This is a genomic window from Legionella fairfieldensis ATCC 49588, from assembly GCF_000621525.1.
GTDB lineage: Bacteria > Pseudomonadota > Gammaproteobacteria > Legionellales > Legionellaceae > Tatlockia > Tatlockia fairfieldensis.
This window is the reverse complement of the sequence record NZ_KK211302.1, coordinates 1-49,426: the sequence shown is the minus strand read 5'-3', so window position 1 is coordinate 49,426 and position 49,426 is coordinate 1. Positions and strand designations below refer to the sequence as shown.

Genomic DNA, 49,426 nt, shown 5'->3' with positions numbered 1-49,426 from the left:
CTCGCCTCGGGCGGCCTGCAAGCCGCAGCCCAGCATCAGCGCTTTGATGCCGCGCAGGTGTTAAGCGATAACCTCGGGCAGGCTATTGGTGAGGGGGTTGTGCAGGGTGCCATAGCGCAAGTAAAACCAGAATCGGTTCCTGCTGCTTTTACAGACAATCAAGACTTAGGCTACTGTGCAATTGAAGGAGAGTCTGAAGAAGGTTATTCTTCCCTTCCAAAAGGTACGTATGAGCGTTTTCATCAAGAGGCGCTTCAGCGTCGTTGTCTTGAGGCGCTATCAGAGAATCAGCCTTGGTTTGTACCGGGTGAGGGTGATAATATCTTTAATGAATTAAGTTTGTTTGAGAGTAAAAAAGCTCCACCTTATGAAAACATCTCATTAGGTATGGCTGTAAATCATTATAATGGATGGATAACAAAACATGCTGTTCTTAATGAAGGGATAGGTTTTACCAGTTTGCCAGGTCTTGCTGTTGATATCGAACAGTTTGTGGGGGAGGGTTATGCAGCAGGTATTAAGGCTGGTTATGATACAATTTCTCACGTAAAGGGAGGATGGAATGCGTCAAAGACGGTGTATACACATTATTATCCTTCGGATAACAGTTTATATATGTTGTTTAAAAATGAAGATGGTTCATTAAGTAGTATTTTCTCCGAAACCTTGAGTACCGAAGGTAGTCGATTTAATTATCAAATGAAAACAAGGGTAGCTCATAGTGCTGTCACTGGTTTGGCAAGTACGTTGAAATGGAGTCCTATTTTATCACTGGCCGGTGAAACATTGGAATATAGTATAGACAGCTATTATCAGATACCGGGCGGAAAATCATTTAACGCTGTGAATTTCACTGTGGATGTGGGTCTTGATGTGCCTAAAATGATTGTCAGTAGTGAAGCTGGCGTTATCGTGGGGGCTGCAACGGGAAGCTTGGCTGCATTAACAACAACATGTATGGAATTGGGTGCTTTCGCTGGCCCTGTAGGGGTATTGGCTGGCGCGGGAGTTGGTTTTACTACTTCTATGATAATGTCCTATGGAATAGAAAAAGTTTACGGGCATTATCAATTAAGAGAAAATCTTAAGCATAAATTTCATAAGGAAAAATAATGAAAATAAAAATAGTGATCCTAAAAAAACGTCTTTTTATAGGAAACGTTTTGGGTGTATTGCTATTGTGTTCTTTTGTATTTTTATTTATTCCAAGAATGGGAATTTATCATACAAATGACATGAATGTCATTAAGTATATTGCATATACAATAATACTGTTGGTATTTATTTCTTTTTTTGTCCATGCTAAATATGATAAAAAATATGAAAATTTAGTAATATTTCTTAGATTATTAATTTGGACGGTCGCAACAATTTGGTGTTTTATTATATTTTTATTATTTTGTTATAGAGTTCTATATTGCTACAAGTTGTATCTATTAGTGAAGGCATTGAGTATTTTATTATTTTTGATATCAATGACGCCATTTGCTGTTATTTTTTTATTTAGGAAAAAAATTTATAATGAGATGATTAAGTCTGGAAAAATAACTTTTTCTCCAAAAATATATCGTTTAGGTGGTGAGTATCCGAGAATTTTAAAAAATGATGAATTTATAACAAACATGGGGAAAAATATTCAAAAAATATCTGTGTTCTTAACATTGTTTGCTTCTTTATTTTCATCAAACATTATATATATAATGACTCATATATCCAATTTGAGTATTATTTTATATGGATTTTTAATGTGTATATTTATATGGATAATTAATTTATCTTCTAGTTTACCATTTATCGATTTTTATGTTGTAAATAAAATGAATTCTAAACAATAAAAACCAATTAAAAGATATGAATAATCAATATGAAGGATCAGAAATAAAAGGTGACATTGATTTTAAATAGTGTGAGTGGAATTACAGAAAAGCACCGACGGAGAAGAACAATACGCGCAGCGACCAAGCTGCCTATCTGAATTACCTTGCCCAGCAGTTGGCCGGAGAAGGGGGGTATGGCGAGTTGCCGCTGTCAGAGGCGATGGCGTCAGCCCCCTCGCTGGAACCAGCCCCTTTGCCCGAACCGACAACCGGTTCTCCAGGGATAAAGGCGCTGGCCTCCCTCGCACTGGACTTTGTGCCGGTAGCCGGTCAGTTAAAGGCGATGGATGAGCTATGGACAGGCCGTGACCGTCTCTTGAATGTGGAGGTTAACCGCGGCCTGTCAGCGTTAGCACTTATCCCCGGTGGCAAGCTTGCGGCTAAAACGGTTCAATGGTTAGGGAAAACCAGACCGGTCATGGCAGCCATGCAGTTGACGCGGGATAGCAAAGTGATTGAAAGTGCCGCCAGTTACTCGAAACAAACGGTTCATTTTCTCTCGGAGTATAAAGGGGTTATTGCCAAACATACATTAAACGCAGGTGTCGGAGGAACGTCTTCGTTTCTTTCGGCACTGTCTACTGGGGATGCGCATCCGTGGCGTAGTGCGGTGATTGGGGCAACTTCAGGTCTTTTATTTGGTATCAAAACACCTGTGACATTTAAAAATACCGTTAAGTTAAGCGCTGTTGCCGGAGCAGCATCCAATGCAATGGGTCAAGTCATAGAAAAAGTTGGTGGAAATAAGACACCTATTAGTGTAACAAAAATAGGTGTGGCGGCTTATGCGGGCGGTGTGACGGCTTGTTTAACGTATGGCATGCCGCTTATTCCTGCGGCCATTGTCAGTTTTGGTCCTTCGACAGTCATTAATAAATTAGGAGACGTGTTTTATGAGCGCTGGTATAACAATGCACAATAATCAATATGAAGATGTAATCCATGGTGGTTATGGATTTGCGGCATGGCTTATGCCCATTGGTGTTTTATTTTTCTTTTACCCTCAAATGATTGGTGTTTATTTATTAGTAACTACGCCACCTTCAATAAGTGAAGATTATTTAACGACATGGTTTATTTTTTTTCTAATGACGGGGATTGTTATTTGGTTTGGTTCTAGTTTTATTTACGCATTACAAACTGTCCAGTTTATCAAATTTAACGAAAAGGATATTTTCATACGTTTATATTTCAACCGAAAAGTATATTGTTATCCGGAAGACTTACTGGCAATCAACGATTTTAAAATCAATAAGCTGATGTCCCAGACAAGAACGTTTCCCGAAGGGGGTACGGGGTTTTTAATTCATTTAAAGAATGGAAAACGATATCGGGTGAGTCCTCATATGGCGAGATTTGAGGAACTGAAAGCAGTATTAACCGAGATTGCGGCAAGGAATAAATAGCGATGACTGGCTGTAATTCGAAGATCAGGAGATGATTCTCGATTTTTCCACTCAATGATTGTGTTAAATCCATTAACTTTATAAGATAAGTGATTAATAGGACTTTATTAAATGATCCAAGGACAGGTAGATGACTTATTTTAACCTTGCTGTATATTGTGAAAATGAAACGATTAAAATAAAGGCAGAGACCATTTATAAAATATCTTCAGAGGAAGCAGCAGAGCCTGTTCAAACTCCGCAGGTAATAACTTCACTCGAAGATTTACCTTCTTCACCTTCTTTGCCTTTTTCGAATGCATGGGACAGGTTTTTTTTTGATTTTTCTTCTCTTGCCACAGATTTGCATACGCTAATTCAAAATTCTATTAACTTTTCCGGTTATGAGTTGCCCGCCTCTTATGGGGGAGATATAGAACAATTTAAAATGGATACTGTCATCTTTGAATTGCCAACAAATCCCTTATTAGCGATTAATTTTATTTTATTGCTCCATTATTCACAATATAACGATGGTGTAAGATACAATCGCTCTTTTGAAAAATGTTTGGTTGACAGTCAAGTAGATTATTATTTGCCAATTTTTGGAAGAAGGAGGTTTGACGACGTCAGAGCTTTTTTTGATGGAGTAGGACGTTTTCCTTCACCGTCTGATTGTTCTTTATCTAAGAAACAAACATTTACAGACGCTTTTTTGGAGGGCCACCTCCTTATTAATAATTTTCGGGAGACATTGGAGAACCCACCCAATCGTTACCAGGACGTTCTTACTCATTTAAATACTTTCTTTCAAGGTTCATTATCCAAATACATTAACTATCGTTCATTAAACAATGCTTATGAGTCAGATCAGGTTTTACTTGAACAATACAATGAGATGCTTCCTGACTTAAAAAGATTAAATACGCTCAACCAATCCAATCCACTTAAAAATAATGGATTTTTCAGCTTTTCAGAGAAAGGATCAGTTAACCCTGAAAGGAGCTCTCGCATTTGTCAATGTACGATTGTGTAAGGGAATAATAGAGCACTTTAAAAATCTTGTCCGTTTTTGCTTGATGCGGTTTGCAGCGGGATGCTGGGAGGTCAGTAGGGCAATAAAAACATCGTGAGATTAATAGCTTTATATAAGGGTAGGTAGATGACTTATTTTAACCTTGCTGTATATTGTGAAAATGAAATAATTAAAATAAAAGCAGAGACTATTTATAAAGTATCTTCAGAAGAAGCAACGAAGTCTATTAAAGCCCCGCATGTAATAATCACTTCACTTGATGAGCTCCCTCCTTTGAATTTATCTGACAGACCTATTCTTGATTTTTCCTCTCTTGACGCAGAGCTGCATGCGCTAACTCAAAATGCTATTAACTTTTCCGGTTATGAGTTGCCTCCCTATTATGATGGAAATATAGAACAATTTAAAATGGATACTGTCATCTATGAATTGCCAACAAAGCCCTTATTAGCAATTCATTTTATTTTATTGCTCCATTATTCACAATATAATACTTGTGCAGTGAGATACAATCGTTCTTTCGAAACCTGTTTGGTTGATAATCAAATCAATTATTATTTACCAATATTTGGTGGAGAATATGACAATATCAGAACTTTTTTTGATGACATAATAAGCACCGCCCCTCCGCTCTCTTCCATGGAAGAGATATATAAAGAAGTTTTTTTAGAGTATCATCTTCTTATTGGTAATTTTGTGAGCTTGAAAAACAAACCTAGTCATTATTATGACGTTTTTACTCATTTAAATACCCTCTTTCTAGGCTCATTATGCAAATACATTAACTATCGTTCATTAAACAACGCTTATCAGTCAGATCAGGTTTTACTTGAACAATACAATGAGATGCTTCCTGAATTAAAAAGATTAAATATGTTCAATCAATCCAATCCACTTAAAAATAATGGATTTTTCAGCCATTCAGAGAAAAGAGCAGTTAATCCTGAAAGGAGTTCCCGTGCTTGTCAATGTACTATTTTATAATCGTGTGGAGATAAAGATACACAACTGGCAGGGAAATTCATTACATGATAAAATTCCACTTTTTATTTTGGCTGGTTTGATATTCTCCTATGTGGATGTTTCTTTACCAAATGGCGTCACCTAAGGCTTTTTATCGCAGGACGCGATCCTGGCTTGGTTGGCTAGGTTTTAGCGCTTTGTTTAGTCTGATGGCCGGTCTGATTTGGGGGTTGGTTTTTGCACCGCCTGATTACCAGCAAGGTGATGCTTTTCGTATTATCTATGTCCATGTGCCTAGTGCTTTTCTGTCAATGGCTCTTTATGGCTGGATGAGTTTTCTTGCGCTGCTTTTATTAGTCTGGCGTATTAAAATGGCTGGTTGGATGTTAGGTGTTGCTGCTCAAACAGGGGCATCCATGGCTTTTTTAGCTTTGGTTACGGGGAGTATCTGGGGTAAACCGATGTGGGGTACCTGGTGGGTCTGGGATGCTCGTTTGACTTCGGAACTCATTTTGCTATTTCTCTATTTGGCTATTTTAGCGACTAAAAATATCTTTCAAAATAAAGACAATGGGGATAAGGTCATTGCTATTTTAACCTTAGTGGGGTTAATTGATTTGCCCATCATCCATTATTCAGTCTATTGGTGGAATTCGCTCCATCAGGGAGCAACCCTGACTGTTTTCGCAAAACCTAAAATTGCAGCCCCCATGCTCTATCCTTTATTAGTCACCCTTGCAGGTTTTTCTCTTTATTGCGTTTGGGTGATATTACATAAAACCCGTTATGAAGTATTAGAACGTGAATATAGGCAATCGTGGGTAAAGGATTTGGTAGACCGAGGTGGATTATGAGTTCCTTCTTGCATTGGTTAGCCATGGGCGGGTATTCCATTTATGTCTGGTCTGCTTATGGGTTAGTTTGTGGGGTATGTCTGGCTAATGTAGTTGCGGTTAAATTTCAAGCTGCACAAACACATAAAAAGCTGTCCAGGTGGTTTAAGAGACAATCGGTATGAATCCTGTTCGTAAGCGCAAGATCCAGTTAATAGTGTTTATTGGTTCTATTATAGGAATAGTTTCGGCCTTAATTCTTTTTGCTTTAAGACAAAATATTAATTTATTTTATACGCCTACTCAAATTGTTCATCAGGAAGCGCCGCTGAAGCACAGGATTCGTGTGGGTGGAATGGTTGTTAAAGGAAGTGTGGTACGAGGAGCAGATGATTTATCAGTTCAATTCAGATTAACGGATTTCAAGGAAACAATAATTATTAATCATGAGGGTATTTTGCCTGATTTATTTCGAGAAGGGCAAGGCATCGTGGCTTTAGGCGAGCTTACCGACAATCAGCATTTTATTGCAGAAGAAGTACTGGCCAAACATGACGCTAATTACATGCCGCCAGAGGTCAAAGACGCTTTGGCGAAAACAACTCAATCCGGAGTAAAGAAAAGTACATGATTGCCGAAATTGGTCTATTTTCTCTGATAGTGGCTTTATTATTTGCCGTTTTGCTGGCAGTGATTCCGGCTGTGGGATTGCGGTGTAAAAACATAGAGTGGATTGCTGCGGCACCTCTTTATGTATGGGGTCAATTTTTATTTATAAGTGTTGCTTATTGTTGCCTGACCTTTTGTTTTTTTAATGACGATTTCACTGTAGGGTATGTATTAGCCAACTCCAGCACTTCTTTACCCTGGTTTTATAAATTATGTGCTGTTTGGGGAGGGCATGAGGGTTCTATGCTGTTATGGGTGGCCATTTTAAGTTTTTGGATGCTGGCTGTCTCTTTATTTAGCTCGGCGCTGGATGAGGCAATGCGCGCACGCGTTTTAATTGTTCTGGGATGGCTGAGTATAGGGTTTATACTTTTCTTACTGAGTACGTCTAATCCTTTTACCAGACAGTTTCAATTATTGGGAACTCAAGGCCGTGATTTAAATCCTTTGTTGCAGGACCCAGGCTTTTTATTTCATCCACCGATGCTTTATATGGGGTATGTCGGTTTTTCTGTCGCTTTTGCCTTCGCCATTGCGGCTCTTTGGGTCGGGAGGATTGAAGCGACATGGGCCAAGTGGACCAGACCCTGGACGCTTGCTGCCTGGTGTTGTTTAACAGCAGGTATTACTCTGGGAAGCTGGTGGGCTTATCGTGAGTTAGGTTGGGGAGGCTGGTGGTTTTGGGACCCTGTTGAAAATGCCTCGTTCATGCCCTGGTTAGCAGGTACTGCCTTGCTTCATTCTCTCGCTGTCAGTGAGCAACGGCAGCAATTTAAAGCATGGACAATGTTACTTGCGATTACTGCTTTTTCTTTAAGTTTGGTCGGTACTTTTCTGGTGCGTTCCGGTGTGCTCACTTCAGTGCATGCTTTTGCTGTTGATCCCCAGCGAGGGCTTTATATTCTCTGTTTTTTACTGATAGTTATTGGCGGTTCGTTGTTATTATTTGCTTTGCGCGCCCAGACATTAAAACAAGGCGAAAATCCATCAGTTATTTCTCGCGAAAGTGCTCTGCTTTTAAATAATGTTTTTCTTATTACCGCGATGCTGACGGTGTTAATGGGCACCATTTATCCCCTGCTAATTGATGGTCTGGGTTTAGGTAAATTATCGGTAGGCGCTCCTTATTTTAATTCGGTTTTTGTACCTTTAATGATTCCTTTACTGCTTTTAATGGGATGGGGAATTCATTTTAACTGGCAGCGTGAGAGTCTTAAAAAAGTAGCGGCTAAATTGACGGGGGTGATTTTTTGCAGTGTCGCATTCCCACCGATTTTACTCTACCTATTTACAGATTCTATTGAAATCTACGCATTATCAGGTTTGATTCTCGCTTTCTGGATTGTATTAAGTACTGTGAAGCTGGTTGTGGTTCGTAGTCAGCAGCGAGGTTTTATTAACCTGGGTCAGGCTTTTTGGGGAATGGTAGTTGCTCATTGTGGTTTGGCGGCTATAGTTGTTGGCATCGCCGTTTCTAACGGGTATGGTATTCAGGATGATGTCAAAATGGCCCCTGGCAGTAGCGTCAAACTGGCAGGTTATACTATTTCTTTTATTAATAAGTCCGCTTTAGATGGCCCGAATTATCATGGTACAAGAACAAGTTTTGCAGTAAATAACCATAAAAAAACTACGCTGATTTACCCGGAAAAACGTATTTACAATGTAGGCGAAATGGCAATGACTGAATCGGCTATTGATGTTAATCCATTTCGCGATATTTATGTGGCGCTTGGTGAACCTTTCGATAATGGTGCATGGTCAGTTCGTTTATATTTTAAACCGTTTGTTCGTTGGATTTGGGGCGGTGGTTTTATGCTTTTGGCAGGTGGTTTACTGGCTTTAACAGACAGACGTTATTACCAGTCACGCCGTAAAATAGCCAAATGTGTGGCACAAGAGGCCAGTGTATGAATGCTATTTTATGGCGCTTGACTCCATTCACAATTTTTGTTTTTTTGATATTTTTCTTTTGGCGAGGACTATCGCTTGAGCCTCAACGATTACCTTCTACTTATTTAGGCAAAGCGCTTCCACAGTTTCAGCTTCCTGTCCCAGGTGAGAAAAAATTATTTACCACCGACCTTATGAAAGGAAAAATCGCGTTGTTAAATGTATGGGCTAGCTGGTGTGAAGCCTGTATTGATGAGCAAGTGCTCTTAATGCGGCTTGCGCGCGAGAAGGTTGCGATTTATGGGCTAAACTACAAAGATAATACAGAGGATGCTTTACAATGGTTAAAAGAGTGGGGAAATCCTTATCAAGCAATTGGTGAAGATAAAGAAGGCAAGGTAGCCATTGATTTGGGCGTGTATGGTACGCCGGAAACATTTCTTCTCGATAAAGAAGGAATAATTCGTTATAAACACGTGGGTATTTTGACAGAAAAAGATTGGGTTTCTAATTTTTTACCGCGTATCAAACAGTTGCAGGGTGAATCATGAAAATACTGCAATCTTGTATTTTAATAATTTTTCTCTGGATACCAACTGTCTGGGCAAATACACTTTACCCTTTGGATACCAGGCAGCAGGATGCGCAATTTTCTCATTTGTTAAAAGAATTACGTTGTTTAGTATGTCAAAATCAGGATTTGGCAGATTCCAATGCGGGTCTGGCAAAGGATTTGCGGCAACAAGTCTATGTCCTGGTGAAAGCCGGAAAGAGTGATGGGGAGATTATTAATTATTTAACTGAACGTTATGGTGATTTCATTTTATTTAAACCGCCAGTAAAGCCTGTCACTGCGTTATTATGGTTTGGTCCTGCCTTATTTTTGCTGTCAGGTTTAATAATTTTTTGGCGTACTTGTTTGAAGCGAAAGTCTAATGAATGAATGGTGGTTGTTGGCTTGTTTTATAATGCTCGGTCTACTTGCTTTGCCGATGGTTTTATATCCATTTCGCAAAATGAGAGGATTCAGTGTAATAGTTGCTTCACTAGCGGTTTTATCATTAACTTTAGCGTACCAATATTGGGGAGCCTGGTCTGATTGGCGATATTATGTGAAAAACCAGGTAAGGCAACAACAAGTACAAGCTGTATTGCAGACTATAAAAAGTCCTGCGGAGCTTATTAAAAAATTACAGATGCGTTTGCAAAGTGATCCAAAGAGTGCACGGGGATGGTATTTATTAGGTCGATTGTATGTGAGCCAAAACGAATGGTCTCAGGCTCGTGATGCGTTTTTGAATGCTTATCAATTAAATCCTCATGATGAAGCGATTATTGTGAATTATGCTCAAAGCCTATGGCAATTAAACCAGCAACAATTTAATGAGCAAATCAGAGTTCTGTTTAAGTCTCTATTACAAAATAATCCTCAACAACCGGATGCTTTGGCCATGCTGGCAATGGATGCTTTTGTCAGTCATAATTACCAGCTGGCAATTGATTATTGGCAACAGCTTCTTAAATTAGCCCCCGGGCAGTCACAAGAAGCTCAGATGATAAGAAAAGCTATTGCTAAAGCACAACGACAATTATCTTCATAAAACTATGATGATTTTCTTATTAGAGTTCTTGCATAACCTGCATCTTTTCGGGAAGGCAAGGCCAATTTTGTAGTTAATATTTCATTAATTATATTTATTTATAATCCAATTTTTAATTTTATTTAATTGGAATTATTTAATATGAAAGGTCATCAAAATAAAGTAATTAATGAGATGGTTGGCTCAGAAAAAACTTATAATGACAGGATCTCTTTGTTGAAAGATGTTTATCAAAAAAATCCTTATTTTGATCCATCCCTAGCACAACTTATTTCTTCTTTAACTCGTTTAAAAACTATTTCTGATGATTTATTAATAAATATGGCGTCAAGTATTGAAAATAAAGAAACAACATCTGAGGAAACAAAAAGTAAGGATAGAATTGCTCGTTTAAAATTAATTGAGGCTTTTTTTGATACTTATCTTAATTATGTAAAACTCTATGATAATTTCATCAAAGAACACGGTACTCCTACTCATCAGGAGATTTTTAAATTTTTTGACGATGCATTACTTAATCAATCACCGAAAGTAAGTTTTGCAAGTCTTTTGATTGAACCCATTCAACGAGGCCCGCGTTATAAATTATTAATTAACGAAGCCCTAAAGCAAAAAACAACGGATATCAATGGAGAATTGATACCCAATTTAACTAATCAAAATATTGCAGAACTAGAAAATTTGAATGTTAAAATTGGTGAGCTTCTGGAAAATATTAATAGTTCGATTCCTAAACCAACGCCAGCGGCTGTCGCTAAGTATCAATTTGGCGATTATGTTATACGCCCGGCTTTTTCTTATTTTTTTTCCAAACCAGATAACTATAAGTTTGGCGATTATACCAAGTCTCTTTTATCCAGATTTTGGCATACTAATCCAAATAGTGAATCACAGGAGCCAGACGATATTGATGTTAATGATTTTCATCCTGTTGCCTTGGATAAACAACCTAATGTATAGATTAATAATCTCAAATACGAGGTTCTGGTTCTAATGTAATGAATTCTTCTACCTAAAAAAATTCCACTAATTTTCATTAATTTTTTCTTAAGGAACTTTGTTTATAATTTCGCCATAATTTTTTGCCCAGGAAGCTGTTATGGCATTCACCTTGACTTTATTAGGTACTGATACTCAATATACACCTGATCCTAAATCAGAAGATCATTATGATCGAGGGGAAACTCTTAGTTTTGTCTCGCGGCTTATTGCGGGTAATGATCTGGAGGTTGAGATAGATCCTGTCCACTTGTATCGGGATACACAATGTTTGATTGATGGTCCAAAAACATTGGGCAGCGAAGTTGGTGATCGGATTGCCAGAGGTGTTTTGGCCATTTTAAAAGCTGTTGGACGTGGGGAAACACAAATTAACATGATGGCTCATAGTCGAGGTGCAGTTGAAGCTATTCTGGTGGCTCATGAACTTGAACGTATTCAAAAGATTTGTAAAGAAGAACCATTGCCAGGAAAACGAAAGGATCTTATTAAGAACAGCCCATGCGAAAATACTCAAACAGCCATGAAGACAGACTCGCGAGAAGGGGGTATAGCCGATCAGTTAGCTACTCTTGATTTCTCTACTATTGCGAAAAATATTCAAGATGTAAAACTTTCAATGTTCAATATCGATCCGGTGCCTGGCGGACGATTTCAGGGCGCGCCTGTCAGATGGGTTGACGGGCGTTTTTATCATGTGCCGGCCATAGTTAAAGAGTATGAGCAATATGTTTATGAAAATGAGCGTTCTCGCTGTTTTAAAGCCATTGTTCCCAAAGAGTCCCCTGACACACATTTCAAATTAAATAGCCTTCCTGGTCACCATGGAACGGGTTCAGGTAATGCCAAGGATCAACAAGGAAATGCTGTTCCAAAGGATAAGGGTACTACCGTTCATGTACAAGATTTGTTAATTTTGAAATTGATTGATTTTTTACAAAGAAATCAGGTTAATTTTAAAAAAAGCGAGGCGCTTTCTGGCAGTGCGGATTTGTTGGCATTAGTCAAACCTTTGATTGAAGTTTCCGGCTCCTCTAAAAAATATAAAGCGGTATTGAAAGCTCAATATTTGCAAACCTATGATCATATCATGGAAAATCGGGAGGCTTACCGCTATTTTAATGACACAAGCTATGCTGTGCTTGGTCAAGAACAAGGTTTTAAAGCGTTAATTGGACAGCGAGTTAATGATAGAATTATTCACTTCCAAGCGCATAACGATACCTTTCTTCAACAAATTTTGCCTGCATTACCTGGCGGTAAATTGTTAAATGCGGAGCATGCCAGACTTTTTTTGAGTAATAAGATGGGATTACATGAAGAAAACCTGACACTTGCTGGAGTGATTAAGCAGTCTACAACACATTTATTAACTATATGTAAGCATTATAAGATACAAAAAAATCAGTCTGTGGCCCACCAATATAGTGTAACTGATTCGTTCCTTCAAAATCCTATTGTTGCTCTTTTGGAAAAAGAAGAAGGAATTGAGCTAATATCTGAAGGTTTAAATATTCTTATTGAACAAGTTAGTCAGACTTATCTTCAAGATCAATTGGTAGATGTGGAAGAAAGAAGGGTGTTGTTTCAAGCTGTCAGAGATACTTTAAATCACTTTTCTAAAGTGGCCGAAGACGAAGAAAACACATTGGCCATTTCTATTAATGAAAAATTGAAAGAAGGATTGCGTAACGCACTTAAAGCAAAACAGGATAGTTTAATTCAGCGTAGTGCCCATATTTTTAGTAAAGAAAATACTTTTTATCATTTAGATAAGTTATTAGCTGAAATTGGGAAGCTGAAAGATATTAACGATCAGAGTCTGGCAAGCTTGCAAGAAATAGAGATCAGTTTACGTCAGGAAGCAGCAGTTTTAAAGGAAAAAGGTTCATCTTCGGAAACAGTTCAACAATTAATTACCGATCATTATGAAAAATTCCGGACAATATATAGTCAACTTCAAGACAGTAGCGTTCTTGAAGACTTGAGTTTGGCAGAGTATGTCAATCATTTTGGTATAGCTATGTATGAGGCATTGGACAATGAAACTGCTTCAGAATCAGCAAGCAAATTTCGTGAATGGCTGGATGTTTATCAGAGATTAGGTGATTTTATTAAGTTGTTAGACAATTTTATTGAATTTAATACAAAATTACCGCATGAAAAGATGAAAGAAAAATTGCAGGAAAAACAAGTGTTATTAATTCATTCTGCAGCACGTTACATGATGGAGAAGAAACTATCTTTGGAAAAGGTTAACGAATTATTTGGAAATGAAAATCAGGAATTATATAAACAGATTAAAGGTCTGGCTATGGGAATGGGCGTAATTAATCCATTAGAGATTAAGCATGAGCAAGCAGTTAAAGCATTAGAAGAGAAAGATTTGGCATTGGATGTACAGCGAAGGGAATTAGTTAATATGGAATACAAAATTAATCAGAATGAATTGCAGTTTCAACAGCAGAAATGTATCTATGAACAGACGATTAAACAGTTGGAAGAAAAGAATCAGATTCAGGAAAGTAGAAATATTAAGAAAATTGAGGCGTTGCAACAAGAACTTATAGAGAAAAATTTGGAGCTTGATGCTCACCGAAAGGAACTGGATAATAGAGAGCAAAATAGTAGAACCAAGGATTTACAACTTGAAGGGCAGAGGCGACAACTAAAGGTAATGGATGAGACACTTCGTCTAAAAGATCAGGAAATTTATAATAAAGTACAGCATGCTCAGGATCTGCAGGGACGATATGAAAATTTATTGCGTGATCATCGAAATATTAATGAAGCCAGGTGCTTGATTTTGATTGAAGAAAAATTATTACCATCGACTGAAAAATATTTGAGAGATTTATGGAAAGAAATTAAAGAAAAGAAAAGTTTAAAAATTAATTTATCCGATAACATCGCCAATATTGCTAAGGTAAAAACTCACGTCAATAGATTGGATTTTTCAGATGAGGTTGCGTTAAAAGAAAAATTTGATGCGGTGACGACTCTTTATGAAAAATTACTTGAGCCAGAGCAGCCATCACATTATCAACGAATGTCCAATTTCTTCCAGACTCTTAATGAAAAAAATAAACAGATTACAAAACATCGTGATTCGTCCTGGAAACGTTTTGTAATAGGTTTAAGTATTCTATTAACGGGTATCTTGCCTGGCCTGGCTGTGTTGGGTATTGTGTCTGCTGTACAAGGAAAATCCTTCAGATTTTGGCAGTCAAGGGGGGAGACTTACTCCAAAGCGATTAAAGAAGAACAGGAAACTATCGCCAACGCTCAGCCGAATAAACAAAATCAGATGGGAAGATAAGGAAAAAAGTATGCTTAATGGCCTCAACCATTAAGCATAGGGTAAGTGTTCACGGAATAAGTAATTAAGAAGTATATAACGTCAATGTCTTTTCCGCGCAGGCGCTGAGTGATCTTCTCATTTTTTTTGTTTAATTTATTTGAAATTATTTTAATCCCTATGATTTTATTTTTGTCATCCCCCGCGAAGGCGGGGGATCTGTCTTTCAATCAGAACAACCGTGTAATTTGAGAAATAGATTCCCGTTTTCACGGGAATGACCTAAAAATAATTGAAAAGGTGTTTAACAATAAAACAAAAAAAATGAGAAGATCACTCAGCGCCTGCGCGGGAAAGACAAGTCATGGAACAAAGTCTGGAAGAGAAAATTTGCATATCCCGTGAACGCTTACAGCACAGGTTTCACTCTCAATTGATTAATAAGTGGAACAACTCGTCTTAACTATGCTTTGGCCTAAATTGGTTAATTTTACTTTAGTACCTTTATCTGCACTTATCACCATTTTATCTTGAGGATGAATGGTAAGTATTATAGTGTCCCCTTTAGCCACCGGTTGGTCATTAATTTTCCCTGTACTGTTAAGCATCTCAATCGAGATATCATCACTTGGGTCTTGAAGTGTGAAGGTACATTTTGCTCTAATTGTCCACGGAGCAAGGTTAATAACTTCTATAGACACATTAGGAAGCAGGTCATAATCAATACGCATTTGAGGTGCCAGAGTATAAGTCATCGCTGAAGCAGGTGTATTAAATATCGCGCCCGCAAGAAGCAGACTATAGCCAAGTTTTCGCCACATAAAAAATCTCCTGAAATAGAAACGCAGATAAGATATCGTTATTTTATATAGATAGCAAATACTATGAAGGCCAGAAACCGTGGGACAAAGACATCTGGATTATTCTATTCAATTACATTTCATTGAATGCTTTTGCAATTGATTCAGTCATAATCTTGGCATCGCCAAATAGCATGTAAGTATTGTCATGATAAAATAAGTCATTTTCAACACCTGCATAGCCTGCTGCAAGGCTGCGTTTTACAAATAAAATGGTTTTGGCCTTTTCAACTTCCAGAATGGGCATACCATAGATAGGTGAACCAGGATCTGTTTTGGCTGCCGGGTTGGTAATGTCGTTAGCACCAATCACAAAGGCAACGTCACAGGTGGCAAAATCACGATTAATTTCACTTTGCTCAAAAACCCGATCATAAGGAATATTGGCTTCGGCTAATAACACATTCATATGTCCTGGCATACGACCTGCAACGGGATGAATCGCAAAGCGAACTCGAATGGAACGGGATTCCAGCGCATCGAATAATTCCTTAACGGCATGTTGTGCGTGCGCAACAGCCATACCATAACCCGGTATAATAATAACATCTTTGGCATTATTTAATAAAAAAGCGGCATCTTCACCATTGGCTTGCCTGATTTGCTGGCCTGTACGGGGATTTCCGGTACTTGTGGTCTCGTTTCCTTGAATTCCACCAAAAATTACGTTAATAATGGAGCGATTCATACTCACACACATGATATAACTTAAGATAGCGCCGCTTGCACCGACCAATGCGCCTGTAATAACTAATAAATGATTATTTAAAGTAAAGCCAATGCCTGCTGCGGCCCATCCGGAATAGGAATTCAGCATTGAAATCACAACAGGCATATCAGCGCCGCCAATAGGTACAATAAGTAATAATCCTATCAGGAAAGAGAGTAAAGCCAGTAAACTAAATAGAGTAAGCGATTGATTATAAACAAAAATGATCAATATACTAATAATAGTTAAACCCAAAAGCAGGTTAATTAATTTCTGACCCGGAAAGCGTAGAGGTTGACCTGACATCCACCCCTGTAGTTTTAAAAAAGCAATAATTGAACCGGAAAACGTAATAGCACCAATGGCAAGGCCAAGGCTCATTTCAATCAGACTGCTGGATTCAATCGCGCCAGGTGAACCAATACCAAATGAATGAGGCGATAAAAAAGCACAAAAAGCAACCAAAACAGCAGCTAAACCAACTAAGGAATGAAATCCTGCTACTAATTGAGGGATGGCGGTCATATTAATTTTCAGCGCTATAAAAGTACCTATAACACCCCCTGCGGCGATTAAGGCAATTAACAGTACATGATGATTAATGGAAGGCATCATTAAGGTGGAAATAATAGCGACCGCCATGCCCGCGACACCTAGTAAATTACCTCGTCTTGCAGTAGCAGGGCTGGCTAGTCCCTTAAGGGCGAGAATAAAACAGATGGCTGCAACAAGGTACAAAAAAGGCACTGATAAAGTCATAAATTTCCATCCTTTGGAATTGTAACTATTCACCTAACGGCATCAACTTAAGAGGAATGCCTACGTTCCAGGGCTTGTCCGTGGAATCCAGAACGTAGGTCAATTCTGGGTCCCGCGGACAAGCGGGGAAGCAGGTAATGAAAATTGCCTTAAGTGGATGTCATTGACCGTTCACAAAAAATCATTATTTCTTATACATACTTAACATCCGTTGTGTTACTACAAACCCACCAAAAATATTAATCGCCGTAATAAAAATCGCAACGCCCCCTAAAACGGTGGGGCAACCGGTTAACTGACTTCCTGCTGCTATGAGCGCACCCAGTATAATAATACTGGAGATAGCGTTGGTCACAGACATAAGAGGGGTGTGTAAAGCGGGGGTAACTTTCCATACGACATAGTAACCGACAAAACAGGCCAACACAAAAATAGTCAGAATCGCAATATAAGGATTACTTAATGTATTGATACTAGTCATGTTCTTTCTCTTTTATGGTTTGAAAAGGCAGGTAGGCGCCGTCATGGCAAAGTAAAGCCTGTTTAATGATTTCATCTTCCTTGTTAAAAGAGAGACTGCCGGAAGAAGGAGCCAGCAAAGTCAGGAGGTGTACCAGATTATTTGCATAAAGATCGCTGGCGGTAGCGGGTATTAATCCGGCCATGTTGCTATAACCTATCAACGTGACGTTCCCTTCTTTAATAATTTTATCGCGTTGGCTTAATTCGCAGTTACCGCCGCGTGCAGTGGCTAAATCGACAATAACTGCACCGGATTTCATCTGTTCGACTGTTGATTGAGTAATGAGTACCGGCGCTTTTTTACCGGGAATTAATGCAGTGCAAATAATAATGTCCGCCTGTTTGGCAAATTTGTCGATAAGCTCCGCCTGTAAACGTTTGTATTCCTCGCTTGTTTCTCTCGCGTAACCTCCACTGGTTTCGCTGTTTTCATTGTCACTGACTTCGATAAATTCAGCACCCAAACTTTCTACTTGTTCCCTGGCAGCCTGACGAACATCAAAGGCATAAACCACAGCACCTAACCGTTTAGCGGTAGCAATAGCCTGTAAACCAGCAACGCCTGCACCAAGAACAAGTATTTTAGCCGGTTGAATCATACCGGCTGCTGTCATCATCATGGGGATGGCTCGATTAAAATGAATGACACCTTCAAGAATCGCTCGATAACCTGCCAGGTTTGCTTGCGATGATAAACTATCCATACTTTGTGCACGGCTAATGCGAGGAATCTGGTTCATGGAAAAAACAGCAATTTTTTCTTTGAGACACCAGGCCAGTAATTCATTATTTTTTTCATTGTCAACAGGAGCAACAATCAGCGACTGTGGAGCCAACCCCTGTATGTCTGTTGACGCGGGTTCATTGACGCAAAGTAATATATTCGCTTTTGACAGAAGTGATTTACGGTCGGTAATTGTAGCTCCTGCCAGCTCGTAATCATGGTCATTAAAGCCAGACGCTTTACCGGCCTCTTTTTCACAAATTACTTCAAGCCCAAGTTTTATATAGTGCTTTACCGCATTAGGCGTCAGGGCGACACGGGATTCATTCGCATTGCTTTCATTCAAAGCGGCAATAATCATGAGAGAAAGTCCTTTTCACCGGAGATTAATTTATCCTAGTGTAATCTGTTTGATATTACTAGAGGTTATTATAAATTGTCTAGAAGGTTAATTTATAATAAAGTAACGCGTTTAGTGTCTTGTCCAACCCACTATTATGGAAATTCTCTGTTTTTTTGCAGGGATAGTTTTTGTCTATACAACATCATTCTATCCTTTGTTGTTTGTTGTCATCGCTTTGTTTTTAAAAGCAAGCCGACTGATTATTGTTTGGTTTGTGGCAGCCTGTGTTTGGGCATCATTGCATCAGCTCTGGGTTTTCGATAAAAACATGCCGGATACGCGTATTATTTCCAATGCGACATTGGTGGGTACGGTAGTTTCAATTCCTACGGGCAATTCGGAAAAAACGCAATTTCAATTTTTAGCCAAACGTTTAAATGATCAGGATATAAAGGCAACTTTTTTATTATCCTGCTATCAGCATTGTCCTATTTTTAAAGTCGGTGAGTATTGGCGTCTTGCTGTGAAATTAAAAAAATCTGAAAATCTGGCAAATCCTGGCAGTTTTGATTACGTGGGATGGTTAAAAGCGCGTCATATTCGCTGGACTGGATATATCAAGCGAGGTTCGCTTAAGTTGGGTGAAAACACGCATTCCCAAAGATTGCTTGCCTTTCGTGAAAGGCTGGCTTTAACGTTAAATCAGTTAATACCTGCGACAGAGGAGTTAGGCATTTTGCAGGCACTGACTTTGGGAGTTACCTCTAATATTGATAAAAAACAATGGGATTTATTTCGTCGTACAGGGACAATGCATCTGATGGTTATTTCAGGTGCCCATATTGGTTTAATTGCAGGATTTAGCTACTGGTTAATGAAGTGGTTATGGACTCGTTTTAGCCGCTTATGTTTAATTTTTCCCTCATTACAAATTGCTGGAATTGCTGGCATTTTAATGGCACTTTTCTATGCCTTATTAGCCGGTTTTGCTGCCCCGGCACAGCGTGCCTTATTCGCTTATTTTTTCTTGTCACTGCGACATTTTATGAGTTATCGCCTCACTGTGTGGCAGATATGGCGTTATGGTCTGTTTATCGTCCTGATTTATGAACCTCATGCCGTATTATTACCTGGTTTTTATTTATCATTTATTGCCGTATCGCTATTGATTCTGACAGGAAAGAGGATAACCGGGAATGCAATCAAAAAAACCATCTGTCTTCAGCTTGCTTGTTTATTGGGTCTAATGCCACTTACTTTATATTGGTTTTCTTATGGCGCTGTGAATGGGTTGATAGCCAATTTGTTAGCCATTCCGCTGGTTGGTTTTGTCATTGTACCTCTTGCTTTAATCAGTTTGTTTTTAGTCCAGGTTTGGGCTTGGCCACCTCTTTTATTTCCCGTTAACCTGGCAATTCAATACTTGTTACGCTATTTGCATTGGGTTGATTCGTTTGCTTTAGTTAATCTTAATTTTTCCTTCACGGAATTATTATCACCCTTAGCACTTATGTTAGCCATGTTTCTTCTTCTCTTTCTACCGGTTAAAGCTATTTTCCCGGCCACTATGGTGTTAGCTTTAGCGGCTATTTTTCCCGGCCATTCTCGACCTGATTCAGGTGAAGCAGAAATTAATATACTGGATGTTGGTCAGGGTTTAGCGATTGTCGTCAACACTGCAAAACATACCCTGATTTATGATACAGGTATGAAATTTTATCAGGGAGGAGATATGGCGAAACTGGCCATTATTCCTTTTCTGAATACACTAGGTATTAAGAAACTGGATAAGGTGATTATCAGTCATCCTGATCTGGATCACCGTGGAGGGTTGGCGTCACTTGAAGAAAAATATCGCATAGAAGAGCTGCTGGTTGATAAAGTTGCTTTCTATCATCGCGGTAAATCCTGTCATTATTATCCTCCCTGGCAATGGGATGGCGTTTTTTTTGAATTTCTGCCAATTAGTGAATCATTCAAAGATAAAAATAATAACTCCTGTATTTTGCGAATAAAAAATGCGGGCGGACGAATTCTGTTAACTGGTGATATAGAAAAAAAAGCCGAAGATTACCTGATAACTACTTATGGAACCAACCTTCGTTCCGAGATTTTACTTATACCTCATCATGGTAGTAAAACCTCTTCATCGATTGATTTTCTTAAGGAGGTAGCGCCAAAATACGCAATTATTTCGGCTGGTTTTGATAATCGTTATCATTTTCCGCACCAACAAACGTTAAATCATTTAAATGAGCAGCAGATTATTGTTTATAACACCATGAATTGCGGGATGATCACAGTGAAGCTTGGTCAAGATTTGCCGCCTGTGCCCCACTGTTATAAGTCATCAATTACATAAACATTATTTGACAACAAAATGAACAGTATGTATTATCGACACATTTTATTCGGAACATCAATATGCTGTCGACCTTAACTCGTTTAAGTTGTCTTTTTTTCTTTTTTGCCAGTTTTACCCTTAATGCAGAGGCTATTGATTGTCGGCAACATCAATGTGTAAGTGTCGTTGATGCAGGTAGTACAGGTTCCCGTCTGCATATTTATACCTACGATCTTGATAAAACCAATACGCCGATTAATATTAAAGAACTATGGTCAAAAAAGGTAAAGCCGGGGTTTGCTACTTTGGAAACAAACCAGGCAACTCTCGATGCTTATTTAACAATTTTGTTTGCAGACGCTCCTGCTGATCATTTACCGGTTTATTTTTATGCAACGGCAGGAATGCGTTTATTGCCTCAAGCTAAACAGGCACAACGTTATGCTCTTCTCAAAAACTGGTTTGCAGGTCAGTCTCAATGGCAACTGAGAAGTGCCAGGACAATTACTGGAAGGGAAGAGGGGGTATTTGGCTGGCTTGCCGTGAATTATCAACTGGGTGCATTCAGCAATAATGATAAAAACAGTCTGGGCGTAATGGATATGGGAGGTGCTTCTGTTCAAGTGACTTTTCCCATGGAAAATACAGAAGCAATAAATCATGCTGATATACAAGAACTTGATCTGTATGGGCGACATTTGAAATTATTTACGCATAGTTTCCTGGGGCTGGGACAAAATGAACTTTCCCACCAGTTTCTTGACGTAACGTCCTGTTTTTCTCAAAATTATGAGTTATCTACGGGTGTGCCAGCAACGGGAGATGCCTATCGTTGTGAAGGAGAAATCGCTGTCTTGATCAATGCGGTTCACCATGTTAACGATGTAGTACAACCTGCTTTAAAGATAAACCCTATTGAGCGGTGGTTTGTTTTGGGGGGAGTAGCCGAGCTTACAAAAAGTCCGCCTTTTCACTTTGAAGCCAATCAGTTTACTAATCAAGCGCTACTCGATCAAGCAGAAACACAGATTTGTCAGCAACAATGGACCGATTTAAGTGCACAATATCCTGCCAATGATTTTCTTTATGCCTATTGTCTCTTTCCCTCTTATTATTATGCGCTAATAGTAGAGGGTTATGGCTTATCATCTCAGCAAAAAATTGGTTATATGCCTGATAATCAAGGAGGAGATTGGACTTTAGGAGTAGTTTTGTATAACCAAAAATAAATGACAGGTTGGTCAGACTATTGATTAGGCAAGCAAAAAGTTGTACCTTCACCCCATCGCCGTTGTAGCTCAGTCGGTAGAGCAATTGATTCGTAATCAGGAGGTCCGCGGTTCGATTCCGCGCAACGGCATCAATAAAATCAATAAGTTACAATAATAAGCGTTACGATGCTTGTGAGCGCGCATGTTTTATTTAAAAGCGCGGGGTGACTGCTTGTTTATTAAAGTAGTTTATTCATATCAGGGAGCAACGCTGTTCTCTGATGAAAAACTATCCTGATATGCTGGAGCTCTTCTGAGAACAATGCCACCAATGCGTGGAATCAGAACTTCAACAACGGCAACCAGAACAACAACACCAAGACTAATACCTTTAGTGTTCGTTGTGTTCGGGGTTTTAAATAAGACAAAAAAAACAAGAACCGGCCATTTTATTTGAAATGGTCGGTTTTTTCGAACCACAAGACCAGGCAGGCTACTATGCATTCCAATTATTTAGCGCAAACAGAAGGGGGTATTGATTTGGCTGAGCTATTCGAGGCCTACGCTGATTGCCGCAAGAATAAACGCAATACCATGAATGCTCTGGCATTTGAGTTAGATTACGAAAGCCAATTAATTGCGCTTTGGTGTGAAATTAACGAGGGCACGTATCAACTGGGTAAGTCTATGGCCTTTATAATCGACAAGTCTGTAAAGCGTGAAATATTTACTGTTGATTTCAGGGATAGGGTAGTGCATCATTTGGTAATTAACAAGCTCAACCCCTTGTTTGAGCAATTTTTCATCAAATACAGCTACGCTTGCCGCAAAGGCAAGGGAACTCAAGCTGGTATCTTGCGTAATTAATTTTCTTCATGTTAATTTTACGGTTTAAACTCAGCGATAATTCTAGCTGGCAATCCATCCATATTTTCAATATTTAATGGCATAATATATACTTTACATCTACCTAAAGGAACATTGTTTAATTCTAACCCTTCAACGATTAGGACATTATTTGATAATAATGATTTGTGAACAGGTAGCGATTCCGCTTCATATTGATCGACACTGATATAATCAATACCAACAATTCGAACGCCTTTTTTTAAAAGCTCTTCCGCGGCTTCTGGTTCAATAAAAACATATTTATCTGTAAAATTGCCCCGTTTTGAAAGATTTGAGTTAGAGGTTTTAAAAAAAACAAAATCATTTTGTAGTATTTCTTGTTTTTTTACGAAAGACTTTGTAATTGATTTTTCTTGGTTTGGCACTTCGATGATCAAACACGAACCAATGAAGTCTTGTATCGAATAATCTGAACTTGATTTTCCACCCTCTAACACGTGAGCTGGGAAATCAATATGTGTTCCTGTGTGGTTTCCTATATGTAAACAACATAAGTTAAATGCAGAGCCTGTAGATAGAGAGTTCACTAGTTCTGATTTATATTCTGGATCACCAGGAAAAACAGTAGTATTTTCTGATATTTTTGCAGTTAAATCATAAGTGTTTAATTTTTCTCTTGATTGCATATTGAACTTTCCGTTTAAATGATAACAGCCATTTTACTATGAATATCTCAAGTATACAAAAATAGGATGCTTGATACTGATTTTGTCATACAATTAATGATCACAATCGATTCAAAAGTCATGCTTTGATTTTTCTCTCTCACTGGGTATTCATGTTAATAAAAAGAAGGCTCTTTCCCAAGGCATATTTTTAAACCAATCTTTAGAATAGCCTGTTGCAAGATAAACCCTTATTGAAGAGATGTTTTGCACAGATTTTACCTTTGATATTGTTTCCTAGGCTAGGTCAGAGTCGATATATATTCAATTAGTTCTTTGAAAAATACAATAATAGTAGTTTTTCATTTTCTGTATTGGGCGCAAAATAAAATTCCATTCAGATACAGGCAATTTGTAGTCATCGTCTTCAATGAAAATAGGAGCATGCGTTCTATTAATCATTTTGCTAATTAATTCTTGATTAGCTTTTGCGTCTGTTGCGATATCAATAAATTCTTCCAATTGCTTGTCCAGCAATACTATAAAATAATAACGAGCTCCACTTTGCGTGATCAGCAAGTAATTTCCTAGAGCATTTAGCATATAATACTCTTTGGCATTTAATTGATTAATTATCGATTTCAGATGATCACCATACTCTGATGAGGTGATAAGTGTTTCTTTAGTGGCAGACAAACAATTCAATAATGGGTAAGATTGCTTTTCAAAAAATTGATTTTGCATGAACTTAATACTTTCAACTATTTCATCAAGCATATTAGGAGTATCTTTAACTAGAAATCTATCTATAATACCTTTGTTAAATGCATCTACAGCAATTTTAAAATCAGCATGCCCCGTGAGCATTATTTTAAGAATGGGAAGATGTGCAATCTTTTCGCAGAATTCTATACCATTCATTAATGGAATAGAATAATCCACAATAGCAACACTAATTATGCTATTTTTAACGGGACTTTTATCTATTGCTTTTATCTTAGAAAAATCGACAGAGAAATAATTTTTATCGTTATCCTCATCTTCTAATTCAATTAAAAAATCAGATGAGTTAGATATCATATTTTCTTTGTAAGTCGATATTATTTCTTCTAATGCTTTGTAGGGATCGCTGTATATACTAACCAAATAGTCATCTGACAATTTATAGCTTAACGTATTTAAAAATGATTCATTATCATCAAATTAAAACAATTTTTATTTTAAAATAAAAACCTTTAAAATCCTGTTTCACAGCACTTCTCCTACCTTAAGGTACTATAAATTTTTATTTGAGTTCTATTGCCTGTATATAATCACTTATTCTGTTAGATTCTTTAATAATACCATCAAAAAGGCAGTCAATAAAAATTTCTTCATGGGATTATCCGGCCTGAAAGCTTAATAACAAAGGTTATTGCGACAATGCACACCCGATCTCGGATTACCAGATCGATGTCCTTGAACGAAGGTCCCATCTCTTTTTACGTAGGGTCTGACAGTATGCGTTCTGCCATAAGAAGAACCATACCTTGGAGTTTTATACGAATAGGAGTAGCCGCGTTTTGCGTAACTTGCAGTTATGGGTAATAAAGAGAAACAACACAATCCCAACAATAAAAATTTTGCTTTCATGACAGCCTCATTATAAAAATATGAGTTACAGAGCCGAATTCTTATTGTTGTTTTCAAGTAAAGAAAAATTACTTGTCGGGTGATAACAAATTAACCTGGTGATCATATATTAATCACAGAAGGCGTATACTAAGAAATCCTTAGTATCGTGTCAAGCAAAAAATTAAGATTCTCTTAGTTTGGCGATTAAATATTCGAGCAAACTGAGTAGACATGGTTATTTCCCCATTACCCAAGAGGCTAAAAGAAGCAAGGCTTGCAGCAAAACTTTCACAAAAAGAGTTGGGTATTGCAGCAGGAATTGACCGGTTTTCGGCTAGCCCTAGAATCAATCAGTATGAAACAGGCAAACATACCCCTGATTTTTTAACACTAAAAAAGCTTGCTGAAGTATTATCTGTTCCCACCGCCTTTTTCTATGCGGAAGAAGATGACTTAGCTGAGGCGATCAAGCAGTTTGTTAAACATAACTGATTAATTCTTTTAATTCTCTTTTCCATTTCACTAGTTGATGTTGTATATCCCTAATTTCTTTGCATCTTGCACCATGTTTAAGGCTATTCTTTTGAGAAATAGCTTTACCCTCTAACGTTTTAGGACCCGTCGAGTATCTCCATGGTTTCTGCTGCCGTATTCGCTGTGCCTGTTGCAATCGTTGTTCCGATGTCCATGACCTTCGTTTCATAAGCGACCTTAACATTCAGTTCGTTTGCAATTTTTTTATTATTTTCAATTTCGCATAATTCAGATTTTACATTATTGTTTACTTGTTGAGTAACCGCATTATTTTGTTGTTTTATTATAGTGGTGGTTCGACGGGGGTGTTTTAGTTCAGCCAATGCCATTAACGTTTTTCTACAACCAGCTTGAGCCTTTAGAGCAATGCTTGCGCAGACCTCAGCACGTTCCATACTCGAATCAGGTAGTTTAGTTAATGCATCATAAAACACATACTCAAGGCTTTTAGCTTGTGTCATAAGCATGGCTTCAATTTCATTAGTATCATTATTAAGGACTCGATCCACACTCCTAGATAATTGCTCAAACACAGTAACACTATCAAATCCACTACCATGTAATTTGCTAAGTGCCATCGTTGCATGACCACGGCTATGCAGGTAGAACTCTGTAGTTGCTGCTTTCCTTTTTTCTTCGATTTTATCTTTTTCAATCTTGTCTATTTTTGATTCATATTTAGTCTTTTTACCCATAATATTTCTCTTATGATTACCCGAAAACTTATAAAAGCCACAGGTACAAAATGGGGGACGATACCACACTCATACAGGGTTTTATTGCATTAATATTCGTAGTTTTTTCCAAATCGGAGTCCACTTGATCTGTAAATATTTGCGGGGAACCAGGAGAACACAGAGAACCTCCTTGATAGTATTGAGTTGTAGCGGTTCCCTGACATGATGACTCAGAGGGAACCAAGGGTACAGGCATACTTTCTAGATGATCTAATACAGTTTACATCCTCTAAATATCTGATAATTTCTTCTTCTTTAAGATTAAGCTTATTAACATCGCTTTTGTATCCTGACATCATAACTCTAATTTTCTGCATTCATAAACAACAGCTTCATCATTTTCATCTGGTGCAGCTGAACTATCAAAAGTTTTGATTGCCCGAACTTTAAATCCACAATTTTTAAGCAGTTTTATCAATTCTTGAGGGTCGTAAATTCTTACTTTCAATTCTTCAATCTCTGTATGAATAACGCTGTTGTTATTAACAAGTTCATATTTACCGATAGAATTGCAAACATTACCTTTCATAGTTGCTAATTGGCTTAGCATAATCATCTGGCCGTCAGGTTTATGCCAGGCAGATCCTCTCCATACATTAAGTGCTGGAACGGCTTTATGCGTATCCCCTTCAAATAGTAAAATACCATCGTTAGCTAAGTGATCATAAAATACTTTAAGCGCTGCTTTCACGGCACCTGGGTCAATAATTAAACCAAAAGAACCGCTGGGAATAAAAATCAAATTATATTGTTCAGGCCTCTTTAAATCTTCAACAAAACCTTTCCATATCGTGGCCTCTAGATTTTTAGCCTTGGCTTTAGCGCTTAAGGCATTAAGCATATGCTTACTTGCATCAAAGCCATGTACATTAAATCCTTCCTCCAGTAAGGGCAGTAAAAAACGGCCTGTCCCACACATTGGTTCTAAAATAGAACCGTTGGCTCTCATTACATAATCGCGATAAAAGGCATACGCATCTTCAGGTGGATTCGGTTTGCTTAAATCATAAACTTCCGTACAAAGGCCGAGATAAGTATCAAGCTTTTTCATAGGTGCTCCTGTTAAATCTAATATCATCAAATACTCATCAAAAAACTTATCTCCAATTTTGAGGTCATTAGGTTCTGTGCCATAAATTTTAAACCCTTTTTTTTGATAAATGCCACAGCTTTATATAGCGCAATATAGGTAAGAGGCATATCATGTTTGCAATCTTTGGTATAGATTGTGAATGGTTTTTCAGAAATTCTATTTTTATCATGGTTATCTTTAATAATTTTAATGAGCTAAGGTTAACCGGTTGTAACAGACGGAAATCGTCTAATCAATAAATGATGTGGTTTACCAGCACCAGAAGCATCACCAGACATTACAAAATCAGCAACGTGCTCAAAGCCTGCCTTCATGTAGACATTTTTTGCCTTAGGGTTATCGCTAGCAGGGTCGATTATGAATGTATCTGCTGATACATCGAACTCTTTTCGGAAAAAATCAAGGAACTCTGATAATGTTTTGGCACCATGGCCTTTGCCAAAATAATTTTTATTACCGATCATGTAATCGATACCATAAGTATGGCCTGTTTTTGAAAGATAGTTCAATTTAATGTCATCAAGATGATCTTCTACTGTTTCCTGGATCGTCATGAGCATTGCGAAGGGATGACCCTCACAGCTTGCTATCCAATAAATATACTTGCCATCACAATAATTTGAAGGTTCTTTTCTGCCATTAACAAAATTTAAAATATCGTCTTTATGACTTTGCGTATTATCCCAAAACTCCTGAACAAAAGGCTCTGCAAGCCAACCAAAAACAATGTCAATGTGCTGTAAACTTAGATTCTCAAAACGTATCGCCATAATTGATTCCTCAGATAATTTCTCTGTATCATGCATAGTATTGATTTATTCAGAGTTGAAAAAGTAAAGACGATGAGGATCTTGCGGACTGGAAGCAATTTCGGTTACAAGCCCTAACTCAATCAATTTTAATAGCCTAGTTCGGGTGGCTCTCACTGATAGTTTGATTAGTGTAGCAATTTTACTTGTGGGCAGGCCATAGTTACTCTAAAGTGGGTCGCAATTTCTTCAAACTTGGGTTCAGGAAAACCACCTTCTTGGCAAGAGCTAATAATCCGTTGAATCCCGCTTCCCCAACGCTCAATTAATCCAATCGCGTGAAAAATACGTCCGATAATACGATTTCTTAGTTTTGATATTCCCTGTTTTATATCAGGAATGGTCAGACCAAACCTTAATAATCCTGGATTCTCAATTTCAATGCGATCATCGAAAATAGCAATGCGAATAGGTGTTCCAAGTTGGCTATAATCTGCATGTACCACTGCATTAATGATGGCCTCTCTAATTGCTTTAACAGGGGCGCTCCATGATTTTTGATGTCTAATCCCCTCATATTTATACTTTGCATGGCATGTTTTTCTACAAATCGGAGTGCCTCTTCAACTGCATTTATAGGGTAATCATGAAATTCCGTACTATCTAAAATAAGGCCCATTAAGGAAGGCAACCCACATAACCCTATGATTAGTATTTTGTTCATGCCAGTAAAGATCAAACGTTGATTGGGGCTTAGGCCACTGATGGCGGGCAAATTCATTGACTATCAGAGAGATATCTTGTTTCTCAAAAGCACGTATTTCTATTTGATCTGATTTTAAAATACCTGAGTGAGTCTGTAAAAAACTCTTTACGGAGAAAATAAAACACTGATGTTTCTAATAATATCAGTTACCCAAAGACTATCTATATGTAAACCGCCATAAAGTGTTCCGCCATTACAGCCACCTACAATAGTATTATTTTCATCGCGAATAAAGAATGCAAAAAAATCCAGGGAGTCAAATCCTCTTTGTTGCTTGGCGTAGTCAGTAATACCGCGGATTAAAACCTGGATATCTTCTTGGTTTGGGTTTTCCTCGAAAGACAGTGTAAACGTCATAAGCCAATCTCCATTACAGTAACAGGATGTCCTTGAAACTAATTCAATTTCAAGCACTGGAGAAGAATCGCTACTCGATATGACCGTTGTGATTCCATTTTTATCTCGTCCATTGCTCTTGCTGCCATTGCTATTTGGGCATAATTAAATGGTGATTGAACCTAAGGTTATCATCCCTTCAAAGCCTCGTGAACTTTATTCAATAATTTTACAGACACGTTTTCTTGATTCTCAATTTTACTAATATAAGCCTGAGTTACAGTCATCAGCTTGGCTAGTTCTTCTTGAGTGAGTCCTGCTTGGATTCGAGCCAATGCTACTGGATTATCCACGTAATCAGCAGGATCAAAAACTTCATAGTCTTCATTGTTCTGTGTATGTCTTAATTGCTCAGTAATCTGATGGCGCAGGGCTTTATAAGCAGCAACAGGCAATAAAACATACTCCACTTTGCCATCAAGTGATTTAATTGTTTGCAGGTTCATTTGTAAACACCTCCACGTGGTTTGATTTTTTCAATGGAGATAATCTTCACCTGATCATCTCTATCAAAAATAATTCGCCATGATCCAACACGCAGGCGAAAATAGGGTTCGCCCTGTAGTTTTTTAATATCCAAAATTGGGTTATCTGGATTTTTTCCCAATAACACAATCTTTTCAGTTATTCTGGTTTTATCGGGTTGTGGTACACTTTGCAGTGCTTTCTTAGCCTGTTTTTTGATGAGCAACGTGTACGACATCATTTAAAACCATTGTTATTATTCTTTATATGGTTATTATAGGTTATATTTAGTTATATTTCTAGGGAGTGGTTTAGTGGCACTAGGTGGCAAGAAAAGGCAATTTACTGCGATAACCCCAACTATCATAATGATTTAACTGATTGATTTTTTTATTGTTATTAATGGTGTATGTTTGCCATTTATAGTATAGAGCGGGATTCGTAATCCATAGGACCGCGGTTCGATTCCGCGCAACGGCATTAATGAGTTAGTTAGACTCACTTGATTAAAATGCCCCCTTCAAATGAGAATAAACCATTTTTCTAGCTTAGATCCGGTAAGTGAGTTATTGTAATGATTAAAAATTGATGGGTGGCGAATTTTGATCGCATTTTATGCCTGTTTAATAAATTTAATAGATTGTCTGTGGTAATAATGAAAATTGTAATTAGCTATTGGGTTGAAAAAAATAAATCAGAAATATTAGAAATTGAACTGGATGAACAAGAAACTCTTGGAAGTGTCGAGCAACATATATCACGAATGTTAAAGCAAGATGTCATCGTAGTGCCAACAAGAGTTAAAGATGCAAAAAATAGTCAGACAGTTTTGGAATATTGTCAGAAAATTCAAAATAATGCTCCTAAGGTGCATTTCAATGCATTAATTCGCGCATCATTAGATGAAAAAGAACAAGCGGTTTTAGCTTCTTTATGGGCTGATAGTGGCAGTAGCTTAAAGCCTGTTCGAAATTTAGTGGAATTTTTAAGCACAGCGCTTCCTGAAGATATACAAGAAGCATTAGTAGTTCGTTTCACTAATAAAACAAACATGTTTGGACAAACCTGCAAAGACACCATTAGTAAAGCTGTTGAAACTCACGAGTCTCGATATAGTGTGCAAGTTCATCCTTACTCCTGGTTAGCTGCCGGAGCCTCTAATGTAATCGTTCATAGAAATGCCTTTAATGAGCTTTTTGTTGCATTGGTTTACAATCAGCGACGAGATAGACGATTAACAACCGATGTTTTAAGACAAACTGGTATTCCTGATTATTGGAAATTACCCGAAGGTTATATGCATCCCAAACCATGTAAAGGTGGGGAAAAGGGTATTGCGTTAGTTTCCTCTGATGATATGGATGAAGCTGAAGAATTAATGTTAAAAGATATTCCAATGCAAGAGGCTTATAAAACAATTAAAGCAAAGCATACTGGTCATTTTAAATCTCATGAAGAACTGCATCTTTCTTATGATAATAGTACGAAAGAGTGCGCAGTCAGGGAAAGTTATGAAGAAATTGGGTATAACGCCGCTTTGGAAGATGTACAATTTGTCTCACAGCGTGAAGAAAATCGCTTAATTCCCACCATTGTTAATGTATACCTCATTAAAACCAAACAGAGAAATGATATAGCGCCTCCACCTCTTAGAGTAGATGGGGTAGAAATTAAAGAAGCTCTATGGGGAAAACTCAAGGCATTCCGTTTTGAACAAGATCATACAAAAGTAGAAAAAGTTCGTATAGTTTTAGACTACTACGATGAAGAGGGAAATTGCTATCCAGTTGAGGTGCCTGTTAAGTATGCTTTAATGATTGGTCAGGCAATAAGAAAACTGCGCGATGAGGACATTCAAAAAAACACCATGATTGAAGGGCATCCTTTATTTGCTTCGAGAGAAAATATTGAAGCAAGGGTGAAGCAAATTTTAAAGACACCATCGTTAAATAAACATCAGAAGACATTACAGGATATTCTTGGTGTATCCCCCGAAAATCATTTATTAATCGAAGGAGGACTGGCACAAGAAATGGCCGAGGATTTAAAAGTACTGGCAAACCTTGGAAAGAAGGCTGAAAATTATCATAAAAAAATAGTGGCATTAGCATTAGCGTTTAAAAAAGCATCTCTCAATCAACCGTTAAATGCTGAACAGTTGACAGATATTGTTAAAAAAGCGCCTTTAATTGAATCTAATTTATTTCGTTCAGGAATTACATTATTTCCTTTAGCTCGTTTATATTCAACGAATTGCATGCAAAATGAGAAGAAACCAGAGGAAATAGCTATTTCCTGGCCAGTGTTTAAAAATTGATAAAAATTTAATAGAGCTAATTTGAACTCTACGCTGACAGAATAGTTGTAAAAATAGAGCTTCTTGTTAGAGCAAATTGAGTTAATGGGTGTAATATATGTGAATTAAAAGTCGACTATAGGATAGACTGCTTAACAGCAAAGCAGTAACAAACTTGACAAAGATATGAGAAAAAAACCCGGTATTTTGAATAGAAGTTAATCGGATAATCCAACTAAATAAAGTCTCAATGGGAATTACCTCTCCTTGATATTGATAGGGCTATTGATGCTCTCGGTTCTAAAGGAACGCTCGTCGATCTTCTACAATTGCTATTAAGTGAAACAAAAATTGATATGAAGAATATTCAGCAGGCATGAGAAGCTGATGATTATTTGTTAGTCCAGAAGTTAGTGCATAAAATAAAGAATTCCGCCCTTTATTGTGGGGCTATATTGCTTCAGAAAACTTGTTTTGATCTTGAAAATTTTATTAGGACAAAACAAGTAAATATTTCAGTAGATTCATTTAATAAATTTCAAACTACAGTATCCAAAACATTGAAGGTAGCCAAGCATTGGCTCAACAATCAGACTAAGTAAAAAGTAGAGCAGGATTGTTTGGATATGAAAGAAACGTTTAACAACATCAAAAAATGTTATTGATCTATAATTCATATTATTGATTATTTTTTGGTATAAAAATGACTAGAGAATCTTTTGAAGAAAACCTAGATATAAGGCGGTTCACGCAATTACATGACTTAATCTTACAAAGACAGGAATTTGAATCAAAACACTCTACTCCTCCTTATTCCCTGCATAGAACAGATTTCAATTTTACTGATGTAGAAGGCAATACCCTCTTACATTACGCAGCCGCAATAGGTGATATTGATAAAATCAAGTCTTGCCTGGAAAATAACGCCAATATCAATTTAAAAAATAATTTAAAACAAACCGCAATCAGTATGGCTTTGGAGAATGGACATCTTGACGCCGCAAATTTTCTTTTTCAACAAGGAGCTAGTTGCATCGATCTTAATTTATCGAGCTGTAAAAAAGATAAAAAACTTATCGAGTGGTTAAGTGAGAAAATTAAAAATGCATTACATCAATCTTTTCCAAATCCAGCAAATAATTATCGTAATTCCCTTGTTGATAATCAATTTTTTAGCGAATCATCACTTTATTATTCTTCATTAAAACGAGCAGCTGAAATTGGAGATATTGAATTTATTAAAGCCGTCATGGATAGTAATAAGCTTTTTCAGCAAACGATAGATTTTCTGTTGGTAGTAGCTGCGGGGAGCGGCCAGCTTAAAATAGTAGAGTATCTTTACAAAAATAATGCAAATCTCAACAGTCAGGAAAAATATGTTGATACCGCTTTAATTGAAGCCACGAAGCAAGGCCAGCAAGATGTTATTGATTTTTTGCTGGAGAAAAAGGTCGATGTTAATCAAGAGAATCATAAAAAAAATACAGCATTAACGTTTGCCATCATAAATAATGATAAGGAGACTGTCAGCAAGTTGGTTATGCAAGGAGCTTCACTTGGTCATGTGGATGTTGATGGCAATACCTTACTGCATCTTGCAATTATCAATCATTGTAAAATAATAAAAGAGTTATTAACAATACAGGGATTCAATGAGTTAGTAAAAATTAAGAATATTTATGGATTTACGCCATTGGATTTGGCCATTCAAAATAAAAGGGCTGAGCTAATTCGATTATGGGTGCCTGAGTGCGATTTAGAGATCATCAAAAAAGATTCAAATTATGGTGTTAAACCCACAGCAATATACCAGACAGCTGTTCGGAGGAAAATGTTCTACTGGCTTAAATTAAATTATCGTGATGTGAGTTATTTTGATAGTGTTGGTCATTGTAACGGATTTTCTTATTTAAAATCTTTTTATTCCGCGAAAGACATGGAGCAATATTATTTTGACACCCTTGCCTTAATGAGTAATTGGGATGGGCGTGAAGATACTTTGAAAAAACCATTTAAAGAGAGGCTTCAGGCCAAATTTTATCAAAATTTAGATGAATTGTTTGAGCAATGGACTAATGATGTTATATGGTTCCAGCACTCATTACTAGAGGAAATCGATCAATTAAAATCGGGAGATCGGGTTGGGCAATACTCCATGATCAAAGGGAATAATCAGGGCAATTATGATTATATCCCTCTTTATATAGAAGAACTCACTTTTTCTAAACGAACAGAGGCACAACTCCTGGAAATGTTCTCTTATTTAATGCGAATGCCTGTTAATACTTATTTTGAATTGGGTGGAGGAAATCACCTGACTTCAGGTTATAAAAGCCAAAAAGAAATATTGGTTTATTACGATCCAAATTTTACTTTTAAGCCAGAGGATACGGAGAATATTAAACCAGTGATTCAACGTATTATCGATTTCAAGTATATTTTGCTACGCAGGTTTGAGGAGGATGAAGCGAGTTGTATTTTTCGAATATTTTGCTATCAAAAAGATTTACCAGGGATGGATTTGGATAGTTTTGCCGTTTTAGATGAAAATGAACTACCAAAAAGTAAAGAAGACTCTGTTTCATTTCAAAAAAACTCTGCAAACAATTTCACGCCTCTACATATTGCAGTGATGACAAGAAGCTTACTGACCGTGCAAAAATTACTTGCTGATGGTTTTTGTGATGTCAATGCTAAAGACCACCTGGAAAGACGAGCCGTTGAAATAGCTTTCGATAGTGGTTTTTCCGAAGCAATAACACTCTTTTTAGAGACATCGTCAATTAATTTAGACGATTTCGATAAGCTCATGAAAGAAGCGTATTGTAAGAAACAAACTGATGTAGTGCAAACTGTTCTTACCAGTCCTCATGCCAGAAATCTAAACAGATTATTAATGAGTGCTATTAAAAATGAAGATATCGATCTGGTGGAAAAACTCTTTTCAGAAGATAAAGCTAATATCAATCAAATGATTTCTTTTTACAGAGCCGGTTTTTATCAATTGCCTCTTACCGAAGCAATAAAAACAAATAACCTTACTATTGTTCAATATCTTTTAAAAAGCGGTGCCGATCCTTTTATGAATGCTGAAGGTTACACACCCCTAAATGCTGCATTTTCACCAGGTTCCCGTTGTGCGGAATTGATAATTTCCCATTTAAAGGATGTGAACCAGCAAGACTCCACGGGACATACTGCAATTCATTATGCCACGGCATGCGCAAATGTTGATGCAATGAAGAAATTAATTGACAAAGGAGCTCATTTAAAATTGAAAACCTCCGAAGGAAAGACTATTTTTGACTGCCTTGAGGATAGGATTTTTTTTAATGAAAATGAAAGTCAAGAAAGGGATTGTTTAAAATTATTAATTATAAATTATGATTTTTGCTTAACTGATTCCAATGATAAAAAAATACTGATAGATTTATTGATTAAAAGTGCTGGCGAAGAAGATAATGAGTTATATCAACTAATCATGAGTAAATGTAATAAGGAAATCATTAATCAAACCACTATTAAGGGAAAACCCCTCCTGCATTACTTCATGATTAATCGAAAATTTCATCGAATTGAATCGTTACTCGAGAAAGGCGCTTTTGTAGACGCTCTCTTTTCTAGTGGCAACACACCTCTAATGGGGTTTATTAAAGCGAAAGATCTTCCAGAGAAGTATGATCTTATTCCCTTATTTATTAAATATAAATCGGATGTAACCATTAAAAATAAAGAAGGAAAGACAGCAATTGATTTAGTCAATGAATCTGATGATGATAAAATAAAAGAGATTTTTTATGATAGTGATCTCCTGGAAAAGTCAACCAGACCGTTGATTTAAATTGATTTTGACTTAACCTGACACAACTACTTGAAAAAGTGAGAGTTTCGGTTTTGATAGAAGTGCGAACTTTAATAAAACCAGGAGGAAAACTCGTAAGTGTTCACGAGATATACCTCTTAATTACCTATTCCGTGAGCACTTACGACAGTTCACGGGAACCTTGAGTAGATATCCTTTATACTTTTTTCACGAACTGTGATTTTAATTTCATCGCACCAATTCCTTCTATTTTGCAATCGATATCATGATCACCTTCAACCAGGCGAATTTTTTTAATTTTTGTACCTACTTTGACGACTAATGAAGATCCTTTAACCTTTAAATCTTTTATGACAGTGACGGTATCTCCATCCTGAAGTATTTGACCATTTGCATCTTTAATAACTCGTGCAGAAGAGCTTGCTGTTTCTAATGTTTCTTTTTTCCACTCGTAAGCACATTCAGGACAAATCAACAGAGAAGCGTCTTCGTAAGTATATTTTGAATTACATTGAGGACAGGAAGGTAATGAATGCATGGTTTTTCCAATATTAAGAAGGGAAGGTAATATATCATATTTAACTGTTTTATTCGATTATAACCCTCGCTTGATTAAAGTTAACGCTCTCTGCCGGCCAAAAATACCGAATACCGATGAAAGTCGGCAATTGGTATTTTTGTCGGGTCCAAAGAAGTTAACGTCATTTAGCTGATTTTTAACGGATCAGTCTGGGGCTTTATGAGGTTAATATCGTGTTGTTTAAAAATTTTCTGACAGGTTTTAAGGGCGCTACGGAGTTCTTTAAAATTAGCATGGCTTCCAATCAGGCCAATAACTCCTGCTTTTATCAGTTTCTTATGCACAGAGGCACTAGCGCCTGCCAATAGAACTTTGATACCGCGCTTTTGCAGATTTTGAATGACTTCTTCCAGGGTATGAATGCCCGTCAGATCAATAAACGGTACCCATTTAAGATAGATAATCAGGACTTCAGGGTCTGCATGTATATTAGCGAGAGTATGTTCAAAAGTTTCGGCAGCGCCAAAAAAGAAAGGGCCTTCAATAGTAAAAACCAATACATTGGAAGGAGGGCTGGCTAACCCTATTTCTTGAACAAGTTCTTCTTCTGTAGCTTGTTTAATTGCAACGCTGGTGGCCATTCGGCGTAAAAAATAGAGCATTGCCAAAATGACGCCAACACTTACGGCGATGACAAGATCGGTAAAAAGAGTTAATGTAAAAGTAAGAAGTAAAATACTAACGTCTTCTTTTGGGGCACGTTGTATCACCTTAATAAAATGTTTTGCCTCGCTCATATTCCAGGCCACAACAAATAAAATTGCTGCCAAGGCAGCAAGGGGAATATTGACAGCTAAGGGAGCCAGAAGAAGGAGAATGATGATGAGAGTGAGCGAATGAACAATACCTGCTAAAGGACTGGTACCGCCATTACGAATATTGGTAGCCGTTCGGGCAATTGCACCTGTTGCTGCGAATCCGCCAAACAATGGAGCAGCAATATTAGCGAGGCCCTGACCCATCAACTCCTGATTGGAATCATGACGAGTGTTTGCCATGCCATCGGCAACCATTGCCGAAAGCAGTGACTCAATACCGGCTAGCATGGCAATGGTAAAAGCGGGACCCAGCAGTTCAATGCATTGTTCCCAGCCTGGGGAAGGCAAAGAAAACCGAGGTAGTTGCTGAGGAATGCCACCGAAAGATGTTCCTATCGTCTTGACACCCTCAAATTGAAAGAAAATTTGGAGTACTGTGGCCGTGACCAGTGCGACCAAGGGGCCTGGTATACGCTTGAGTCCAGGTATTTTAGGGCTATAGATAACCAGTATTAAAGAAAAAACAGCTAATAAAGTAGTGGTCATATGAAACTGTGGAAAAACCTGTAAGAGATGAAGAAGTTTGATATGAAAATGTTCTCCCTCTACATGGGGCAAGCCAAAGAAGTCTTTCCACTGACCAATCCATATAATAACGGCAATACCCGCAGTAAATCCCACAATAACCGGATCAGGAATAAATTTGATACTTGAACCCAATTTGGCCAGGCTCATCAGAACCAGCATGACTCCTGCCATTAATGTTGCAATTTGTAACCCTTCGACCCCATATTGAGCGCTAATCCCCGATAAAACAACAATAAAAGCTCCTGTTGGCCCTGCAATTTGTAATCGGCTACCGCCAAAGACAGACACAACAAAACCCGCAATAATCGCCGTATATAATCCCTGTTCAGGTTTAACGCCGGAAGCGATGGCAAAAGCCATTGCCAGGGGCAGGGCAATGACACCAACAATGACACCTGAAACAATATTGTTTAACCAATGTTGACGTTGAAAAAGACCTGATTTTTTTGCTTCAAAAAAGGCTAGCATGGCCAAACCACCATAATGCTAATATAACTGATAAATGATAGGATCATATCATACCTGAAGAGAAACAGGGATTAGGACAATATATCATAGTTCTAATTATTTTAATTGCAAAACGCTGTCTTGCGTAACGTAAGGCCAATTTTTTAATCCGGGGTTAAGACATCAAGTGGAATGGTATAAATATACAGCCTCAGGGGTGACGATTTATTTGTACGTACAGCCAGGCGCAAAACGTACGAGAATTGCAGGTGTTCATGGAGAAGCGCTTAAAATTCAGTTAAACGCATCACCGATTGAAGGGCGTGCCAATGAAGCGCTATTAAATTATATGGCTCGTTTTTTTGATGTGCCCATTCGACAAGTCACATTAATACGAGGTCATAAATCAAGGTATAAAATGCTTAAGATAACGGGTAGTTCGATTGATCCTGTTCTATTATTGGAACGTTGCTAGGGTTTTTCGCTGTATTATTGCGTCACAGGGATGAATCTTACTCAATAGGGAAGTAGACACGAACAATTAATCCTGTTCCTTGAATTGGGGATGCCAGTTCAACCCGACCGCTATGAAGTTCAGCAATTTGTTGGACTATCGCTAAACCCAGACCGCTACCTGTACTTTTATTTCCCAGGACACGGAAGAAACGCTCAAATACCCGATTTTGTAATTCCACAGGAATACCAGGGCCATTATCCTGTACTTCAAGAATTAATTCCTTCTCCCTGACATAAACACGAACGGAAACCTTGCCGTTTTCTTTGCAATAACGAATTGCATTATCAACGAGATTGCGGATTAGGATACTTAGAGCGGTAGGATTTCCAGCAAAACCTGGCGGGCCTTCATCATGCTCAAATTCAAGTTCAATTTGTTTTTCCACGGCGCTGGGAGCTAGCATGGCTAATACTTCGCGAGTGATTTTGACCAAATTAACTTCGTCAATGTCATTGATATTGGCTGCTTCAGGAACCAGTTTGCTCATAGTGAGAAGTTGTTGGACAATATGGGTGCTGCGATTCACACTGGCAATTAACTTTTGAAGCGCCAGATTTTTTCCTTCCATATCACTGGTATTAAGCGCCACCTGAGCCTGGGCTTTAAGCGCAGCCAGTGGGGTACGTAGTTCATGAGCAGCATCAGCTGCAAAACGTTTCTCTCGTTCAAAACCTTCCTGTAATCTGTAAAATAATTTATTTAATTCATCAATGACGGGTTTTATTTCCTCAGGTACTTCCTGTAAATTGACTGGTTCTAAATGAGTGGGAGCACGGTTGGCTACTTCTTGAGCCACCCGATCAAGGCTGTCCAGTCCTCGGCCGATAATAATCCAAATGAGCAAACCGGAAAGAGGAAAGGTAAGAAGCATGATATAAAGATCATCCTGAGCAATACGATGACCTAATTCATTGCGTGTATCATAACGTTCCGCTAAAACTGTCCGCACACCCGCTTTGTCGTTATAGGTAGTAAATACACGCCATTTTTGTTTACCTAGTACCTTGTCACTAAAACCATCAATTTCAGCCGTTAAGGGCGTTTTGGGAGCGGTTGGTGAATGTAATAAAAGTTTTCCGCCGTTTGTCCAAACTTGAAAATTAAATTTATCGAGATAAGTTTTAGGCGGCAAATCATTTAAAAATCGACGTTGATAATAATTGTCTATTTTTTGTGGAATAAGTTCTAACGCATTTTGAATTTTGATAAGAGGACGCTGGTGAAGATCTTCACCTAATAATGCCTGATAGGATAAAGCCGAGATAGCCATTAAGGTATCCAGATGTTCCTGGATATCCTTTTGATCGAGATAATAGTTACCTATTGCAGTAAGTGTAGTTGTAATTGTTATTGCCAACAATAAATTTATTAACAGAAATTTACGAATGGAGGCTTTCACAATGAGTAGCTCCCCTTCCTATAAAATAGATAATTCGACAGGAATTGTGGGGTCAGGGTATCGTGAAGCAGAAATTGATGGTTCACGATAATCAATGGCTCTCGTTTTTTTCTGCCATATAGCCCACACCACGAATAGTACGAATAAAACTGGCGTTAAGCTTTTTGCGCAAATTATGAATATGTACTTCAAGGGCATTGGAATCAACATCTTCATCCCAGCCGTAAATACTTTGCATTAATTGTTCACGAGATAAAACTTGCCCGCTATTTTCGAGAAGTTTCTGTAATAAAGAAAATTCACGCCGGGGTACATTAACCATGACATCGTCCACATATACAGAATGTGCGGCAGGATCCAGGGTAATATTACGGTATTGCAATACTGAATCGGCTCGCCCTTGAGAACGTCTGACCAGTGCCCGGACTCTGGCACTTAGCTCATTTAAATCAAAAGGTTTTGTCATGTAGTCATCCGCGCCACTATCCAACCCTTTAATACGATCTTCTACTGTTTCCCGAGCGGTTAAAATAATAACCGGTGTAGCATTCCCATCATGACGAATAGCCTGAAGAAAACTTAAACCAGAAAGCTTGGGTAAACCTAAATCCAGAATAATTAATTCAAAAGATTCTGATTTGACTGCGGCTCGTGCTGCCTCGCCGTCTTTTAGCCAGTCTACAACATAACCAAATTGAGTGAGGCCCGTTTTAACGGCATCACCGAGCAATTCATCATCTTCAACCAGTAGCAATCGCATTCCAGCTCCTCATATGTTCTCAAGCTATTTTAAAGAAGGATGTTGTTTAATATCTTTTTCTATTAAATGTCTGGTAAGGTAAATTGCCTGTATAAAAACAAAAATCAGTGTGAAACCTGCGCCGCCAAACAACTTGAAATTAACCCAAATGTCAGTGCTGTAATAGTAGGCAATATAGAGATTAATACTTCCCATCAAAATAAAAAATAAAACCCACGCATGGTTTAAACGATACCAGATTTTTTGCGGTAAGCTGATATTACTATCCATCATTTTTTGGATAAGAGGCTTGCTGCCAAGGAAAGAGGAACAGAGAAATATCGTTGCAGCTAACCAATAAATACCAGTCGGTTTCCATTTTATAAACCAGGGATTACGAAAAAACAGGGTGGCTCCTCCTAAAATAAAAATTAAGCCCAGGCTAATCAAATGCATTTTTTCATAGCGTTGATGTTTAAACCTGTAAAATAGAACCTGGATAAGTGAAGCAATCATGGCAATAGCAGTTGCACTATAGATGCCAAACAGCTTATAGCTGAAAAAGAAAATAAAAATAGGAAAAAAATCAAAGAGTAATTTCATGACGTTGATTAGGATTTTGACGTTCTTTTAAGTATATCATAAAATTTTACACTGCTGGTGTAAAATTACTTCTTGCTCACGTTAATATTTTCAGGATTCATAAAAAAATCAGCAGGTTAAACACCGCAGTGAAATCAATCTTCATGGAAATCTGATTTTTTGAATACTTTTCAAAAGAGCCAGCCCGGTCAATGGGGAGAGGGCAGGGTAAAATCGTTTGAAAAAAATACACATGTGGCGTGCGTTAATGTATGATTGGCTAATCGGTAATATGCTGTATATTATAAAGGGTTTGACAATAACCTGCTTTCATACCAGGTAGAATCATAATCCTGGCAAGCATGACAAAAAGGTGAGCGATGAGTTTTGAGGCGGCGGAAAAACTTCAGAATATTATTAATGAAAAAAATGAAGAGATTAAGCAGTTAACCGCTCGTTTAGAGCACGAGCAGTTACAATCTGAAAGTAAATTGCACGCGCTGCAAGCTTACTATGAGAATGTTCTTGCAGTAATGCCTGGTTATGTCTATTGGTTAGATAAAAATAATGTTTTTTTAGGTTGTAACGACTTGCAAGCTAAAAGCGCACAACTAAAATCCAGACAAGATATTATTGGCAAAACCAATAATGACATGTTATGGAAAGATAAAGCAGAGGAATTAAATCAACTTAATAACCAGGTTATGGAAACTGGCGTATCTCATGTTGAAGAAGAATATGTAGTTATGCCGAATGGCCTCACTATTTATCACTCTGAAAAAAAACCCATACGTGATAAAAATAACGAAGTTATAGGTGTGTTGAGCGTTTCTTTTGATATCACTGAACAAAAAAAAATGGAAGCAGCCTTACGCCGGGCAAAAGAAGCTGCTGAAGTTGCCAATCATGCCAAGACTGAATTTATCGCGAATATGAGTCATGATATTCATACACCATTAAGTGGCATTGTGGGATTATCACAACTTTTAGAAGGCAGGTGTAAAAATAAGGAAGAAAAACAATATGCTTCCTGGATTAACGAGAGTGGTAAACAGTTATTGGAATTGTTAAAAAGTGTTCTGGATATTGTTTCTGATGAGCATATTAGTACCACAGAGGTGAATAAAGAGGCGGTTGATTTGCGTCAGTGTATCCGAGGATTGGCTCATTTGGTATTTCCGACTGCAAAAATGAAAGCTCTTGAATTACATGTAGCGATCGAGGATGCCGTTCCTCAACAAGTTATTACTGATGTTACCAAACTTCATAGAGTTTTATTAAACTTGTTAAGCAATGCTATTAAATTTACTGAAAAAGGTTCAGTTACTATTAAAATAGAAACGATTGTTGATGATAAAGATTATGTACAGCTTCAATTTAGTGTAATTGATACGGGTATTGGTATTCCTGATGAGATGCAAAATAAAGTTTTTGAGCGATTTTTCCGAGTAAATCCTTCTCGCAAGGGTACTTTAGGTGGCTATGGCGTTGGCCTGCATGTGGCGCAAAATTACGTCGGGTTGCTGGGAGGAGAAATTAAGTTAGAAAGTAAACTGGGAGAAGGGTCTACTTTTTCTTTTATTCTGCCTTTGAAAGTTTTTCATGCTGTTGACTCATCAAAAGAAATAGAAAAAACAAATCATCTCAGGCCGATTACTTCCGAAGACTCGCCCTATATTCTTCTGGTTGAAGCAAATAGTGTCGCTTTGCGATTTATAGAATCGCTTGTGATGCAGGCAGGGTGCCGTTTTGCTTCTGCAGCTGATGTCAGTCATGCGTTGAAATTAATAAAATCAAATGATTTTGATCTGATCTTTACTGAAATTGAATTACCCGCAGGTTCAGGAAATCAATTGGCTCGAGATATACGAAAATGGGAACAGGAAACTCATAGAAAACCTGTACCTGTTATTGGACTAACTACTACACCTTTAAATGAAATGAGGGAGTCATCGATAGATGCAGGAATGAATGAAATAATTAACAAGCCTGTTCAACTGCAAACCATACAAGAAATTATAAATAAATTCATTTTTTAACAGTCTTCTTTTTTGTAAGCGCTCATGCAATGGCGTCAACTTAACACCAATTTCATTACCACATTCCACGACTTGTCCCGTGGGTTCAGGATTAACGTACATTCTGGATTCCACGGACAAGCCGTGAGAGGCAGGATTCTTCTTAATATATAGTTTCCTGGCATTGTGAAGTTAACCAATTACCAGTTTTTGCCCCGGTTTTAATGCGCCTTTATTAATGGCAGGGTTCAATTGGGTTAAAAGGGTGACTTTGGTATTATTACGCTTGGCAATGCTGCTTAAATTGTCCCCTTGCTTCACAATATAAACTCCATATTGGATAACACGTTTCCAGATAATTAATTGCCTTCCTGGTTTCAGGAAGGTATCTGAATTGGTTTTATTCCAATTTAGAATTTCTGTACTCGTTACATTATATTTTTTCTCCAATTGTTGAAGGGTGTCATGCGGTTGAACAATATGTATTACTTTATAACTTTGAATGGTGGCGGGCTTATCATGGAGGACCGTAGAGCCATTGTTAGTAGAAGTAAGGGTTGTATTTTTACTACTTGGAATCAATATGTATTGTCCAAATTTTAATTTATCTGAGTTAAGACGGTTAAGCTCACGGAGTAGTTTCACTGTGGTAAAGTACCTTTTTGCAATAGAGCTTAAAGTATCTCCTGGACCTACCTGATGACGTGTCCAGCTTACTCGTTTTTCAGTGGGAACACTCGCCAGATTCCGATTAAAATGGGCCACTTTACCTGCCGGGATAAGAAGTTTAAACGGTTTGTAGGGGGCAGTTGCCCACCGATTATAGCCTGGATTAAGTTTGATTAAATCTTTATAAGAAATACCGGCGAGTTTGGCAGCATGGTTGAGATCGATTTGACTGCCGATATTCACCTCTTCAAAATAAGGGACGTGAGGGATATCAGGTAAAGTAACTCTATAGCGTTGAGGATATTTAATAATTTCCGCAAGGGCAAGTAAGCGAGGAACATAGGCTCTGGTTTCGTTAGGAAGCGGCAGAGTCCAAAAGCGGATATTTCGGGAAGATTGGCCGCTGTTTTTTATAACGCGGGCAACAGTACCTTCCCCTGAATCATAAGCAGCAATGGCCAGTATCCAATTACCGTTAAAAAATTTATTCAAATAAGTCAAATAATTAAGGGCTGCATCGGTCGATGGACGAATGCTTCGTCTGCCATCGAACCACCAATCTCTTTTTAATCCTAAATCGTTCCCTGTTCCTGGCATAAGTTGCCAGAGTCCTGCTGCACCTACTCCCGAATAAGCAAACGGATCGTAAGCGCTTTCAATCATGGGCAGGAGAGCAAGCTCGCCTGGTAATCTTCGTTTACGTATTTCAGTAATGATGTGATAAATATAAGGCTCTGATTGCGCAAGATTTTGTAAATAACTGGGGTGGCTAACCAGCCAGCGTAATTGAGATTGTACTTCTGGTTGAGTGACCTCGTGATTTAATGTGAACTGACTACGCAAGACATCCCAAACATTGGGAGTCGTGCGAGTATGTGCGATGTTCGAGAACAGGTAAAAACCTGTAAGAAAAAATAAAAAACTAAAAAAATTGATGGGGCTAAACTTCAATGGGAAAGCCTGTTTTTAATTAACGGTTGGCCAGTGTACTAAAAAATAATCAAGCAATAAACCTTTTTGATCTTTTTTAGATCCATTGGTTTTTTATTTAATCTAATTAATCCCTCATAAAATTTCTTATTTAATGATTAGAAAGTATCTTTTTCTGTTCTTATTGTTCTAAATACGGAGATTGAATCATTGCGTTTATTTCCTTTCATTGTTGCATAGGCTTGTACCTCTGCTGTATCTGTTCGCAAAAAAGGATTGATCTGCTTTTCAAGAGCTATCGTAGAAGGAAGGGAACATTGTTTTTCTTTAGCAAGTAATTGATGGGCGTAAGTGCGAATAGCTAAATTATGAGGTTCTACTATGGCTGCAAATTGCAGGTTTTTTTGTGTATATTCATGGGCACAATACACTTGTGTGTCATCGGGTAATGCTTTTAACTTCTGTAAAGAATGATGAAGCTCTTCAAAAGTTCCATCGAATACTCTGCCACAACCTGCGGAAAATAAAGTATCTCCGCAAAATAACCAACCATAATGAGGTTCATATAGACTAATATGGGTTGCGGTATGTCCCGGTGTACTCAATACCTGAAACTGGCAGGAGTTTAAAGACACAATATCTTCATCATCTATGATATGAGTCAATTGAGGAATACGGGAATCATCAGGGCCATAAACCGCTGTTTCTGGATAAGCTGTTAGAATTTTCTCAACACCGCCTATATGATCATGATGATGGTGAGTGAGTAAAATAGCTTTTAAGCTTATATTTTCCTGAGCCAGAAAATTTAAAACAGGTTTTGCATCACCCGGATCAATGCAGAGAGCGCTCTGTTCGTGCTCATTGATAATTAACCAGATATAATTGTCATAAAAAGCTGAAACGGGCAGAATTTTCATATTTGAACTCCTTTTTCTACCTTGTTTTTAAGTGTAGTCTATGAGTAAGGCGCGCAATCAAACTGAGCCCCGTCTCATTTACCAGACTTAATGGATACGTTTTTAATAAGGAATGAAGATTTTCCAGGGTTAAAGAGAGTACATAATTGTTGTAAAACAAGTTTCATTTCCTCTGCAAGTAAATAAGGGGGATTGATGATCCACAAACCACACCCCCTCATCCCTGTTTGATCAGTATTGGTTAAATAAAATTCAACTCGCAAAGCGTTTCGGGAGGTAATTTGTTCCATTTTCCGCAGTAATTGTTGATGTAAATGATTATCAACCAGAGGATACCAGAGACAATAAGTACCGATGGAAAACCGCTGATAAGCTGATTTAATCGCCTCGGGTACCTGTTTGTATTCTGTCTTAATCTCATACGAAGGGTCAATAAAAATCAAGGCTCGGCGTTCATTAGGAGGCAGTAAGGCATTAAGATTTTCTATACCGTCACTATGACTGTAGAAAACGCGTTTACCCTGTCGAGACAACATTTGTAAGCGTTCAAATTCGCGAGGATGTAATTCGCAACAATATAATCTGTCTTGCATTCGTAACCAATGAATAGCTATCGAAGGAGAGCCGGGGTAAAAGCGTAAATTTTGCGAGGGATTAATTTTACTGACAACTTGGAGATAAGGAGAAAAAAGAGGGGACAGCCTGGTTTGGTTCTCCCATAAAAGCTCGATGCCTTGCCGATATTCACCTGTTTTTGCGGCTTGCCTATGATGTAAATCATAAAGACCACATCCTGCATGAGTTTCTAAATAAAAAATCGGTTTGTCTTTACGAAGCATGTAATTTAGCAAACGTGAGAGAGTCAGATGTTTAATAACATCAGCAAAATTACCGGCGTGATACCCATGTTGATAGCTGAGCATAAATAAGCTTAAAAAGTTGAATTGGGCAGTATAACGCTATGTTTTCTTCAAACCAAACATTTGATGGGCCAAGACTAATAAATTTCATTGTATTTTTTGATATTTTAACCTAAATTATTTTTATAAATACAATTTTTATTCCGTTCAGAACTGATATCAGGAGAAAATATGCAATGGCTCATCCTGGTTTTTATTTATTTATTCTCTAATACCATTGCTTATGCGGATATTAAAATCGGCAATCCTCCTTTTAGACCTCCCTTTGTGTTAGATCAAAAGTCAGGTTTTGATATTCAATTAATGGGAACTATCTGTAAGCGACTGAATGAAACCTGCGAATTTTATCCTATGGCTGCTGAAAAATTATTTGGTGCTTTGCAGGAAGGGGACATTGATGTGGCAATTGGTGGAATTACTATTTCTGAGGCACGAAAGGTAGATTATATATTCAGTCTTCCTTATTTGATTAGCGAGGGAGAATTTCTCGTGTTGAAGAGCAATGGATTTCAATCGATTAATGATTTGAAAGGCAAGAAAATAGGGACTGTTATGGGATCTAATTACGAAGATTTTTTAGCCAATCATTATGGTTTGCAATTTCAGATCGTTTTATATACGGATCCTGTTTATCTGGTATCAAGCTTGAATCAAGGTGAGATTGCCGCAGTTTTTCTGTCACGGGAGTCAATGGGGTATTGGAAACGGCAAAGCGCAGGGCTGTTGGTTTCCTTAGGCAAGCCTGTTTTGATTGACGGCGGTTATGCCATTATGGCGACACCTAAAAATACGGCACTGATCCAGTCAATTAATCAAGTATTAAAAGAAATCGAAAATGATGGCACATTGGTTACTCTTTACGAAAATTATTTGAGTAATTAATTTTTTACTAGTTTGATTTTTACTTAACTTATTGTTTTTTTTAACTATTAATAATAATAAAAATTATCCGTCATTAAATTATTGCCTTATATAAAAATTAATCTAAAATTAAAATGCACAAAAGGAATTATTTTAATCAAAAAAAGGAAAATATCATGAAAAAACTACTTTCAACGATGTTGGGTACGGGTTTGATTTTTGCTGCTTCAGTCAGTTTCGCTACAGCTAATACAACTACTGCACCAGCTACTGATCTGAGCGCAAAGTGGACGTGTACTACCAATGCCAGTAGTGCCACTACAGATACTGATAAAGCAGCCGATGATCAAATGGCTAAAATGGCTACTTCTGCTGCAAATGCTTTTTCTGCTGCTGCACAAAACTGCCGTGATTGCACTAAAATTACATGTACAGTAGGTAACTAATAAAAGAAAAGTGAGTTTACAATGGTAAACTCACTTTTTTATTAATCCAGTTGTCTATTCGTAATATTTGTCAATGGATGCTGAAAACTCAGCGTCAGCAAAATTTGGCCAGTTGTTTTTGTCAAAACCAGGCGCATTTTTTAAACGCTCCTTATCGACATTGAGAATAAAACAATCGTTGTTTTTATCATAAGTAAATAAATGCCAGGGAATAGCGAAAAATTTATTTCCAAAACTTAGAAAACCGCCAAAATCAAGAACTAAATAATTCACTTTTCCAAAAGCTTTATCAATAACAAAATCATTAATTTCACCCAAGTGTTCATTCAAAGCATTTTTCACCTTGACACCAGTCACTTCACTGGCTTTAACTACGCTACGATGAGACATAATAAACTCCTTTTTAATTAGTTAAGGTGCGCCTCGTGTTAATAATAAAATAAGCAGGATAATTAACACTAATCCTACTGCCCCACTAGGATAATAGCCCCAGCCTGAACTATAAGGCCATGTCGGTAATACGGCTAACAGAATAACTACCAACACAATCAGAGTAATTAAATTCATGGTAAACTCCTTTTATTTAGAATTTATTATTCTTGAATAAGTATAGTAAATGAAGTTCAATTATTTGTATTATACTCAATAAGTATTACCATTATGTTTATCCAGACTCGTTCATGCTGTATTCATTAGGTAATCCCCCCATTTTTAACTGACACTAAAAGTAGAAACCTAGGCTGCTAGAGCCAATTTTCTTTTGGGTGGTATACCTCCAATAGCCGAGTTAGGACGTTCATTGTTATAAGACCAAAGCCACTTGGTGGCCTGTTCCTGGACTTGTTCAATACTCTCAAATAAGTATTGATTAAGCCAGTCATACCGAACAGTACGATTATAGCGCTCAATATAGGCATTTTGCTGCGGACAACCTGGCTGAATGAATACAAGCTCAATATCGTGATTTTTAGCCCATCTTGCGAGCTTATGGCTTACGTATTCAGGCCCATTATCACAACGTATCTGCTTAGGCTTGCCT

At 37.7% G+C, this 49,426-nt stretch carries 51 protein-coding genes, 1 tRNA gene and 1 pseudogene; 28 read left to right on the top strand and 25 right to left on the bottom strand.

What is annotated here, in order from left to right:
- The 15 genes from T345_RS15625 to T345_RS0112950 all read left to right on the top strand — a co-directional run.
- Nucleotides 1–1,113, top strand: a 1,113-nt coding sequence (locus tag T345_RS15625) for a hypothetical protein (RefSeq protein ID WP_211249734.1), incomplete at its 5' end; no start/stop codon positions are given.
- The gene (locus tag T345_RS0113015; RefSeq protein WP_028389680.1) at nt 1,113–1,835 is read left to right on the top strand and encodes a hypothetical protein; all 723 of its coding nucleotides are present in this window, start codon (nt 1,113–1,115) and stop codon (nt 1,833–1,835) included. The genes T345_RS15625 and T345_RS0113015, both read left to right, overlap by 1 nt.
- Nucleotides 1,836–2,037: 202 nt before the next feature.
- The gene (locus T345_RS0113010; RefSeq protein WP_028389679.1) at nt 2,038–2,799 is read left to right on the top strand and encodes a hypothetical protein; all 762 of its coding nucleotides are present in this window, start codon (nt 2,038–2,040) and stop codon (nt 2,797–2,799) included.
- Entirely contained in the window at nt 2,771–3,283 is a 513-nt protein-coding gene (locus T345_RS0113005; protein WP_131777818.1) for a hypothetical protein, read from the top strand. The genes T345_RS0113010 and T345_RS0113005 overlap by 29 nt, the downstream gene beginning before the upstream one ends.
- Nucleotides 3,284–3,413: 130 nt before the next feature.
- A complete protein-coding gene (locus T345_RS0113000; protein WP_028389677.1) occupies nt 3,414–4,298 on the top strand; it encodes a hypothetical protein in 885 nt (294 codons plus the stop codon).
- 126 nt (nt 4,299–4,424) lie between these two features.
- Complete coding sequence (locus T345_RS0112995; protein ID WP_028389676.1) at nt 4,425–5,282, top strand: hypothetical protein; 858 nt, start codon at nt 4,425–4,427, stop codon at nt 5,280–5,282.
- Between the two features lie 89 nt (nt 5,283–5,371).
- A complete protein-coding gene (gene ccmC, locus T345_RS0112990) occupies nt 5,372–6,115 on the top strand; it encodes a heme ABC transporter permease CcmC (protein WP_028389675.1) in 744 nt (247 codons plus the stop codon).
- Complete coding sequence (gene ccmD / locus T345_RS0112985; protein WP_028389674.1) at nt 6,112–6,279, top strand: heme exporter protein CcmD; 168 nt, start codon at nt 6,112–6,114, stop codon at nt 6,277–6,279. The genes ccmC and ccmD overlap by 4 nt, the downstream gene beginning before the upstream one ends.
- Complete coding sequence (gene ccmE / locus T345_RS0112980) at nt 6,276–6,725, top strand: cytochrome c maturation protein CcmE (protein ID WP_028389673.1); 450 nt, start codon at nt 6,276–6,278, stop codon at nt 6,723–6,725. Before ccmD ends, ccmE begins: the two co-directional genes overlap by 4 nt.
- Complete coding sequence (locus tag T345_RS0112975) at nt 6,722–8,677, top strand: heme lyase CcmF/NrfE family subunit (protein WP_028389672.1); 1,956 nt, start codon at nt 6,722–6,724, stop codon at nt 8,675–8,677. The genes ccmE and T345_RS0112975 overlap by 4 nt, the downstream gene beginning before the upstream one ends.
- A complete protein-coding gene (locus T345_RS0112970; RefSeq protein ID WP_028389671.1) occupies nt 8,674–9,207 on the top strand; it encodes a DsbE family thiol:disulfide interchange protein in 534 nt (177 codons plus the stop codon). Before T345_RS0112975 ends, T345_RS0112970 begins: the two co-directional genes overlap by 4 nt.
- Nucleotides 9,204–9,599 (top strand): cytochrome c-type biogenesis protein, encoded by a 396-nt coding sequence (locus T345_RS0112965; RefSeq protein WP_028389670.1) that lies wholly within the window; start codon nt 9,204–9,206, stop codon nt 9,597–9,599. Before T345_RS0112970 ends, T345_RS0112965 begins: the two co-directional genes overlap by 4 nt.
- Nucleotides 9,592–10,257 (top strand): tetratricopeptide repeat protein, encoded by a 666-nt coding sequence (locus T345_RS0112960; RefSeq protein ID WP_028389669.1) that lies wholly within the window; start codon nt 9,592–9,594, stop codon nt 10,255–10,257. Before T345_RS0112965 ends, T345_RS0112960 begins: the two co-directional genes overlap by 8 nt.
- Nucleotides 10,258–10,383: 126 nt before the next feature.
- Nucleotides 10,384–11,217, top strand: a complete 834-nt coding sequence (locus T345_RS0112955; protein WP_131777819.1) for a RhoGEF domain-containing protein — start codon at nt 10,384–10,386, stop codon at nt 11,215–11,217.
- Nucleotides 11,218–11,356: 139 nt separating this feature from the next.
- Nucleotides 11,357–14,575: a synaptonemal complex protein 1 gene (locus T345_RS0112950; RefSeq protein ID WP_028389667.1), complete on the top strand. Its 3,219-nt coding sequence runs from the start codon at nt 11,357–11,359 to the stop codon at nt 14,573–14,575.
- A 416-nt stretch (nt 14,576–14,991) separates the two neighbouring features.
- Here the strand turns inward: T345_RS0112950 and T345_RS0112945 are convergent, their stop codons facing one another.
- From T345_RS0112945 to T345_RS0112930, 4 genes are all read right to left on the bottom strand, one after another.
- On the bottom strand, nt 14,992–15,375 hold the full coding sequence (locus T345_RS0112945) for a hypothetical protein (protein WP_028389666.1): 384 nt from the start codon (nt 15,373–15,375) through the stop codon (nt 14,992–14,994).
- A 112-nt stretch (nt 15,376–15,487) separates the two neighbouring features.
- Nucleotides 15,488–16,882 (bottom strand): NAD(P)(+) transhydrogenase (Re/Si-specific) subunit beta, encoded by a 1,395-nt coding sequence (locus tag T345_RS0112940; RefSeq protein WP_028389665.1) that lies wholly within the window; start codon nt 16,880–16,882, stop codon nt 15,488–15,490.
- A gap of 184 nt (nt 16,883–17,066) precedes the next feature.
- Nucleotides 17,067–17,363, bottom strand: a complete 297-nt coding sequence (locus T345_RS0112935) for a proton-translocating transhydrogenase family protein (protein WP_028389664.1) — start codon at nt 17,361–17,363, stop codon at nt 17,067–17,069.
- Complete coding sequence (locus T345_RS0112930) at nt 17,356–18,489, bottom strand: Re/Si-specific NAD(P)(+) transhydrogenase subunit alpha (RefSeq protein WP_028389663.1); 1,134 nt, start codon at nt 18,487–18,489, stop codon at nt 17,356–17,358. Before T345_RS0112930 ends, T345_RS0112935 begins: the two co-directional genes overlap by 8 nt.
- Nucleotides 18,490–18,625: 136 nt before the next feature.
- Between T345_RS0112930 and T345_RS0112925 the strand changes: the two genes are divergently transcribed.
- The 3 genes from T345_RS0112925 to T345_RS0112915 all read left to right on the top strand — a co-directional run bounded on the left by T345_RS0112925 (nt 18,626) and on the right by T345_RS0112915 (nt 22,175).
- A complete protein-coding gene (locus T345_RS0112925) occupies nt 18,626–20,833 on the top strand; it encodes a DNA internalization-related competence protein ComEC/Rec2 (protein ID WP_028389662.1) in 2,208 nt (735 codons plus the stop codon).
- 62 nt (nt 20,834–20,895) lie between these two features.
- On the top strand, nt 20,896–22,044 hold the full coding sequence (locus tag T345_RS0112920) for an acetate and sugar kinases/Hsc70/actin family protein (RefSeq protein ID WP_028389661.1): 1,149 nt from the start codon (nt 20,896–20,898) through the stop codon (nt 22,042–22,044).
- A 58-nt stretch (nt 22,045–22,102) separates the two neighbouring features.
- Nucleotides 22,103–22,175, top strand: a tRNA-Thr gene (locus T345_RS0112915).
- Between the two features lie 109 nt (nt 22,176–22,284).
- On the opposite strand, the gene T345_RS15265 is transcribed toward T345_RS0112915, so the two are convergent.
- Nucleotides 22,285–22,530, bottom strand: coding sequence for a hypothetical protein (locus tag T345_RS15265; RefSeq protein WP_028389660.1), 246 nt, complete (start codon nt 22,528–22,530; stop codon nt 22,285–22,287).
- On the opposite strand from T345_RS15265, the gene T345_RS0112905 reads away from it, so the two are divergent.
- Nucleotides 22,525–22,893, top strand: coding sequence for a reverse transcriptase family protein (locus T345_RS0112905; protein ID WP_028389659.1), 369 nt, complete (start codon nt 22,525–22,527; stop codon nt 22,891–22,893). The two genes, T345_RS15265 and T345_RS0112905, sit on opposite strands and share 6 nt — an antisense overlap.
- A 17-nt stretch (nt 22,894–22,910) precedes the next feature.
- Here T345_RS0112905 and T345_RS0112900 read toward each other — a convergent pair whose 3' ends face one another.
- Complete coding sequence (locus T345_RS0112900) at nt 22,911–23,561, bottom strand: cyclase family protein (protein ID WP_028389658.1); 651 nt, start codon at nt 23,559–23,561, stop codon at nt 22,911–22,913.
- 303 nt (nt 23,562–23,864) lie between these two features.
- Complete coding sequence (locus tag T345_RS0112895; RefSeq protein WP_131777802.1) at nt 23,865–24,701, bottom strand: response regulator; 837 nt, start codon at nt 24,699–24,701, stop codon at nt 23,865–23,867.
- A gap of 684 nt (nt 24,702–25,385) precedes the next feature.
- Here T345_RS0112895 and T345_RS0112890 point away from each other — a divergent pair.
- Nucleotides 25,386–25,646 (top strand): helix-turn-helix domain-containing protein, encoded by a 261-nt coding sequence (locus T345_RS0112890; RefSeq protein WP_028389656.1) that lies wholly within the window; start codon nt 25,386–25,388, stop codon nt 25,644–25,646.
- 119 nt (nt 25,647–25,765) lie between these two features.
- Here T345_RS0112890 and T345_RS0112885 read toward each other — a convergent pair whose 3' ends face one another.
- The 5 genes from T345_RS0112885 to T345_RS14400 form a co-directional block, all read right to left on the bottom strand.
- Nucleotides 25,766–26,383 (bottom strand): hypothetical protein, encoded by a 618-nt coding sequence (locus T345_RS0112885; RefSeq protein ID WP_028389655.1) that lies wholly within the window; start codon nt 26,381–26,383, stop codon nt 25,766–25,768.
- 337 nt (nt 26,384–26,720) lie between these two features.
- The gene (locus T345_RS0112880; protein WP_028389654.1) at nt 26,721–27,476 is read right to left on the bottom strand and encodes a class I SAM-dependent methyltransferase; all 756 of its coding nucleotides are present in this window, start codon (nt 27,474–27,476) and stop codon (nt 26,721–26,723) included.
- A gap of 242 nt (nt 27,477–27,718) precedes the next feature.
- Nucleotides 27,719–28,288, bottom strand: a complete 570-nt coding sequence (locus T345_RS0112870) for a GNAT family N-acetyltransferase (protein ID WP_028389653.1) — start codon at nt 28,286–28,288, stop codon at nt 27,719–27,721.
- Between the two features lie 167 nt (nt 28,289–28,455).
- Complete coding sequence (locus T345_RS14405) at nt 28,456–28,773, bottom strand: ATP-binding protein (RefSeq protein ID WP_051555274.1); 318 nt, start codon at nt 28,771–28,773, stop codon at nt 28,456–28,458.
- Nucleotides 28,774–29,138: 365 nt separating this feature from the next.
- Nucleotides 29,139–29,390 (bottom strand): hypothetical protein, encoded by a 252-nt coding sequence (locus tag T345_RS14400; protein WP_051555273.1) that lies wholly within the window; start codon nt 29,388–29,390, stop codon nt 29,139–29,141.
- Nucleotides 29,391–29,441: 51 nt separating this feature from the next.
- Between T345_RS14400 and T345_RS15490 the strand changes: the two are divergent.
- Nucleotides 29,442–29,534, top strand: a pseudogene (locus tag T345_RS15490) (IS5/IS1182 family transposase); the annotation flags it as partial.
- A gap of 26 nt (nt 29,535–29,560) precedes the next feature.
- Here the strand turns inward: T345_RS15490 and T345_RS0112855 are convergent.
- The gene (locus T345_RS0112855; RefSeq protein ID WP_028389652.1) at nt 29,561–29,875 is read right to left on the bottom strand and encodes a helix-turn-helix domain-containing protein; all 315 of its coding nucleotides are present in this window, start codon (nt 29,873–29,875) and stop codon (nt 29,561–29,563) included.
- Nucleotides 29,872–30,135: a type II toxin-antitoxin system RelE family toxin gene (locus T345_RS0112850; RefSeq protein ID WP_051555272.1), complete on the bottom strand. Its 264-nt coding sequence runs from the start codon at nt 30,133–30,135 to the stop codon at nt 29,872–29,874. The genes T345_RS0112855 and T345_RS0112850 overlap by 4 nt, the downstream gene beginning before the upstream one ends.
- Nucleotides 30,136–30,549: 414 nt before the next feature.
- Here T345_RS0112850 and T345_RS0112845 point away from each other — a divergent pair, with 414 nt between their 5' ends.
- From T345_RS0112845 to T345_RS0112840, 3 genes are all read left to right on the top strand, one after another.
- A complete protein-coding gene (locus T345_RS0112845; protein WP_131777801.1) occupies nt 30,550–32,211 on the top strand; it encodes an NUDIX hydrolase in 1,662 nt (553 codons plus the stop codon).
- 374 nt (nt 32,212–32,585) lie between these two features.
- Entirely contained in the window at nt 32,586–32,792 is a 207-nt protein-coding gene (locus T345_RS15620) for an Hpt domain-containing protein (RefSeq protein WP_423202104.1), read from the top strand.
- 101 nt (nt 32,793–32,893) lie between these two features.
- On the top strand, nt 32,894–36,031 hold the full coding sequence (locus tag T345_RS0112840; protein WP_028389649.1) for an ankyrin repeat domain-containing protein: 3,138 nt from the start codon (nt 32,894–32,896) through the stop codon (nt 36,029–36,031).
- A 178-nt stretch (nt 36,032–36,209) separates the two neighbouring features.
- Here the strand turns inward: T345_RS0112840 and T345_RS0112835 are convergent, their stop codons facing one another.
- Together T345_RS0112835 and T345_RS14395 are read right to left on the bottom strand one after the other, a co-directional pair.
- Nucleotides 36,210–36,551, bottom strand: a complete 342-nt coding sequence (locus tag T345_RS0112835) for a zinc ribbon domain-containing protein YjdM (protein WP_028389648.1) — start codon at nt 36,549–36,551, stop codon at nt 36,210–36,212.
- A gap of 167 nt (nt 36,552–36,718) precedes the next feature.
- Entirely contained in the window at nt 36,719–38,407 is a 1,689-nt protein-coding gene (locus tag T345_RS14395; protein WP_084273815.1) for a SulP family inorganic anion transporter, read from the bottom strand.
- A 166-nt stretch (nt 38,408–38,573) separates the two neighbouring features.
- Between T345_RS14395 and T345_RS0112825 the strand changes: the two genes are divergently transcribed.
- Nucleotides 38,574–38,861 (top strand): DUF167 domain-containing protein, encoded by a 288-nt coding sequence (locus tag T345_RS0112825; protein WP_242604621.1) that lies wholly within the window; start codon nt 38,574–38,576, stop codon nt 38,859–38,861.
- 37 nt (nt 38,862–38,898) lie between these two features.
- Here the strand turns inward: T345_RS0112825 and T345_RS0112820 are convergent, their stop codons facing one another.
- The 3 genes from T345_RS0112820 to T345_RS0112805 form a co-directional block, all read right to left on the bottom strand.
- Complete coding sequence (locus tag T345_RS0112820) at nt 38,899–40,302, bottom strand: ATP-binding protein (RefSeq protein WP_028389646.1); 1,404 nt, start codon at nt 40,300–40,302, stop codon at nt 38,899–38,901.
- A gap of 91 nt (nt 40,303–40,393) precedes the next feature.
- Nucleotides 40,394–41,062 carry a response regulator gene (locus T345_RS0112810; protein ID WP_028389645.1) on the bottom strand — a complete coding sequence of 223 codons (669 nt, stop codon included), beginning with the start codon at nt 41,060–41,062 and terminating at the stop codon, nt 40,394–40,396.
- 24 nt (nt 41,063–41,086) lie between these two features.
- A complete protein-coding gene (locus T345_RS0112805; protein WP_028389644.1) occupies nt 41,087–41,644 on the bottom strand; it encodes a septation protein A in 558 nt (185 codons plus the stop codon).
- Between the two features lie 359 nt (nt 41,645–42,003).
- On the opposite strand from T345_RS0112805, the gene T345_RS0112800 reads away from it, so the two are divergent.
- Nucleotides 42,004–43,662 carry an ATP-binding protein gene (locus T345_RS0112800; protein WP_028389643.1) on the top strand — a complete coding sequence of 553 codons (1,659 nt, stop codon included), beginning with the start codon at nt 42,004–42,006 and terminating at the stop codon, nt 43,660–43,662.
- A gap of 171 nt (nt 43,663–43,833) precedes the next feature.
- On the opposite strand, the gene T345_RS0112795 is transcribed toward T345_RS0112800, so the two are convergent.
- From T345_RS0112795 to T345_RS0112785, 3 genes are all read right to left on the bottom strand, one after another.
- Nucleotides 43,834–45,261 carry a lytic transglycosylase gene (locus T345_RS0112795; RefSeq protein ID WP_028389642.1) on the bottom strand — a complete coding sequence of 476 codons (1,428 nt, stop codon included), beginning with the start codon at nt 45,259–45,261 and terminating at the stop codon, nt 43,834–43,836.
- A gap of 137 nt (nt 45,262–45,398) precedes the next feature.
- The gene (gene gloB / locus T345_RS0112790) at nt 45,399–46,160 is read right to left on the bottom strand and encodes a hydroxyacylglutathione hydrolase (protein WP_028389641.1); all 762 of its coding nucleotides are present in this window, start codon (nt 46,158–46,160) and stop codon (nt 45,399–45,401) included.
- A 74-nt stretch (nt 46,161–46,234) separates the two neighbouring features.
- Nucleotides 46,235–47,083 carry a 23S rRNA (adenine(2030)-N(6))-methyltransferase RlmJ gene (locus T345_RS0112785; RefSeq protein WP_028389640.1) on the bottom strand — a complete coding sequence of 283 codons (849 nt, stop codon included), beginning with the start codon at nt 47,081–47,083 and terminating at the stop codon, nt 46,235–46,237.
- Nucleotides 47,084–47,251: 168 nt separating this feature from the next.
- Between T345_RS0112785 and T345_RS0112780 the strand changes: the two genes are divergently transcribed.
- Both T345_RS0112780 and T345_RS0112775 read left to right on the top strand, forming a co-directional pair.
- Nucleotides 47,252–47,962 carry a transporter substrate-binding domain-containing protein gene (locus T345_RS0112780; RefSeq protein ID WP_028389639.1) on the top strand — a complete coding sequence of 237 codons (711 nt, stop codon included), beginning with the start codon at nt 47,252–47,254 and terminating at the stop codon, nt 47,960–47,962.
- A gap of 155 nt (nt 47,963–48,117) precedes the next feature.
- Nucleotides 48,118–48,387, top strand: a complete 270-nt coding sequence (locus tag T345_RS0112775; RefSeq protein WP_028389638.1) for a hypothetical protein — start codon at nt 48,118–48,120, stop codon at nt 48,385–48,387.
- 54 nt (nt 48,388–48,441) lie between these two features.
- On the opposite strand, the gene T345_RS0112770 is transcribed toward T345_RS0112775, so the two are convergent.
- The 3 genes from T345_RS0112770 to T345_RS0112760 all read right to left on the bottom strand — a co-directional run.
- On the bottom strand, nt 48,442–48,777 hold the full coding sequence (locus T345_RS0112770) for a PRC-barrel domain-containing protein (protein WP_028389637.1): 336 nt from the start codon (nt 48,775–48,777) through the stop codon (nt 48,442–48,444).
- 21 nt (nt 48,778–48,798) lie between these two features.
- Nucleotides 48,799–48,954, bottom strand: a complete 156-nt coding sequence (locus T345_RS14920) for a DUF3309 family protein (RefSeq protein ID WP_084273814.1) — start codon at nt 48,952–48,954, stop codon at nt 48,799–48,801.
- A 168-nt stretch (nt 48,955–49,122) separates the two neighbouring features.
- Nucleotides 49,123–49,426: integrase core domain-containing protein (locus tag T345_RS0112760; protein WP_028389636.1), on the bottom strand; the 304-nt coding region annotated here is incomplete at its 5' end.

Bases quoted from the DNA above. Each gene is read 5' to 3' on its own strand.
- T345_RS0112805 (WP_028389644.1), bottom strand. From the start codon at position 41,644: ATGAAATTACTCTTTGATTTTTTTCCTATTTTTATTTTCTTTTTCAGC.
- ccmC (WP_028389675.1), top strand. From the start codon at position 5,372: ATGTGGATGTTTCTTTACCAAATGGCGTCACCTAAGGCTTTTTATCGC.
- T345_RS0112855 (WP_028389652.1), bottom strand. From the start codon at position 29,875: ATGAACCTGCAAACAATTAAATCACTTGATGGCAAAGTGGAGTATGTT.
- T345_RS0112845 (WP_131777801.1), top strand. From the start codon at position 30,550: ATGAAAATTGTAATTAGCTATTGGGTTGAAAAAAATAAATCAGAAATA.
- T345_RS0112905 (WP_028389659.1), top strand. From the start codon at position 22,525: ATGCATTCCAATTATTTAGCGCAAACAGAAGGGGGTATTGATTTGGCT.
- T345_RS0112850 (WP_051555272.1), bottom strand. From the start codon at position 30,135: ATGATGTCGTACACGTTGCTCATCAAAAAACAGGCTAAGAAAGCACTG.
- T345_RS0113005 (WP_131777818.1), top strand. From the start codon at position 2,771: ATGAGCGCTGGTATAACAATGCACAATAATCAATATGAAGATGTAATC.
- T345_RS14400 (WP_051555273.1), bottom strand. From the start codon at position 29,390: ATGACGTTTACACTGTCTTTCGAGGAAAACCCAAACCAAGAAGATATC.
- T345_RS15265 (WP_028389660.1), bottom strand. From the start codon at position 22,530: ATGCATAGTAGCCTGCCTGGTCTTGTGGTTCGAAAAAACCGACCATTT.
- T345_RS0113010 (WP_028389679.1), top strand. From the start codon at position 2,038: ATGGCGTCAGCCCCCTCGCTGGAACCAGCCCCTTTGCCCGAACCGACA.
- T345_RS0112935 (WP_028389664.1), bottom strand. From the start codon at position 17,363: ATGACTAGTATCAATACATTAAGTAATCCTTATATTGCGATTCTGACT.
- T345_RS0112945 (WP_028389666.1), bottom strand. From the start codon at position 15,375: ATGTGGCGAAAACTTGGCTATAGTCTGCTTCTTGCGGGCGCGATATTT.
- T345_RS0113015 (WP_028389680.1), top strand. From the start codon at position 1,113: ATGAAAATAAAAATAGTGATCCTAAAAAAACGTCTTTTTATAGGAAAC.
- T345_RS0112970 (WP_028389671.1), top strand. From the start codon at position 8,674: ATGAATGCTATTTTATGGCGCTTGACTCCATTCACAATTTTTGTTTTT.
- T345_RS0112995 (WP_028389676.1), top strand. From the start codon at position 4,425: ATGACTTATTTTAACCTTGCTGTATATTGTGAAAATGAAATAATTAAA.
- T345_RS0112890 (WP_028389656.1), top strand. From the start codon at position 25,386: ATGGTTATTTCCCCATTACCCAAGAGGCTAAAAGAAGCAAGGCTTGCA.
- gloB (WP_028389641.1), bottom strand. From the start codon at position 46,160: ATGAAAATTCTGCCCGTTTCAGCTTTTTATGACAATTATATCTGGTTA.
- T345_RS0113000 (WP_028389677.1), top strand. From the start codon at position 3,414: ATGACTTATTTTAACCTTGCTGTATATTGTGAAAATGAAACGATTAAA.
- T345_RS0112965 (WP_028389670.1), top strand. From the start codon at position 9,204: ATGAAAATACTGCAATCTTGTATTTTAATAATTTTTCTCTGGATACCA.
- T345_RS0112925 (WP_028389662.1), top strand. From the start codon at position 18,626: ATGGAAATTCTCTGTTTTTTTGCAGGGATAGTTTTTGTCTATACAACA.
- T345_RS0112885 (WP_028389655.1), bottom strand. From the start codon at position 26,383: ATGGGTAAAAAGACTAAATATGAATCAAAAATAGACAAGATTGAAAAA.
- T345_RS0112880 (WP_028389654.1), bottom strand. From the start codon at position 27,476: ATGAAAAAGCTTGATACTTATCTCGGCCTTTGTACGGAAGTTTATGAT.
- T345_RS0112960 (WP_028389669.1), top strand. From the start codon at position 9,592: ATGAATGAATGGTGGTTGTTGGCTTGTTTTATAATGCTCGGTCTACTT.
- T345_RS0112810 (WP_028389645.1), bottom strand. From the start codon at position 41,062: ATGCGATTGCTACTGGTTGAAGATGATGAATTGCTCGGTGATGCCGTT.
- T345_RS14920 (WP_084273814.1), bottom strand. From the start codon at position 48,954: ATGAATTTAATTACTCTGATTGTGTTGGTAGTTATTCTGTTAGCCGTA.
- T345_RS0112900 (WP_028389658.1), bottom strand. From the start codon at position 23,561: ATGCAATCAAGAGAAAAATTAAACACTTATGATTTAACTGCAAAAATA.
- T345_RS0112950 (WP_028389667.1), top strand. From the start codon at position 11,357: ATGGCATTCACCTTGACTTTATTAGGTACTGATACTCAATATACACCT.
- T345_RS0112930 (WP_028389663.1), bottom strand. From the start codon at position 18,489: ATGATTATTGCCGCTTTGAATGAAAGCAATGCGAATGAATCCCGTGTC.
- T345_RS0112975 (WP_028389672.1), top strand. From the start codon at position 6,722: ATGATTGCCGAAATTGGTCTATTTTCTCTGATAGTGGCTTTATTATTT.
- T345_RS0112940 (WP_028389665.1), bottom strand. From the start codon at position 16,882: ATGACTTTATCAGTGCCTTTTTTGTACCTTGTTGCAGCCATCTGTTTT.
- T345_RS0112780 (WP_028389639.1), top strand. From the start codon at position 47,252: ATGCAATGGCTCATCCTGGTTTTTATTTATTTATTCTCTAATACCATT.
- T345_RS0112775 (WP_028389638.1), top strand. From the start codon at position 48,118: ATGAAAAAACTACTTTCAACGATGTTGGGTACGGGTTTGATTTTTGCT.
- ccmE (WP_028389673.1), top strand. From the start codon at position 6,276: ATGAATCCTGTTCGTAAGCGCAAGATCCAGTTAATAGTGTTTATTGGT.
- T345_RS0112785 (WP_028389640.1), bottom strand. From the start codon at position 47,083: ATGCTCAGCTATCAACATGGGTATCACGCCGGTAATTTTGCTGATGTT.
- T345_RS0112770 (WP_028389637.1), bottom strand. From the start codon at position 48,777: ATGTCTCATCGTAGCGTAGTTAAAGCCAGTGAAGTGACTGGTGTCAAG.
- T345_RS0112840 (WP_028389649.1), top strand. From the start codon at position 32,894: ATGACTAGAGAATCTTTTGAAGAAAACCTAGATATAAGGCGGTTCACG.
- ccmD (WP_028389674.1), top strand. From the start codon at position 6,112: ATGAGTTCCTTCTTGCATTGGTTAGCCATGGGCGGGTATTCCATTTAT.
- T345_RS0112920 (WP_028389661.1), top strand. From the start codon at position 20,896: ATGCTGTCGACCTTAACTCGTTTAAGTTGTCTTTTTTTCTTTTTTGCC.
- T345_RS0112835 (WP_028389648.1), bottom strand. From the start codon at position 36,551: ATGCATTCATTACCTTCCTGTCCTCAATGTAATTCAAAATATACTTAC.
- T345_RS0112870 (WP_028389653.1), bottom strand. From the start codon at position 28,288: ATGGCGATACGTTTTGAGAATCTAAGTTTACAGCACATTGACATTGTT.
- T345_RS0112800 (WP_028389643.1), top strand. From the start codon at position 42,004: ATGAGTTTTGAGGCGGCGGAAAAACTTCAGAATATTATTAATGAAAAA.
- T345_RS14395 (WP_084273815.1), bottom strand. From the start codon at position 38,407: ATGCTAGCCTTTTTTGAAGCAAAAAAATCAGGTCTTTTTCAACGTCAA.